General features: G+C 72.2%; 41 protein-coding genes and 1 pseudogene (2 of these 42 running past the window's edge). 9 read left to right on the top strand and 33 right to left on the bottom strand.

Annotation, left to right across the window (positions count from 1 at the left end; all coding sequences use genetic code 11):
* Positions 1-930 carry the 3' portion of a nickel pincer cofactor biosynthesis protein LarC gene (larC, locus tag AB0I89_RS13765; protein WP_357125271.1) on the top strand. 417 nt of this gene lie to the left of the window's left edge, so the window shows 930 of its 1,347 coding nt (coding positions 418-1,347); its start codon lies beyond the left edge, outside the window; it ends in the stop codon at positions 928-930.
* Positions 927-2,225 (top strand): nucleotide disphospho-sugar-binding domain-containing protein, encoded by a 1,299-nt coding sequence (locus tag AB0I89_RS13760; protein ID WP_357125266.1) that lies wholly within the window; start codon positions 927-929, stop codon positions 2,223-2,225. Before larC ends, AB0I89_RS13760 begins: the two co-directional genes overlap by 4 nt.
* Before the next feature lie 17 nt (positions 2,226-2,242).
* On the opposite strand, the gene AB0I89_RS13755 is transcribed toward AB0I89_RS13760, so the two are convergent.
* The 7 genes and pseudogenes from AB0I89_RS13755 to AB0I89_RS13725 form a co-directional block, all read right to left on the bottom strand.
* Positions 2,243-3,595: a cation:proton antiporter gene (locus AB0I89_RS13755; protein ID WP_357125263.1), complete on the bottom strand. Its 1,353-nt coding sequence runs from the start codon at positions 3,593-3,595 to the stop codon at positions 2,243-2,245.
* Positions 3,592-4,818 carry a PLP-dependent aminotransferase family protein gene (locus AB0I89_RS13750; protein WP_357125708.1) on the bottom strand — a complete coding sequence of 409 codons (1,227 nt, stop codon included), beginning with the start codon at positions 4,816-4,818 and terminating at the stop codon, positions 3,592-3,594. The genes AB0I89_RS13755 and AB0I89_RS13750 overlap by 4 nt, the downstream gene beginning before the upstream one ends.
* Positions 4,819-5,003: 185 nt before the next feature.
* Positions 5,004-6,044, bottom strand: a pseudogene (locus AB0I89_RS13745) (alpha-hydroxy acid oxidase); the annotation flags it as partial.
* Positions 6,045-6,079: 35 nt separating this feature from the next.
* Complete coding sequence (hppD, locus tag AB0I89_RS13740) at positions 6,080-7,159, bottom strand: 4-hydroxyphenylpyruvate dioxygenase (RefSeq protein ID WP_357125260.1); 1,080 nt, start codon at positions 7,157-7,159, stop codon at positions 6,080-6,082.
* 45 nt (positions 7,160-7,204) lie between these two features.
* On the bottom strand, positions 7,205-8,560 hold the full coding sequence (locus AB0I89_RS13735) for an NAD(P)/FAD-dependent oxidoreductase (RefSeq protein ID WP_357125257.1): 1,356 nt from the start codon (positions 8,558-8,560) through the stop codon (positions 7,205-7,207).
* A gap of 21 nt (positions 8,561-8,581) precedes the next feature.
* Positions 8,582-8,860, bottom strand: a complete 279-nt coding sequence (locus AB0I89_RS13730) for a phosphopantetheine-binding protein (protein ID WP_355047938.1) — start codon at positions 8,858-8,860, stop codon at positions 8,582-8,584.
* A gap of 208 nt (positions 8,861-9,068) precedes the next feature.
* Positions 9,069-9,623, bottom strand: a complete 555-nt coding sequence (locus AB0I89_RS13725; protein ID WP_357125254.1) for a TetR family transcriptional regulator — start codon at positions 9,621-9,623, stop codon at positions 9,069-9,071.
* Between the two features lie 332 nt (positions 9,624-9,955).
* Between AB0I89_RS13725 and AB0I89_RS13720 the strand changes: the two genes are divergently transcribed.
* Positions 9,956-10,378 (top strand): isoprenylcysteine carboxylmethyltransferase family protein, encoded by a 423-nt coding sequence (locus AB0I89_RS13720; RefSeq protein WP_357125250.1) that lies wholly within the window; start codon positions 9,956-9,958, stop codon positions 10,376-10,378.
* 125 nt (positions 10,379-10,503) lie between these two features.
* Here the strand turns inward: AB0I89_RS13720 and AB0I89_RS13715 are convergent, their stop codons facing one another.
* From AB0I89_RS13715 to AB0I89_RS13695, 5 genes are all read right to left on the bottom strand, one after another.
* Complete coding sequence (locus AB0I89_RS13715; RefSeq protein ID WP_357125247.1) at positions 10,504-10,707, bottom strand: hypothetical protein; 204 nt, start codon at positions 10,705-10,707, stop codon at positions 10,504-10,506.
* Between the two features lie 722 nt (positions 10,708-11,429).
* On the bottom strand, positions 11,430-12,866 hold the full coding sequence (locus AB0I89_RS13710) for an MFS transporter (RefSeq protein WP_357125244.1): 1,437 nt from the start codon (positions 12,864-12,866) through the stop codon (positions 11,430-11,432).
* Positions 12,867-12,875: 9 nt separating this feature from the next.
* Entirely contained in the window at positions 12,876-13,421 is a 546-nt protein-coding gene (locus AB0I89_RS13705; protein ID WP_357125241.1) for a flavin reductase family protein, read from the bottom strand.
* A 5-nt stretch (positions 13,422-13,426) separates the two neighbouring features.
* Entirely contained in the window at positions 13,427-14,986 is a 1,560-nt protein-coding gene (locus AB0I89_RS13700; protein ID WP_357125238.1) for an amino acid adenylation domain-containing protein, read from the bottom strand.
* A gap of 31 nt (positions 14,987-15,017) precedes the next feature.
* The gene (locus AB0I89_RS13695; protein ID WP_357125234.1) at positions 15,018-16,154 is read right to left on the bottom strand and encodes an acyl-CoA dehydrogenase family protein; all 1,137 of its coding nucleotides are present in this window, start codon (positions 16,152-16,154) and stop codon (positions 15,018-15,020) included.
* 151 nt (positions 16,155-16,305) lie between these two features.
* On the opposite strand from AB0I89_RS13695, the gene AB0I89_RS13690 reads away from it, so the two are divergent.
* Entirely contained in the window at positions 16,306-16,896 is a 591-nt protein-coding gene (locus AB0I89_RS13690; protein ID WP_357125231.1) for a TetR family transcriptional regulator, read from the top strand.
* Here AB0I89_RS13690 and AB0I89_RS13685 read toward each other — a convergent pair.
* The 6 genes from AB0I89_RS13685 to AB0I89_RS13660 are packed head-to-tail and all read right to left on the bottom strand — an operon-like array spanning position 16,874 to position 38,501.
* Complete coding sequence (locus AB0I89_RS13685; RefSeq protein WP_357125228.1) at positions 16,874-18,622, bottom strand: hypothetical protein; 1,749 nt, start codon at positions 18,620-18,622, stop codon at positions 16,874-16,876. The genes AB0I89_RS13690 and AB0I89_RS13685 overlap by 23 nt on opposite strands.
* 8 nt (positions 18,623-18,630) lie before the next feature.
* Positions 18,631-20,298, bottom strand: a complete 1,668-nt coding sequence (locus AB0I89_RS13680; RefSeq protein ID WP_355047928.1) for an NAD(P)/FAD-dependent oxidoreductase — start codon at positions 20,296-20,298, stop codon at positions 18,631-18,633.
* A 21-nt stretch (positions 20,299-20,319) separates the two neighbouring features.
* A complete protein-coding gene (locus AB0I89_RS13675; protein ID WP_357125224.1) occupies positions 20,320-22,080 on the bottom strand; it encodes a tryptophan 7-halogenase in 1,761 nt (586 codons plus the stop codon).
* A gap of 23 nt (positions 22,081-22,103) precedes the next feature.
* Complete coding sequence (locus AB0I89_RS13670; protein WP_357125221.1) at positions 22,104-23,843, bottom strand: NAD(P)/FAD-dependent oxidoreductase; 1,740 nt, start codon at positions 23,841-23,843, stop codon at positions 22,104-22,106.
* 5 nt (positions 23,844-23,848) lie between these two features.
* On the bottom strand, positions 23,849-30,526 hold the full coding sequence (locus AB0I89_RS13665; protein ID WP_357125218.1) for a thioester reductase domain-containing protein: 6,678 nt from the start codon (positions 30,524-30,526) through the stop codon (positions 23,849-23,851).
* Between the two features lies 1 nt (position 30,527).
* Complete coding sequence (locus AB0I89_RS13660; protein WP_357125215.1) at positions 30,528-38,501, bottom strand: beta-ketoacyl synthase N-terminal-like domain-containing protein; 7,974 nt, start codon at positions 38,499-38,501, stop codon at positions 30,528-30,530.
* 179 nt (positions 38,502-38,680) lie between these two features.
* On the opposite strand from AB0I89_RS13660, the gene AB0I89_RS13655 reads away from it, so the two are divergent.
* The gene (locus AB0I89_RS13655) at positions 38,681-39,400 is read left to right on the top strand and encodes an alpha/beta fold hydrolase (protein ID WP_357125212.1); all 720 of its coding nucleotides are present in this window, start codon (positions 38,681-38,683) and stop codon (positions 39,398-39,400) included.
* Here AB0I89_RS13655 and AB0I89_RS13650 read toward each other — a convergent pair.
* Genes AB0I89_RS13650 through AB0I89_RS13620 form a run of 7 tightly spaced genes read right to left on the bottom strand, consistent with a single transcriptional unit; the run spans position 39,333 to position 44,790 of the window.
* Complete coding sequence (locus AB0I89_RS13650) at positions 39,333-40,325, bottom strand: phosphatase PAP2 family protein (RefSeq protein ID WP_357125207.1); 993 nt, start codon at positions 40,323-40,325, stop codon at positions 39,333-39,335. The genes AB0I89_RS13655 and AB0I89_RS13650 overlap by 68 nt on opposite strands.
* Positions 40,326-40,345: 20 nt before the next feature.
* Positions 40,346-41,275: a phytanoyl-CoA dioxygenase family protein gene (locus AB0I89_RS13645; protein ID WP_357125204.1), complete on the bottom strand. Its 930-nt coding sequence runs from the start codon at positions 41,273-41,275 to the stop codon at positions 40,346-40,348.
* A 10-nt stretch (positions 41,276-41,285) separates the two neighbouring features.
* Complete coding sequence (locus tag AB0I89_RS13640; RefSeq protein ID WP_357125201.1) at positions 41,286-42,590, bottom strand: beta-ketoacyl-[acyl-carrier-protein] synthase family protein; 1,305 nt, start codon at positions 42,588-42,590, stop codon at positions 41,286-41,288.
* A 1-nt stretch (position 42,591) separates the two neighbouring features.
* The gene (locus AB0I89_RS13635; protein WP_357125198.1) at positions 42,592-43,149 is read right to left on the bottom strand and encodes a beta-ketoacyl synthase chain length factor; all 558 of its coding nucleotides are present in this window, start codon (positions 43,147-43,149) and stop codon (positions 42,592-42,594) included.
* On the bottom strand, positions 43,146-44,261 hold the full coding sequence (locus AB0I89_RS13630) for a beta-ketoacyl synthase N-terminal-like domain-containing protein (RefSeq protein ID WP_357125195.1): 1,116 nt from the start codon (positions 44,259-44,261) through the stop codon (positions 43,146-43,148). The genes AB0I89_RS13635 and AB0I89_RS13630 overlap by 4 nt, the downstream gene beginning before the upstream one ends.
* On the bottom strand, positions 44,258-44,500 hold the full coding sequence (locus AB0I89_RS13625; protein ID WP_357125192.1) for a hypothetical protein: 243 nt from the start codon (positions 44,498-44,500) through the stop codon (positions 44,258-44,260). The genes AB0I89_RS13630 and AB0I89_RS13625 overlap by 4 nt, the downstream gene beginning before the upstream one ends.
* A gap of 2 nt (positions 44,501-44,502) precedes the next feature.
* The gene (locus AB0I89_RS13620; protein ID WP_357125188.1) at positions 44,503-44,790 is read right to left on the bottom strand and encodes an acyl carrier protein; all 288 of its coding nucleotides are present in this window, start codon (positions 44,788-44,790) and stop codon (positions 44,503-44,505) included.
* A gap of 15 nt (positions 44,791-44,805) precedes the next feature.
* Between AB0I89_RS13620 and AB0I89_RS13615 the strand changes: the two genes are divergently transcribed.
* Positions 44,806-45,435, top strand: coding sequence for a 4'-phosphopantetheinyl transferase superfamily protein (locus AB0I89_RS13615; protein ID WP_357125185.1), 630 nt, complete (start codon positions 44,806-44,808; stop codon positions 45,433-45,435).
* A 43-nt stretch (positions 45,436-45,478) separates the two neighbouring features.
* Here the strand turns inward: AB0I89_RS13615 and AB0I89_RS13610 are convergent, their stop codons facing one another.
* Entirely contained in the window at positions 45,479-46,903 is a 1,425-nt protein-coding gene (locus AB0I89_RS13610; RefSeq protein WP_357125706.1) for a class I adenylate-forming enzyme family protein, read from the bottom strand.
* A 164-nt stretch (positions 46,904-47,067) separates the two neighbouring features.
* On the opposite strand from AB0I89_RS13610, the gene AB0I89_RS13605 reads away from it, so the two are divergent.
* The 3 genes from AB0I89_RS13605 (at position 47,068) to AB0I89_RS13595 (ending at position 51,325) form a co-directional block, all read left to right on the top strand.
* Positions 47,068-48,258 (top strand): MFS transporter, encoded by a 1,191-nt coding sequence (locus AB0I89_RS13605; protein WP_357125182.1) that lies wholly within the window; start codon positions 47,068-47,070, stop codon positions 48,256-48,258.
* Positions 48,259-48,304: 46 nt separating this feature from the next.
* Positions 48,305-49,648: an MFS transporter gene (locus AB0I89_RS13600; protein ID WP_357125179.1), complete on the top strand. Its 1,344-nt coding sequence runs from the start codon at positions 48,305-48,307 to the stop codon at positions 49,646-49,648.
* A 63-nt stretch (positions 49,649-49,711) separates the two neighbouring features.
* Positions 49,712-51,325 (top strand): FAD-dependent oxidoreductase, encoded by a 1,614-nt coding sequence (locus AB0I89_RS13595; RefSeq protein WP_357125176.1) that lies wholly within the window; start codon positions 49,712-49,714, stop codon positions 51,323-51,325.
* 74 nt (positions 51,326-51,399) lie between these two features.
* Here AB0I89_RS13595 and AB0I89_RS13590 read toward each other — a convergent pair whose 3' ends face one another.
* The 7 genes from AB0I89_RS13590 to AB0I89_RS13560 form a co-directional block, all read right to left on the bottom strand.
* Complete coding sequence (locus tag AB0I89_RS13590) at positions 51,400-52,092, bottom strand: type 1 glutamine amidotransferase domain-containing protein (RefSeq protein ID WP_357125173.1); 693 nt, start codon at positions 52,090-52,092, stop codon at positions 51,400-51,402.
* A gap of 74 nt (positions 52,093-52,166) precedes the next feature.
* A complete protein-coding gene (locus AB0I89_RS13585) occupies positions 52,167-52,601 on the bottom strand; it encodes a VOC family protein (protein ID WP_357125170.1) in 435 nt (144 codons plus the stop codon).
* Between the two features lie 116 nt (positions 52,602-52,717).
* Entirely contained in the window at positions 52,718-53,182 is a 465-nt protein-coding gene (locus AB0I89_RS13580) for a hypothetical protein (protein WP_357125167.1), read from the bottom strand.
* A gap of 138 nt (positions 53,183-53,320) precedes the next feature.
* Positions 53,321-54,838 (bottom strand): RICIN domain-containing protein, encoded by a 1,518-nt coding sequence (locus tag AB0I89_RS13575; RefSeq protein ID WP_357125164.1) that lies wholly within the window; start codon positions 54,836-54,838, stop codon positions 53,321-53,323.
* Positions 54,839-54,882: 44 nt separating this feature from the next.
* Positions 54,883-55,707: a 5-deoxy-glucuronate isomerase gene (iolB, locus tag AB0I89_RS13570; protein WP_357125703.1), complete on the bottom strand. Its 825-nt coding sequence runs from the start codon at positions 55,705-55,707 to the stop codon at positions 54,883-54,885.
* 45 nt (positions 55,708-55,752) lie between these two features.
* Positions 55,753-56,937, bottom strand: a complete 1,185-nt coding sequence (locus tag AB0I89_RS13565; RefSeq protein WP_357125161.1) for a glycoside hydrolase family 88 protein — start codon at positions 56,935-56,937, stop codon at positions 55,753-55,755.
* A gap of 85 nt (positions 56,938-57,022) precedes the next feature.
* On the bottom strand, positions 57,023-57,671 hold the 3' portion of the coding sequence (locus AB0I89_RS13560; RefSeq protein WP_357125158.1) for a hypothetical protein. Its footprint extends 29 nt past the window's final position; 649 of the gene's 678 nt are visible here — the last part of the coding sequence; its start codon lies beyond the right edge, outside the window; it ends in the stop codon at positions 57,023-57,025.

Genomic DNA, 57,671 nt, shown 5'->3' with positions numbered 1-57,671 from the left:
GACGCGGTGGTCGACCTGGTCGGATGTGCGCTCGCGCTCGCCGACCTGGGGCTGCTCGACGCGCCGATCCGGGTGGTCGGCCCGGTCGCGGTCGGCTCCGGCGTGGTCCGCACCGAGCACGGCCCGATGCCGGTACCCGTGCCCGCCGTTCTGGAGATCCTCTCCGGCGCGGGCGCACCGATCGCCGCCCATCCGGCCGCGATGGAGTTGTGCACGCCGTCGGGCGCCGCCCTGCTCGCCACCCTGGCCACCGGCTGGGGGCCGCCACCGGCGTTGGTGCCGCACGCGGTCGGGGTCGGCGCCGGCACCCGCGACCCGGCCGGCCACCCGAACATCCTGCGGGTGCTGGTGGGCGCCTCGGCGGCCCCGGACTCCGACGCCACACCCTGGCAGGGCGAACCGCTGCACCGGGTCGACACCACCATCGACGACCTGGACCCGCGAATCTGGCCGGATCTGCTGGAGCGGTTGCGGGCCGTGGGCGCGGCGGACGCCTGGTGCACGCCGGTGCTGATGCGCAAGGGCCGACCGGGGCAACTGCTCAGCGTGCTGGCCGCACCGGCGCAGCTCGACCTGGTCTGCCGGCTGGTCTTCACCTACACCGGCACGCTCGGCGTACGGGTGTCCACCGTGCAGCGCCGCCGGCTGCGCCGCGACCAGATCGCCATGCCGTACGGCGACACCGCCGTACGGGTCAAGCGCGGCTACCTGGGTGACCGTCTGGTCAGCGTGCAACCGGAGTACGACGACGCCCTGGCGGTCGCCCAGCGCGCCGACGTGCCGGTCGCCCGGGTGCTGGACGAGGTACGCGCGGTGGCCCGCGGCGTCGGCCCGTCACCGCAGGCCGAACCGCTCCCGGAGGCCGACTCGGTCCCGGAGGCCGACTCGGTCCCGGAGGCCGGTCCGCTCCCGGAGGCGACGACCGCGTGATCTGTCTGATGCCGCACTGCGGCTTCCTCTCCGCCACCTCGCGCATGTTGGAGATCTACCGCGCGCTGCGACAGCGCGGGGTGACCGCCCGCATCGCCACGCACGGCGGCACCTACGAGCACGTGCTCCGCGACGTCGGCGTCCCGTACGACATCGTCGGTGAACGGATGACGCCGCAGCGGTGCGAACGGTTCATCCGCGACGAGATCGGCATGGGCTACGTCGGTCAGAGCATGTACACCGACCGGGAGATGCGCGACTACGTCACCGCCGAGACCGAGTACTTCCGCCAGCACGACATCCGTACGGTGGTCACCGGCTTCACGCTGACCACCCTGCTGTCGACCCGGCTGGCCGGTGCCCGGCTGGTCACCGAGCACGCCGGCAGTTGGGTACCGCCGCTGTTCGAGCGCGGGATGCTGCCGGCGCCGAGTCAGGCGCACTTCGGCCTGCTGCCGTCGCCGCTGCTGCGGTGGTTGTCCAACTCCCTGCCGTCCCGGGTCGGCTTCTACTGCGGCGGGTTCAACCGGCTGGCGGCCGACCTGGGCGTACCGCGCGTACCCAGCCTCGCCGCGCTCGTCCTCGGCGACCTGGCGCTCATCCCGGAGGTGCCGGAGGTGCTGGGCGTGTCCGCCACGGAGGTGGCCGACTGGCGGCCGGACGGCCGGTCCGGCTATCGGGCGGGCACCCGGCTGCGCTGCGTCGGGCCGCTCTACGCCCGGCTCGACCTGCCGTTGCCCGAGCGGGTCGCCCGTTTCCTCGCCGAGCCGGGGCCGGTCGTCTACGTGGCGGTCAACTCGGCCGAGGTCGGCTTCGTGCGGCGCGTGGTGACGACCATCGCCACCCTCCCGGTGCGCGTACTGGTCGCCGGCACCCACCACGACCTGCACGACATGGCCGGCGACCGGGTCATGGTCGGCGGCGTGCTGCCGAGCCACCTGATCATGCCGGAGGTGGACCTGGCGATCACCGCGGGCGGACAGGGCAGCGTGCAGACGGCGATGGCCGGCGGCACGCCGGTGCTCGGTTTTCCGCTCCAACCGGAGCAGGACCTGAACCTCGCGCTGCTGGAACGGATCGGCGCGGCACGCCTGCTGGCGCCGAGACACGTGGGCGCGAGACTGGCCGCGCTCGCCGCGGAGATGCTGGCCGACCGGTCCTACCGCGAGGCGGCCGAGCGGGTCCAGCGCTGGTACGCGGCCACTGACGGACCCGCGAACGCGGCCGAGGCCATCCTCGCCCTGCACGATTCCGGGGAGGCCGACCCCATCGGCCCCGCCGGCGTCCTGGGTTGATCCGCTGGGTCGGCCCGCTACGCGGCCGGCGGGGCGCCCGTGCCCGCCGGTCGGACGACCGGTCCGGTCGCCCACTGCTCCTCGTGGTCGGCCTTGCGCAGGAGTTCGTCGGCGCTGTGCGCGACCCGGGACATCGCCAGGCGTAGCAGCGGGGGCGCCATCATCGACGTGACGATGGCGACGAGGGCGATGATCGTGAAGGTGGCGATGTCCAGGACGCCGAGCCGCAACCCCACCATGGCGACGACGATCTCGACGACGCCCCGGGCGTTCATGCCGGCGCCGACGGCCAGGGACTCCCAGTGGCCGAGCCGGCTGGATCGCGCACCGAGGTACGCGCCCGTGAACTTGCCGAGGATCGCCGCCGCGAGGACCACGAAGGCGGCGATCGCCACGTCGCGGTCGAGCAGCACGCCGAGGTCCATCCGTAGGCCGGCGGAGGCCAGGAAGATCGGTGCCAGCACGGTGAGCACGACGGTCCGCAGGGGGGCCAGCACCGCCCGCCGATCCCGGATCGCCTGGCCGACGAGAATGCCGGCGACGAACGCGCCGAACACCGCCTCCATGTGCAGCGACTGGGTGATCGCCGCGCCGACGAGGACGATGATCACGGCCGTGACGATGGTCGGCCCGCTCTCGGTGGACCGGCCGGCGAGCCGCAACGCTCCACTCACCAGCGGCCGGCCGACGACGATCGCGGCGACCACGAACGCCACCAGCAGCAGCAGGGACAGCGCGACCTGACCCGCGCGTACGCCGACGGTCGCCATGGCCGACACGACCGACAACAGGAACCAGCCCACGGCGTCGTCGACCATGCCGGAAGTCATGATCAACTGCCCGACGTCGCGGTGGATGAGCTTCATGTCCGCCAGCGTCTTGGCGATCACGGGGATCGCCGTCACGCACATGGCGACGGCGAGGAACAGCGCGAACACCGGGCGTTCCGTGGTGTCCGGCACGAGGACGGCCGGGGCCAGGTAACCGATCAGGATGCCGAAGCCGATCGGGATGAGCAGACCGCCCAGACTGATCCGGAGCGCCGAGGTGCCACGGCGGCGGACGATCCGGGTGTCCAACTCGATGCCGGCCACCCCCACCAGCAGCAGGACGCCGATCTGGGCGACCGCGTCCAGCAGGTGCATCTGCGCCGGGTCGGCGGGGAACAGCCAGTCGTGGACCGCCGGAGCGGCGTGGCCGAGCAGCGACGGCCCGAGCACCACGCCGGCCATCAGCTCGCCGACGATCTGGGGCAGGCCGAACCGCGCCGCCAACCGGCCCAGGCCGAGGCCGAGCAGGAGCAGGGACGCGATCTGGACGAGCAGGATCACGACCTGTCCGCCGGCCAGCGGCATGATGGGTGCGTTCATACCGGCCTCATCTCCCTGATCAGGGCCGCCAGTCGGTCGAGCCCCTGCTCGATCTGCGGTGGCTGCAGCAGGCTGACCGACAGACGGAGCTGGTGGCGTCCACCTCCGTCGGCGTAGAAGTGGTGCATCGGCGTCCACAACACACCGAAGTCGCGGGCGGAGCGCTCCAGCAGCGCGTCGTCCACCACGAACGGCACCGTCACCACGAGGAAGAAGCCCCCACCGGGGGTGTTCCAGGAAACGCCGGCACCCGGCCCGAAGCGCGCGGCCAGGCCGTCCAGCACGTGCCGCAGATTGCGCCGGTACGCGCCGGCCTCGCGCTCGTTGGCGCGGACGAGACTGCAGTCGTGCTCCAGCAACTTGCCGGCGATGATCGCCTGCGCCAGCGGTGAGGTGTTGACGGTCACCATGCTCTTGATCTTGGAAAGCTCGTCGGCCAGCAGGCCCGTTCCCCCGGGGCCGGCCACCGGCTGGTCAGCGACCACGTAACCCACCCGGGCGCCGGGCATCCCGGTCTTGGCGAACGAGCCGAGATAGACGACCCGACGGTCGTCGTCCATGGCCTTGAGCGTGGCCGGGCGGTCGCCACCGGCGTGGAACAGCCCGTACGGGTTGTCCTCGATGATCAGCAGATCGTGTTCGGCGGCCGCGCGCAGCACCGCCACCCGGGTCTCGGTGTCCAGGCTCGCCCCGGCCGGGTTGGCGAAGTCGGGCACGAGGTACAGCGCGCGGGGGCGCTGCCCCGCCGCCCGGGCGTCGCGCACCACCCGGGCGAGGTCGGCCAGGTCGATGCCGCGCGAGCCGTCCCGCACCGGCAGCGTGGTCATGTCCACGAGCGACGCGGCCCCGCGAATGCCCACGTAGTTCGGCGAGACGGCCAGCAGCACGTCGCGGGGGTCGGTCCGCAACGCCCGCAACACGAGGAACATGCCCTCCTGCGCGCCCACCGTCACCACGACCGACTCCGGGTCGACGTCCATCCCCTCGTCGACGGACAGGTTGCGGGCCACCAGGTCGTGCACGATGCCCTTGGTCCGCCCGTACTGCAACAGCGTGCGGTTGACCTGACGTTCGCTCAACCCGTGCTCGTCACGCAGATGGTCGCAGTAGCGGCGCAGGTAGCGATGCACCGCCTCGACCTCGAAGAACTCCTCGTAGGGCCGGCCGGCGGCGAACGACACCGCGTCCGGGAAGCGACCGGCGATCTCGTTGAGGAAGGTCATCGAGTCGAGCACCGGGTCGGCCAGCGAACCGTGCAGGTCGGCCAGGGCGATCGGCGCGCGGGCGCCGACCGTGGTCGTCCCCGACCGGCCGGTCACGGGGACCATCCCGCGAGGGCGTCACCCGACGCCCGGCCCCGCCCCGTCGACACCGGCCCGCCACCGGCCACGGTGGTGCCGTGGCCCAGCGCCCGCAGGTCGGCGCAGCCCATCATCGCCATCGCATCCTCCAACTCGGCCCGCAGCAACGAGAGCACCCGGCGGGCCCCGGCCCGGCCACCCACCGCCAACCCCCAGAGAGCGGGCCGACCCACCAGCACCGCGGACGCGCCGAGGGCCAGCGCCCGCGCCACGTCCACGCCGCTACGGACGCCGCTGTCCAGGAGCACCGCGCACCGGTCGGCCACGGCCGCGACCACCGGCTCCAGCGCCGCGATGCTGGGCACCGCGCCGTCGAGCTGGCGGCCGCCGTGGTTGGACACCACGACCGCGTCCGCTCCGAGGTCCGTCGCGCGCACCGCGTCGTCCGCGTGCAGGACGCCCTTCACGACGATCGGCAGCCGCGTCCGTCGCCGCAGCCAGTCCAGATCCCGCCAGGACAGCCTCGGGTCGAAAGCGAGACCGGTGTGCACCATCAGCGCCGAACTGTGCAGACCGCCGGAGTGCGCTGCCGCGCCGACCTCCGGCGGCAGGTTGGCGGCCACCACGTCGTCGGGCAGCGTGAACCCGGACCGCATGTCCCGCAGGCGGCGACCCATTCGGGGCACGTCGACCGTCAGCATGAGAGCCCGGCAGCCAGCGGCCTCGGCGCGGGCCACCAGATCGGCGACCAGCCCGCGGTCGCGCAGCCAGTAGAGCTGCATCCAGACCTCCGCCTGGGTGGCGGCGATCCGCTCGACCGGCTCGCTGCTGAGCATGCTGGCGACGAAGACCGCGCCCTCGTCCCGGGCCGCCTCGGCGAGCGCCACCTCGCCGTCCGGGTGCAGGAGCCGCTGGTAGGCCATCGGCGCCACCCCGACGGGCAGACCCATCGGCGTGCCCAGCAACTCCGTGCCGAGGTCGCAGGTGTCCGTACCCACCAGCACCCGAGGGACCAGGTGCACCCGGTCGAACGCGTCCCGGTTGTCGCGCAGCGTCGACTCGGTGCCGCTGCCCCCGGCCACGTAGTCCCAGACGGGCTCGGTCAGCACCCGCCGCGCCGCCAACGCCACGTCGTCGAGGCAGAGCAGGCCGGCGAGGTCGGTTCCCTGGGCCGCGATGGTGGTCACAGGACGTCGTGGGTCTTGGTCCGCTCCGCCTCGACCGCCTCGTACAGCGCCCGGATGTTCCCGCTGCCGAAGGTGCGCGCACCCAGCCGCTCGATGACCTCGAAGAAGAACGTCCGGCGCGGATGGGTGGACCTGGCGAAGATCTGGAACAGCTGGCCGTCGTGGTCCTCGTCGACGAGGATGTTGCGGGACCGCAGCTGGTTCACGTCGTACCGGGCGAGGTCGAGTCGCTGGCCGAGCAGGTCGTAGTAGGTCTCCGGCGTGCGCAGGAACTCCACGCCCCGATCGGTCAACGCCGAGATCGCCGACACGATGTCCGGTGAGCACAGCGCCACGTGCTGCACACCGGGGCCACCGTGCCCCTTGAGGAAGTCGTCGATCTGCCCGGCGGCGGCTGAGGCGTCCGGCTCGATGAGCGTGAGCGTGACCAACCGCGACGGGCTCTGCACCACCTTGGAGAACATCGCCTGGCTGCCGACGAGGATGTGCTCCTCGAACGTCATGTCGAAATCCAGCACCGTGCGGTAAAAGTCGACGGTCGGGTCGAGCGTGCCCGCCTCGAGGCAGACGGCGAGGTGGTCGACCACCCCCAGCCCCAGAGCCGGCCCCGCCTCCGGCAGGTGCCCGTCCGGAAGACCGGGCGTCAGGCCGGGCAGCACCGGGCCGGCCGACCCCTCGGGTGGCTGGACGAAGGTGTGCGTCACGTCGCCGAAGCCGCCGACCGTGGCCGTGACGAACCCGTCGCGGACGGTGGGTTCCACCACCGTCCGCGCGCCGCGGGACACCGCGACCTCGAACGCCGCCGCCGCGTCCGCGGTACGCATCGCCAGGTCGGCCACGCCGTCGCCGTGCTGCTGCACGTACAGGCTGGCCGGGTGCGCGTCGGTGAGCCCCTCGGTGACCACGAGAACCGTCGAACCCTGCCGCAGTGCCACCGACACGTGGTCCTCGTCGCGGCGCGAACCGACGACGGCGAAGCCGTACTGTGCGGCGAGCTCGCGTGCGGCCCAGACCGCGTCGGTCACATGGAATTCGACGTGGTGCACAGCCAGGTCGCTGAACACACTGCTGCCCACGCTCACTGATGTCCCCCCTACCGGGGCCGCACGGCCCCCTTGTGGTCAGAAGATGGGAGCCGCCGTCGGAGCGGACAGCTCACCGAGATACGGATGCCAGAGGTGTTCGGGGTCCTGCTCAACGGCCCGGATGACGTTCCGCATCTCGACGAGCGCCTTGGGCTCGGCCTCGTCGTACATGTTGCCCTGCAACATCTTCAGCACGTCGAGGCGATACCGCGGGTCCTGGACGAACGCGGTGAACAGGATGTTGAGCCGGTAGTAGGCCGAGATGAACTCGTACCAGTTGCGGACGCCGCGCCGCAGCAGCATCTCGTAGGTGGCGAACCGCTCGCGCTTGAAGTCGCCCGCCTCGGCGGCGGCGATGATGTCGTTACAGGCCAGCCGGGCGCTGTTGAGCGCGATGCTGACGCCGGTGGAGAAGATGGGATCCACGAAGCGGGCGGCGTCCCCGATCATGACGAAGTTGTCGCCGCAGATCTGCTTCATCGCGTAGCTGTAGTCGCCCTCGGCCTTGAACGGCCGCACCTGCTTCGAGCTGCGCAGGGCTGCCTCCAGCTCGGGCCGGCTGCCCACGCACTCCCAGAAGAACCCTTCGAGATCCTCCCGGGCCGCCTCGGCGAACCGGCTTTTCTGGGTGACGACGCCGATCGACGTGACCGTCTCGGTGATGGGGATCTGCCACACCCAGCTGTCGGTCAGCGGCAGGAAGTGGATGAAGATGAAGTCCGACTTCGCCTGCTCGGCCGAGAGCGCCTGTCGATCGAAGCCGTCGAACCAGGTGTGGATCGCGTACTGGTTGAAGACCGAGTCGGCCACCTTCACCTTGAGCTGGCTGCCCAACGTGGTGTTCCGGCCACTGGCGTCGATCACCATGCGCACCGGCACCTCGCGTTGCCCGTCCGCGGACCGGGTGTGCAGCACGGGGTGTTCGCCCTCGAAGTCGACGCGGTTGACCCGCACGCCGTGGTGGACCTCCGCGCCGAGACTCGCCGCGTTCTCCAGCAGGATCTGGTCGAACTTGCCCCGGTCGACGTGGAACGTGTAATCGCGGTCGACGCCGGCCTGATCCCGCTCGTTGAACATGACCTCGGCGAGCCGGAAGTCGTGGGTGAGGTTGGAGAAGCCCATGTGGCTCACCGGCCGCGACTCGGCCGACGTCCACGCCGCGCCGAACTTGCGCGGGAAGCCGGCCGCCTCGACGGCTGCCATCGCCCCGGTCTCCAACAGCACCGGCGTGGTGGCCGGGACCAACGACTCGCCCACGTGCTCGCGGGGGAAGTGGGCGCTCTCGAAGACCACGACGGACAGCCCCGCCTTGGCCAGGTAGGCGGCGGCCGTGGACCCGGCGGGTCCGCCTCCGATGATGCCGATGTCCCACTCTGCTGGCTTGGTGTTCATGGCGCCTCCTCGGCAGGCCTGTCAGGCGCGGGGCAACGACAGGATCAGATCGGTGATGGTGTCGAGACTCCGGAAGTGCCGTCCCGTGATGTGCGAAGGCGGCACGTCGACGTCGAGCTCCGCCCGGACGAACGCGATGAGCCGAGCTGTGTTCAGTGAGTTCAGAACGCCCCACTCCAGCAGTGGCGAGTCGGGGCGCAGGTCAACCCCGGTGACCGCCTCGTCCTGGTCGCCAATCAGCTCGTGGCGCACGTACACCATCAGTTGGCCGAGTATCTCGTCGCGTTGGTCTGTCGGCACAAACCCCTCCCAGGTCGCCGGACGTGGTCTCCCCCGTGGGGCGTCACCCGGGAGGCCGGGAAACCCACCGGCGCTTCCCCCTCTGATGACATCCCTGTTCGATGAATTCTAGAAGCCCACGCGGGTTCGTCAAGGGGGATGCCGCGCAGGGATCGACGTCGGCCACTGGCGCGACGACGGTGAAGCCCGCCCACCGAGGGCGGACCGATCAGGCCAGGACGCCCGTGAGGTAGGTCTGGATGGCCTTGCCCGTGCCCGCGGCCAGAGCGGCGGCGGTGAGCTCGGCGATCGCCGGGACGCGGAAGACGTACCGGGTGGTGGCGAGACCGATCAGGTGCGAGCCGACCATGGCGGCGCGCAGCTCCGGCTGGGAGTGACCCAGGGCCCGGGCCAGCGGGAGGATCACCTGGTCGCCGAGGAAGTTACGGACGGCGTCCGCCGCCATGTCGTTGGCCGTCATCGACCGGAGGATGCCGCCGAGTCGCGCCGCCGTGTCGGGCTCGTCCCAGTGACTGAAGAACAGCTCGACAGCACGTCGGCCGACCTGGCCACGAGGGCCCTTCATCGCCCGCTCCACCAGATCCGGCGGCTGCAGGGCACCACGCACCGCCGCCTCGAACAGGCCTTCCTTGGTGAGGAAGAAGTGGTGCACCAGCGCGCTGTCGACGCCCGCCTCCTGGGCGATGGTGCGGACCGTGGTGCCCTCGTAGCCCCGCTCCGCGAACTGGCCACGAGCGATCTCGAGGATGAGCTGATGGCTCACCGTCGGCCCGACACGTCGCCCCGTCCGCCGTCGTGGAGCACCGTTCGGGGACACCTCCGCGCCCACAAGTTCACCTTTCCCAGTTCATCGCATGCCCTATTCATCGTATGGGGGCAAACGCCATAGTATCGCCTTCCTACGTGCGGAAATACGGAGGTTCTGCGGACAGGCAACGACAACAGTACGTAACGATGCCTTGACATGGTGCCCCGCACGCGCCGTAGCATGGCGCAGTGCTACGAACACGGGCCGTCGTCGGAAGTCTTGTCTTCTTTTGCGCCGCGCCGGGTGTGGTCGCCGGCTTCGGTCCATGGTGGATTTCCGACTGGGAGGTGGAAACACCGTTCGCCTACTACCAGCCGGTTCGAGTCCTCGGCGCGCTGATGCTGGTCGCCGCGGTGGCGTTTCTCCTACAGTCGTTCGTGCGCTTCGTCGTGGAGGGGCTGGGCACTCCGGCCCCGGTGGCGCCGACCGAACACCTGGTGATCGGCGGCCCCTACCGGTACGTCCGCAACCCGATGTACGTCGCGGTGGTGACGGCCATCCTCGGCCAGGCACTGATCTTCGGCCAGGCCTCGCTCCTGTGGTACGGGTTGGCCATCGCCCTCATCCAGGCCGCGTTCGTGCGGTTCTACGAGGAACCCGGTCTGCGCCGACGATACGGCGCCGCGTACGACACGTACCGCGCCGCGGTCCCGGCGTGGATTCCCCGCCTACGGCCGTGGCAGCAGGGGGCCAGCTCACCGCAGGCGTGATCCGATAGCCCGCCTCACCAGCCGTGCGGCCGATCTGACGAGCCGCTGACCCGCGAAGGGACTGCCATGTCGCCTACCCCCGAGGGCTGGCTGCCCTCCGCCCACGACGGAGGGCAGCCAGCCCGCTAGGCGACCCGCTGCCGGGTGGGCAGTTCCGCCTGCGTCACCGATGCCTGGCAACTGGCCGTCAACACCGGCAGCCGCCCGGAGACCTCGGCGATCAACTCCCCCCGCAACAGGTCCTCGCCGGCGGGTTCCCCCCAGATGACGAGCCGGCAGTTCACCTGCTCCGCGCGCACCGATGCCGAGGCCGTCCAGATAATGGGCATACGGTGTCGTGCCGCTCCCAGCAATTCCACCGTGACGAACTCGGGAGCCGTCTTGTCGGTGCCGTCGCACTGTTGGAAGCCGACGTGCGCCGTAATCTCACCAGTGCCCAGGTAACTTAATTGAAACATTACGCGGAACTCGTGCCCGCCTACGTCCGCCGGCAATAGTCCCGCTGTCAATAAAAGCCCTTCTGGCTCGTAGAAGAGTACCTGGACATCCGTAACCGCCAGTGCTGATGACTTCATATCCCTGGTGGCCCCATCCCCCATTAGCGTACCGCCAGTTCATCGATGGATGTTATCCTGCCGACGGCCGCGCTGTCCCCCCCTAAATGGGTGGGCGATCACGCGGCACCGGTCGGGTTGCAGACCGTTACGGCCCGAATAGGTCTCATCGGGCATCAGGCGCCGGGCAGAGATGTCGCACACGAATGCGAGCACGGCAATCGCCCGCCACCGGCCAACCCGGTTGACGTGCGCCAATGCCGATGTAGCCCGCCACGACCCTGCGGTCCGCGCCGTGACGTCCCGGACCGGGCACGTCGAGCCGGCGCCCGCCGCCTCCGCGACGCAACCAGCTCCCACCATCGCGCCTGCCGACATTGCGACACGAGCTACCGGTGGTCAGCCACCTCACCATCGATGGATTCGATCGCGCCAAGCCCCCCTGGCGCGATCGAGGCCCCGACCGCAGGGCCGGGGCCTCGATTCCCGTGGACCGCTCAGGTCGGGGCGCCCGCCGCGAGGACCTCCTCCTCGTCCTCCTCGACCGCGTGGCCGTGACCCTGGGTGCGCAGGTGCGGAATGAACAGCGCGATGACCGCGCCCGCGGCAAGCGCACAGGCGGCCACCAGGTGGGCCTCCTCCAGGCCGTTGACGAACGTGGTCACGGACTCGTAGCCGCCGTTCGCGCCGAGGATCGCGCCACCCACCGACACGCCCATCACGGTGCCGGTCTGGCGGATCGCGTTGGACACACCGGACGCCACGCCCTCCAGCTCGGCGGGCGCGAACCCGAAGGCCAGGCGGCCGATCGGCGCGAGGAAGATGCCCAGGCCGAGCCCGGTGATGACGAACGGCACCACCAGCTTCGAGTACGTCAGGTCGCCGACGACCGAGCCGATCCAGCCCACGCCGATGGCCTGCATCGTCAGGCCCAGGATCACCAGCGGCTTACCGCCGATCTTGTCGGTCAGGATGCCCGAGATCGGTGCCGCGATCATCGGCATGGCCGTCCACGGCAGCGTGCGAACGCCAGCCTCCAGTGGCGAGTAGCCGAGGACGCTCTGCAGGTACTGGGTGCCGAGGAAGACGGCGCCGAAGACGCCGAACGGCATGATGATGGTCGCCACCATGGTGAGACTGAAGCCACGGCTGCGGAACAACGACAGCGGCACCATCGGCGTGCGTGCCCGCGACTGCCAGAAGATGAACACGAGCACGAGGAGACCGCCGACGATGAACCCCGCCAGGATGGAGGGGCTGTCCCAGCCGGCGCTGTTGCCCCGCACGAGGCTGGACACGATGCCGAGCATGCCGGCGGTGACCAGGACGACGCCCACCGGGTCCAGGCGACCGTAGCCGCCACGGCTCTCGCGAACCCGCGTCATCACCGGCAGCAGCAGCAGACCGATGGGCACGTTGACCCAGAAGATCCACTGCCAGGACCAGGCTTCGGTCACCGCGCCGCCGATGACCGGCCCGAGGGCGATACCGAGACCCACCATCGCGCCCCACAACCCGAACGCGTGGCCGCGCTGACGTGCCGGCACCACACTGGCCAACAGCGTGAGGGTCAGCGGGAGAACGACCGCCGCGCCCAGGCCCTGCACCGCGCGTGCGGCGATCAGGAACTCGATGTTGTCGGCGAGGCCCGCCAGCCCGGACGCAATGGTGAAGACCAGCAGCGCGATGGTGAAGACCTTGCGCCGGCCGAAGCGGTCACCGAGCGCCGCGCCGGTCAACAGAAAGACGGCGAAGGTGAGCGTGTACGCGTTGACGATCCATTCAAGATCTTCAAGGCTCGCGCCGAGCTCGGTACGGATGACCGGTAGCGTCGTCGTGACGACGAGGGTGTCGATTGCGACCATGAACACCGCGACCAGGGCCGCGACCCATGTCCATGCGGCGCTGTGGGTCGCTGGTTGGTTCTTGTCCACTCTGTTTCCCTACTCGAGATGGATTGACTGGGAAGGATCGCTGGGACGCTGCCCGTTGCGCTCCTCTCGTCGGTAATGGGGGCGAGAGACCCGGACATATGTCCCGCGCCAATACCCCAGCGGGAATCGGTCCGGCGCCGTCGCCCCACCGACGAGACGGCCGAGCACGATGGCGTGATCACCAGCGGTGATCACGTCATGCAGCGCGCACTCGGTGAAGGCGACGGTCGGTTCCAGCCGTGGCATGCCGGCCACGTCGCCGGGACGCCAGGCCACATTGGCGAACTTGTCGCTGCTGTAGCTGGCGAACAGTTCGGAGACCTCGTGGCCGTCGGCGTCGAGGAAGTTGACGGCGAATCCGCCGGTCTCCCGGATGGCGTCCAGGGTCGAACTCACCTGCCGCACGCAGAACAGCAGCAGTGGCGGGTCCTTGGAGACGCTGCAGACCGACGACGAGGTCAGGCCGTGCGGCCGACCGGACGCGTCGATCGCGGTCACCACGCTGACGCCGCTGGCCAGCGAGCCCATGATCGCCAGGAACGCACTCGGTTCCACGTTGACTAGTTCGGTGCCAGTAATGGTCCACCTCCTTCGATCGCCGCCAGCAGCGCGGCTCGATCGGTCTTTCCGTTCGGGGTGAGCGGTAGGCTCGTGGCCGCCTGGACGGAGTCGACGATCATGTAGGTCGGCAGCTGTCCGGCGCACCAGCGCTTGATCTCCAGCAGGCCGGGCCGGCGGTCGCCCGCCGGCACCACGACCGCGTGCAGCCGCGCGGCGAGCCCGGCGCCGGCGACGACCACCGCGGCCGCCGCGACGTCCGGATGCGCGGCGAGGACGGCCTCGATCTCGCCGGGCTCCACCCGGTTGCCGCGCACCTTGGCCATGTCGTCGCGGCGGCCCAGGTATTCCAGCGTGCCGTCGGACGACATCCGCCCGAGATCACCCGTTCGGTACGGTCCACGCTGCGGCTCCCGCCCCCAGTAGCCGAGCATCACCGTGGGCCCGTCCGCCACGATCTCGCCCTCCGGGCAGTCGCCGCCACCAGCGGCACCTGCGCCGTCGAGGCTCGGCGGGACCAGGGTCAACACCGCGCCGCTGGCCGGTCGGCCGATCGGCAGCGGGCGGTCGCGCCCCTCGTCGGCGTCGGTCACCTCGTACGACGCGCAGACGTTGGTCTCGGTGGGCCCGTACCAGTTGAGCAGCCGCACGCCCGGCCAGGCGGCACGGAGTTCGTGCACGTACCGGATCGGCATCACCTCACCGGCGAAGACGCAGGCCCGCAGGGCCGGCGGCGGCGGGCCGTCCAGCAACCCGCCGTCCCGGATCATCAGGGTCAGCGCGGACGGCACGGAATACCAGATGGTGACGCCCTCGTCGCGCACGAACCGCGCCAACTGCACCGGCGCGTAGGCCAGCTCGGCCGGGACCAGGTGCACCGACGCGCCCGCGCGGAACGCCGCGTAGAGGTCGAAGACCGACAGGTCGAAGTTGAACGGGGCGTGGTTGGCCAGCCGGTCCCGTGGCGACACGGCGAGCAGGTCACCGGCCCACTCGACGAACGCCGCCGCGTTGCGGTGGCTCAGGCTGACGCCCTTCGGGGCGCCCGTCGACCCGGAGGTGTAGAGGATGTACGCGGGCTCGTCCGGGGCCGGTCGGTGCACCGGCGGCAGGTCACTCTCGGCCCCCAACCGCTGCAACTCGTCCAGCGACACCAGCGGTGGCCCGTCCGGAACACCGCCTTCGCGGGCGACCCGGTCGGCGGCCGGACCGTCCGCCACGACGACGGTCGCCGCGCAGTCGGCCGCGATGCGCCACACCCGGGCGGGCGGGTTCGCCGCGGACACCGGGACGTACGGCGCCCCCAACGACAGCGCCGCCTGCATGACGGCCACCGCGTCAGCCCGTTTGTCGGACCACAGCACCACCCGGTCGCCCGGGGACACCCCCGCGCGCGCCAGCCCCGCCGCCAGGCGCCGCGCGGCCGTCGCCAGCTCCGCGTACGTGAGCTGGCCGTCGTCCGCGATCACCGCCGGCGCGTCCGGTGTACGCCGGGCCCACTCGGCCACGTAGCCGTGGATTCCCGCGCCACCCGGCGTGTCGGACTGGTCCACGTCCCGCACGGTCGACACCTCCCTGGTCAAGCCGCGGCCCTCACAGACCCAGTTCGCGGGCGATGAGCAGACGTTGGACGTCCGACGTGCCGGAGAAGATCGTGCTGGGGACGGCGTCGCGCAGCATGGTCTCGATCCCGGTGTCGCGCAGGTATCCGAGTCCACCGAACAGGCGCACCGCGTCGAGCGCCCCGGCGACCGCCGCCTCCGAGACGGCCAGCTTCGACAACGCCACGTTGAGTTCCGAGCCGCCGCCGTTGTCCATCTCCCAGCAGCAGCGATAGAGCAGCAGCCGCGCCGACTCCGTCCGCAGCTTCATCTCGACGATCCGGTTCGCGACCGCCTGGAAGTCGCTGATGCGCCGGCCGAACTGGCGGCGCGAGGTCACGTGCTCGACGCAGCGCTCCACCAGGCGGTCCAGCAGGCCGACGTATCCGGCGAACAGGCAGGCCCGCTCCCAGCGCATCGAGTGCTGGAAAATCGCGGCGCCCTGGCCCGGCTCGCCGAGCACCCGCTGCGCCGGCACGAGGCAGTCCTGAAAGGACACCCGGCCGGCCGGCGCCGACACGAGGCCCATCTTGTCGAACGGCTCGCTGACCGTCAGGCCGGGAGTGTCCCGGTCCAGCACGAACGCGGTGACACCGAGATGGGCGGCCGCCGGATCGGTGGTCGCGTAGGTCACCAGCACGTCGGCCACCGGTCCGTTGGTCACGAACGTCTTCTCGCCGTTGAGCAGGTAGCCGTCCGCCGTCTCCGTCGCGGTGACGGCGAGCCGCGAGACGTCGGAGCCCGCGCCCGCCTCGGTCATCGCGTTGCCGGCCACCACCTCGCCCGAGCAGATCCGCGGTAGGAGGCCCTTCTTCACCTCCGGTGTGCCGAACCCGGCGATCGGCACCGCGCACGCGAACTGGTGCGCGCTGGCCGCGAACACCAGACCGGTGTCCGCGCACCCCCGACCGAACGCCTCGACACGCAACGCGGTGTCCAGGGCGCCCAGCCCGCCGCCGCCGTACTCGGCGGGAATGCAGAGGCCGAGCAACCCCAACCGACCGAGACGCCGCCAGGCCTCGCGGTCGTGCAGCCGGCTGGCGTCGGCGGTGGGCGGGAAAGCCCGCTCGGCGCTCGCGCGCACCTCGTCGTAAGCGTCCCGCTGTTCAGGCGTCCAGGCGAAGTCCACGGTGCCCCCTCGGCCGCGCGGTGAACCGGCGCGACGGAATGACCGGCTTGCAGGAGCAACCCGGACCGGACTGACATATCCTCAAAGGTCTAGACTCAGGCATTTGATCGGGCCGTGCGCTCGGGCGTACGGGAACTCGTAAGAGGTTGCCTTGACGACGCAGCAGGGATTCGACGGTGGCAGCGGCATCCGGCAGGCGATCCTCGACGTCACCCGGCGGGAGATCTCCGAGTGCGGCCTGACCGGGGTGAGCATCCGCAGCGTCGCCCGGCGCGTAGGTGTCGACCCGCGGCTCGTGCGGCACTACTACGGCTCCAAGGAGCAGCTCCTGCGGCACGCGGTGCAGGTCGACGGCAACCCCGTTGAGCTGGCCGAACAGCTGCTGGCCGGCAGCCGTCGCCGGCTGGGTCGGGCCACCGCGACGGCCCTGCTCACCCACTGGGACAGCCCTCGTACGACGATCTCCTACCGGGCCCGGCTGTCCGCCTCGCTGACCAGTGAGGAGATCGCCGAGCTGATGCGCGACGAGTTCGTACGGGCGTTCTTCGGCACGTTGGCCGAGGGCGTCAGCCCCGACCGACACGAGCTGCGGGCGGCGCTCGCCGCGTCCCAGGTGATCGGCCTGGCCCTGTGCCGCTACCTGATCGACGGCACCGAGCTGTCCCGGCACGACCGCGACGATCTGGCCCGGATGATGGGTCGCACAATCCAGCACTACCTCACCGCCGACCTGGCTGAGTGACGCCGGGCGCGTCGGCGGCCGAGCCGTCCGCGCGTTCGACGTCGTGGGCCGCCGCCCGCCCGTCGTCGACCGACGCCCGCCCCCGGGTCGGCGACGGCGCGTCATCCCGCCGGCCGGTCACGTTGTCCTTGGTGAGCAGCCGCTTGAAGTCCGCGGGCGCCACCGTCATGACCCAGGCCACCATGAGGAGCCGACGGGGCATCGTGAAGTGGTAGTACCGCGCGTTCGGGTCGCCGAACCGGTACAGCGGCGGCACGAACCGCGCCCGGCGCAGCTCGCGGAAGATCATGTCCGCCGCCTCGGACTGCCGCAGCCCACCGGCCCGGACCCGGGCGAACACCTCGAAGAACCAGTCCAACATCTGGCGCAGACCGTCCGGGGTGCGGAACCACAGCCCGCCGTCGGCGAACCGCTCGACCGGATCCCACGTCCCGGCGGCCAGGGCATCGTTGGTGGCCCGCTTCAACGACAGGTGGCCCAGGATCTGCCAGAGCAGCCAGACCCGGCTGTACGCGTTCCACAACGCGAAGCTGCCGGCGGCCGTGCGGGCAGCGGCCAGGATCTGGTCGTTGAACTCGATCAGGGCGTCCTGGAAGGCCGCCGCCTCGGCCAGCACGACGCCCGTCGCCGGCTCGTCGCGCAGCGCTCGCGGCAGCGCGGCCCCGAGCGCGTGGACCATCTCCGCCGTCATCGTCACGTCCCGGGACAGGAACTCGTCGGTACGGCAGGCCGACCGCTCCATGGCGAACCACCGTGGCCCGTGGGTCACCGCCGACCGGCGCTGCCAGTGGGGCGAGGTGGTCCAGCCGCCCTCTGCCGTGGCGGACGCGAACTGCTCCGCCAGGCTCGGGAAGGGCGCGACCAGTGCCCGGAACGCGGCGTCCGGATCCGCCGGCAGGTCGTCGAACCGGTCGTGGTCCAGCCCCACCGTCACGCTGCACAGGTCGCTGGCCGCGTCGTCGTGGTTGCGGAAGTCCACCACCTGGATCCAGCCGCCGTCGAAGAGGTGGTGCACGGTCCCCCGCGACCAGGTCGTCGCCCGGTGGTAGTCGGCGAGCCGGCTGCACTCCTCGAACGGCCGGACGCCGCGCAGGTGGGCGTGCATCATCTTCGACCGCAGCAACAGCGGTCTCGGATCACCCTCGGCGGTCGCCGCCCGCAGGGGCGACTCCTGGTCGCGGGCGTCCACCACGAACCGCGCGGTCACCGTCTGTCCGGAGCCGAAGGTCAGGTGTACGGCCTCCGGCGCCAGCCGGACCTCGGTGGTGGACGCCCGTTCCGGCAGCACCGACGCGCCGTACCGCACGGCCAGTTCCCGGGCGTACCCGTCGACGACCGGCCGGTAGAGGTGCCACTCGCTGTGCTCGCCCGGCACGTGGAACTGCACGGCGTGCGCCGGGTCGTGCCGGCGGCCCGCCGTGTGGTGCAGGAAGGCGAGGCTCTTCTTGATCCCGCTGGTCCGGCGCACCGCGTCCGGCAGGTCCTCGAAGTGCGCGAAGGAGGCGATCTCCGGCACGTCGAACCGCTCGGCCAGCAGGTGCAGCACAGCGGTCGTGTACGGCACGGTGCTGTCGCCGGACGGCAGCACCGTGTCGTCGGGCGAGCCGACGAGCAGGACCCGCAGGTCCTGCTTGGCCAGTACCGTGGCGAGCAGGCCGGTCGCCAGATGGCTGCCCAGGATCACGACGTCGTACGACACCGGGGCGTCGGGTTCGATGGTGGTCATCCGGTCTCCTAGAAGATCTTCCGGCCCATGAGCTGCTCCTTGCCGGCCTCGCGCAGGAAGCCGAGCATCAGCCGCCGCACGTCCGGCGGCGCCTTGGTCGCCGCCCAGAGCATCGTCCGGCCGATCTTGAGCGGGGTCGGGTTGATGAACCGCAGGTGGCGGTCCTTCCAGCCCCAGTGGTCCGGCACGAAGGGCGCCCGGTTGAGGTGGTCGTAGAGGGCATCCGCCGCCTCGTCGCCGGTGATCTTGCCGGCCTCGAAGTCACCGCACTGCTTGACCATGTCCTCGAACAGCTCGCCGTAGCCCTCGTGGTCGGACCAGTGCAGACCCGGGTTCTTCACCTCTTCCAGCTCGTTCAGATGCCGCTCGTCGCCGGTGGAGCGCCACCGGCGGTACGCCTCGTGGGCCCGGAACGTGCCGGCGTTCGAGCCCCACGCCCAGATCCGGAACACGGCCGTCCACAGCGAGTAGTGCTCGAACGAGGCGTACGCGGCGTTGACCAGCTTGTCGTTGCCGTCGAACAGCGCCTGCTGGCGGGTGTTCACCCCCTCGAACCGGTCGGCCGAGAAGTCGTCGTCACCCACCGCCCGCAGGATCCGCCAGGCCAGCACGTTGACCGCCTCGCAGGTGTTGGACAGACCACGGGAGAACAGCGGGTCGATGAACGCCGCGGCGTGGGCCAGCAGCACCCAGCGGTCGCCGACGGTGGTCTTGGACGAGTACTGCACCCGGTCCGTGCCCACCCACTCCCGCATCGGCCGGGCGCCCTCGAACTGCGCCGCCATGCCCGGGAACCGCTGCATGTGCTTCCAGAAGTCCTCCTCCGGCGACATGCCGGGAGTCTTCGGGTACATCCGCGGGTCCATCGTGAGGCCCACGCTGCACAGCGGGTTCTTCGAGTCCTTGTGGTTGTTGAACGCGATCACCCACGACCAGCCGCGCGGGAACAGGTGGTGGACGGTGCCCTCGTAGAACGGCACCGGCGGCTTGTCCGCGCCGGTGCGCTGGAACACCTCGTCGGTGGTCTTGAGGTCGATCATGTGGTTCCACACGGCCCGCGAGTGGTGCTTGTACCGGCAGGGGTCCTCGCGCAGCCCGAACTTCTCGGCCAGCGGCGAGCGGTAGCCGCTGGCGTCCACCACGTACCGGCTGCGGAACTGCTCGCCCCGGGTCGAACTGACCGTGACGCCGGAGTCGTCGAAGTCGACGTCGGCGATCGTGAAGTTCACCCGCGCCGTGCAGCCGTACTTGATCGCCGCGTGGAACAGGTACGCGTCGGTGTCCTGCCGGTACATGTGCGGCGTCTCGTGCAGCAGGCTCGGAAAGTTGAACATCGTGACCTGCTTCGGGTCCTGCGGCTTGCCCTCCTGGTGGTTGAGGAAGGCGAAGTGGTCCTTCTTGCCGTGCCAGGGCGAGATGATCTTCTGGCAGGCGGTCAGCGTCGCCAGGGTCATCAACTCCGGCACCTTGTACCGCTCGGACATGGTGCGCAGCGACACCAGCATGTTGGGGATGGTCGACTCACCGATGGCGAACTTCGGGTGCGCCTTGGCATCGACCAGCAGCACCTTCGCGCCGTTGCGGGCCAGGATCGCGCCGAGCATCGAGCCGGCGAAACCCGCGCCGAGAATGGCGACGTCATATGTGGCCTTCTCGGCCTCGATCAATTCACTCACCGTGCACTCCAATTCCTCGGGTTACTTCGGCTCGGGGACGCGCAGCCGGGAGCCGAGCACCGGCCAGCCAGCGAGTTTCTGTTTGATCTCCTCGACCGGCTCGAACTCGCCCCGGGCGAAGCGCTTGCGCATGAAGAGGGTCAGACCCTCGTAGGTGAGCTCACCGATCGCCGGCGGCGCGTCCCGCTTCGCCCAGCGCAGGGTGCCGAGCACCTTGGCCGCGGACGCGCCGGTGATCCGAATCGCCGGGTCGGCCAGGCCGAACGCCGGCGGCACGAAGCGCGCGCTGGCCAGCTGGTCGCGGATCTGCTTGGCGACGTCCTTCGGCTCCGCCTCCCCCGCGTCGACGGCGCGCATCATCCGGCTGACGCCGGCCAGGAACTCGAGCACCTCGGCGTGGTCCGGGTCGTCGACCTTGGACCGGTCGAACTCGCGCAGCTCCACCCGCCACCACGGCCGTTCCATCCGCCGCAGCACGGCGGGGTCGCGGGTCTTGGAGTAGAGCGCGTAGCCCCGGTTGATCTCGAAGGTGGAGAGGATCTGGGTCAGCGCCCACACCCGGAACCAGGCATCCCACAGGTCCCAGTCCCGGAACGCGATGTACGCGTTGTTGACCAGATCGTCGTTGAAGTCGAGCTGACCCTGCTCGAGCTCCTGCACGTACTCGAACCGCTCGACGGCGAAGTCGTCGTCCTTGAGCGCGTCCAGCAGCCGCTGGGTCAGCGCGTTGATGATCTCCATGGTGTTCGACAGGCCACGCGAGAACAGCGCGTCGACGAAGCCCGCCGCGTGCGACATCAGGCACCAGCGATAGCCCACCGTCTTCTTCGGCGAGTACTGCAGGCGGCCCGTGCGCACCCACTCGCGCACCGGGGTGGCGTTGGTGAACTGCTGCGCGATGCCCGGGTACCGGTCGAGGAACTGGCGGAACTCCTCCTCCGGCGAGCAGTCCGGCACCGGGTACCGGCGCGGGTCGAACTGCACGCCGACGCTGCACAGGTCATTGGTGGACCGGGGGTGGTTGTCGAACGGGATCACCCACATCCAGCCGCCCTCGAAGATGTGGTGCAGCGTTCCCTCGTGCCAGCGGGTCGGGTTGCCGTACGTCTCGCGCGGCGCGAAGTCGTCGTACGGCCGCACACCGACCATGTGCGTGAACAGCGAGCGGGAGTGGTGTTCGAGCCGGGTCGGCTCCTCCCGCAGGTCGAACTGCTCGGCCAGCGCCGAACGGAAGCCGCTGGCGTCCACCAGGTAGCGGGCCCGCACGGGCGCGCCGGGGCCGACGTCGAGCGTCACGCCGTCCTCGTCGACCTGCACACCCGCTATGCGCGTCTGCTGCCGGATCACGGCGCCGTACTTCGCCGCGACCGTGAGCATGAAGTTGTCGATGTCCTGCCGGAAGAAGTGGTTCTCGGTGTTCAGGATCTTCGGGATCTGGAACATGTTCGCTTCTTCGGGCCGCTGCTGCTCGCCCGGGCGCTGGTAGACGAAGCCGAAGTTCCTCTTCACCCCGCCGGTGGTGTTGATGTGCGCGTACACCGACTCGAAGGTGCTCAGGTACTTGATCTCCGGCACGCCGTACCGCTCGCTGATCAGCCGCATCGCCATCGACGTGTACGGGATCGTCGACTCGCCGACGGCGAAGCGGGGGTGCGTGCCGGCGTCGATCACCAGCGTGTACGCGCCGTTGGCGGCCAGGCACGCCGCCAGGGTGGAGCCCGCCAGCCCGGAGCCGATCACCACCACGTCGAACATCCCGTTGTGCGCGGCCGCACCTTCCATCATGGACTCCTTATCCATTGGATTCACTTCGGCGTCGGGACGCGGAGTCGCTTGCCGACCACCGGCCAGCGGGCGATGAGGTGCTTGAGTTCCTCGCCAACGGCGAACTCGCCGGGCGAGAAGCGCTTCTTCATGAAGAGCGTCAGGCCCTCGTACGTGAGGTCGCCGACGGCCTTCGGCGCCTTCTTGCGGGCCCAGCGCAGGGTCTTGCCGATCTCGAAGAAGTTGGCGTCGGTCCACTGGTTGTCCGGGTCGGCCAGGCCCCACGCGGGCGGCACGAAGTCCGCCTCACGCAGCAGCCGCAGCAGCTCGGCGGCCGTCTCCCCGGAGTCCGCCCGCCCCTCCTGCACGGCCCGGGTCATGTCGTTGACCTGCTGCAACAGGACCATGACCGCGCCGTACGGCGCGTCCTGCGGGATGACCCGTCCCCGCCACCACGGCCGCTCCAGCGGTGCCAGCACCGCCGGGTCGCGGGTGTCCAGGAAGCGGGCGTACGCCCGGTTCACCTCGAAGGTGGCGATGAACTGTCCGAGTGACCAGATGCGGAACCAGGCGTCCCACAGCCGCCAGTCGCCGAACGACGTGTACGCGTTGGCGACCAGGTCGTCGTTGAAGTCGAGCAGACCCTGCTCGAACTCCTGCATGTACTCGAACCGCTCGACCGAGAAGTCGTCGTCCTCGATCGCGGAGAGCAGCCGGTGCACCAGCGCGTGCATCGTCTCCAGCGAGTTCGACAGCCCCCGGGAGAACAGCGGGTCCAGGAAGCCGGCCGCGTGCGAGGTGAGGCACCAGCGGTAGCCGACCGTCTGCCGCGACGAGTACTGCAGCCGGCCGGTGCGGGTCCAGTCCCGCACCGAGCGGGCTTCGGCGAACTGCGGCTCGATGTCCGGGTACTGCGCGATGAACCGGCGGAACTCCTCCTCCGGGGAGCAGTCCGGCACCGGGTGGATCCGCGGGTCGAGCTGGAGGCCGACGCTGCACAGGTCGTTGGTGCCCCGCAGGTGGTTGTCGAACGGGATCACCCACATCCAGCCGCCACGGAACAGGTGGTGCAGCGTGCCGTCGTGCCAGGGGCTGGGATGCCCGTACCGGGACTTGGGGGCCAGCTCGTCGTACGGCCGGATGCCGACCATGTGGGTGAAGAGCGACCGCGACTGGTGTCGGAACCGGGTCGGCTCCTCGCGCAGGCCGAACTGCTCGGCCAGCACCGAGCGGAAGCCGCTGGCGTCGACCACGAACTTGGCCCGGAAGTGACCGCCGGTGTGCTTCAGCGTCGCACCGTCGTCGTCGATCTCCACGCCGGTGATCCGCACCTGCTGGCGCACGGTGGTGCCGTACTTGGCGGCGACCGTGAGCATCCAGTTGTCGATGTCCTGGCGGTAGAAGTGGCTCTCGGTGTGGGTGACCTTGGGAATCGGGAACATGTGGGTCTCGCGCGGGTCCTGGCGCTCGCCCGGCCGGTGGTAGACGAACCCGAAGTTGCGCTTGACCCCGGACGTCGTGTTGATCTTGGACTGGACGCCCTCGAAGGTGGACAGCCACTTGATCTCGGGAACCCCGTACCGCTCGCTGACCAGCCGCATCATCATCGACGTCGCCGGAATGGTCGACTCGCCGATGGCGAACCGCGGATGGGTCGTGCCGTCGACGATCAGCACTTTCGCGCCGTTGCGGGCCAGGCAGGCGGCCAGCATGGTGCCGGACAGGCCGGACCCGATGATCGCGACGTCGTACTCCGGCGTGCTGCGCGGATGATCAGTCATGTCGTTCAAGCTCCTTCATCAGCCGCTGTGGGAGCGGGCAGGTAGCCGGTCCGCACCATCCAGCGCAGGTAGATGTCGAGTAGGTCGTCGTCCAACGGCGGGCACCGGACGTCGGTGCCCCGCAGTTGTTGCTCGGTGTTGTCGACGCCGTAGTGGACGGCCTCCTCGCCGCCGACCACGAACTCCTGGACCACCGGCATGACCGGGTGCAGTTCGTTCGCGCCCACGGCGTAGGTCGCCTTGAGCGCCTGCCACCACTCCTCGACGGGTACGACCTCGACCGCGAAGCCGTGCCGACGCAGCGCGCGCACCACGTCCGCGAAGAGTGCCTTGTACGGGCTCACCAGGTGGTACGTGCCACCCAGGGCCGGGCCGTACCGGGAGATGTGCACCAGCGCGCTCGCCACGTAGTCGACGGGCGTCATCTCCACCTTGATGTCGATGTCCGGCGCCAACCCGAGCTGCACGCAGCCCTTCATGACCCGGGTGGTGAAGTGGGTGGTCAGGCTCGCGCCGGTGCGGGAGTCGCCCAGCACCCGACCCGGCCGGTAGATGTCGGCCGGCACGCCGCGCGCGCGGGCCAGCTCGACCAGCCGCTCCGCGGCCCACTTGGTCTGCACGTATCCGGTCACCAGTCGACCGGCCGAGGCGATGTCGTCGTCCTCGCTGACGACGTCGCGGCCGGGGGCCGGTAGGCCCCAGATGCCGTACGTCGAGACGTGGTGGACCGCGGTCGGCCGCCCACGCGCGGCCAACCGCAGCACCTCCTCGGTGCCCGTGATGTTGTCCGGTCGGAGCTGCTGGTAGTTGTAGCCGAAATGCACCCGGGCGCCGCAGTGGTAGATGCCGTCCAGCAGGTCGGCGAGTTCGTCGAACCGCTCGGCGGACAGGCCCAACCCGGGTCGGGCCAGGTCACCGGGCAGCACCGTGATCCGATCGACGGCGGTGGCCGGCAGGGGGAGGTAGCGCTCCATGTTGTCCAGCAGCCGCCGCAGGCCGGCCCCCTCGTCGGCGCACCGCACCAGGCACCACACCCGGGCCGTGGTCGATTCGAGCAGGGTGTGCAGCAGGTAGCCGCCCACGAAGCCGGTCGCGCCGGTCAGCAGAACGTGCCGGGGATCGCGCACCCGGGCCGGCGGATCACCGACCACCCGGATGTCCGGCGCGAGGGTCACCTCGCCGGCGATCCACGCCGGGTCACTGGCCGGGTCACCCGCCAGGTCTCCGCCGCCCTGGTCACCGGCGGGCGGCACGGCGTCGTCAGCGGACCCGTCGCCGGACCGGTCGGCCAGCAGCCCGGCGAACAGGTCGGCCCACTGTGCCGGGGTGGCGAGGGTGAGCAGATCACCGGCGCGCACGGTGAGGCCGAGATCCCGCCGGCAACGCCGCACGGCGTCCATGACCATGAGCGAGTCCATGCCGCTGGCCAGCACGTCGCTCTCCTCGTCGAGCGCCCCCGAACCGGCGCCCAGGACGTCCGTCGCCAACTCGACCGCGTACGCGCCGAGCGTCGCCCGCACCCGGCGCGGGTCGCCCTCGGCGCGCAGGCCGGCCAGCAGCGGCGCCTCCGCGACATCGTCCGCGGCCGGTTCGTCGGCGGTGATGCCGCGCAGCATCGGCCGCTCCGTGCGGGCCTGCATGACCGGCTTGAACACCGACCAGTCCACCGCGCACACCACCCGCTGCGTGGCGTCGCCGGCCGCGAGCGCCGTCAGGATCCGGATGCTCTGCTCGGCCGGCAACGGCCGCAAGCCGGTGGCCTTCAGGAACGCCATCACCTCGTCGCCGAAGAGAGCGGACGGCAGGTCCCACGGGCCCCACGCGACGGACAGGGCCGGCAGGCCGGCGGCCTCGCGGTGCCCCGCCAGCGCGTCGAGGAACGCGTTGCCGGCCGCGTAGCTGGCCAGGTGCTGCGAGCCCCAGGTCGCGGCGATCGACGAGAAGCCGATGAAGAAATCCAGCTTCGCGCCGCGCGTGAGCTGGTGCAGCAGCCAGCCGCCGATCACCTTCGGTCGCCACACCCGCCGGTACGCGGCGTCGGTGGCCGTACGGGCGAACTCGGGCTCCGACACGCCGGCCGCGTGGACGACACCGCGCAGCGGCTGGGCGCCGTTCTCCAGCGCGGCGAACACGGCGGTCATCGCCGCCTCGTCGACCACGTCGGCGGCGACCACGTCGACGGTGGTCCCCAGCCGCTCCAGCCGCCGCACCGCGTCGATCCGCCGCGCGGCCTCCCCGGTCGCGTCGGCCCAACCGTCCCGCTCGGGCAACGCGGTGCGGGCGAGCAGCACCAGGCGGCCGGCGCCGGCGCGGGCCAGCCATTCCGCGACGGTCAGGCCGATCCCGCCGAACGCCCCAGTGATCAGGTACGTGGCCTCGCCGTGGACCGGCGGCCGACGGCGCAGCGCCTCGGCTGGCAGTGGGGGCGCGGGGGTCAGGCGCAGCGCGTACCGACGGTCCGCGCGCAGCGCCTGCTGGTCGTCGTAGCCGTCCTGTGCGTCGGCCGGGCCGACGCCGGACGGGTCGCCGGGGACCAACCCACCCGTGGTCAGCGCGGCCAGCAGCATCAGGTCCTCGCCGGGTCGGCGCCGCGGGTCCAGGTCGATCGCCCCTCCCCACCGGTCCGGGTGCTCCAGCGCCAGCACCCGGCCCAGGCCCCACAACGTGCCGGCGACCGGGGCGGCCGCGTCCGGGACGGCGGTCGCCGTGCTCACCCGCAGAGCGGCGCGGGTGACGAGGCTGAGCCGGGCGTCGGCGCACGCCGGGTCGTCGAGCATCGCGCGCAGGAGGGCGAGGGTCGTCAGGTCCGCGCGCCCGGCGTACTCCTGAAGGCTCGCGGCGTCGCAGTCCTTGGACCCCGGCGCGTCGAGCCCGGTCAGGACCACCGCGAGCCGGGGACGACCCGGGCCGGCGGACCAGGTGGCGACCAACTCCCGGACGGCGTCCGGGTCCGGACGGCAGTCCGACCCCTGGCCCACCACCGGCGGCGCCGCCACCGTCACGGCGGCGTCGCGCTCCCGCAGCAGCGCGGCCAGCCCGGTCACCAACGCGGCATCCGGACCCGTCGGGTCGGCCACCAGCAGGTAGCTCTGTCCGGCCAGGTCGGCCGGCGGCTGCGGGGACGGCCCGGGCAGGGGCACCCAGGTCTGCTCGTAGAGCAGGTCGGCCGGGACCTCCCAACGGGCCGGCGCGGGCACCGACGCGACTGTCACGTCCTGCGCGTACCCGATCGGGACGCCCCCGGCGTCGAGCAGGTCGACGGCCCCGGTCAGCACGTCGCCGACCGCCCGCACGGACCCGACGCGGACCCGCACCGCCCGTACGCCGCCCGGGGGCAGGACGTCACTCGACGTCGCGGCCGTGCCACCGAGCGCGCCGCAGCCGGCCAGCGTCGACCCGTTCTCCGACTCCGCCCCGCCCGCCACCGTGACCGCGACCCGCGCGGCGTCGAGCACCTCGGGCCAGCCCGCGCCGTCCGGCACCGGGACCTCCGGCGCGGTCTCGACGTCGTTGTCCCCGTCGGGGTACGGGCGGCCGGCCGGCCACCGGCGCCGCAGCACCCCGCTGGCGTGGCGGATCCACGGCGCGGCCAGCGCCTCCCGGGCCGCGGTGGCCCCGACCAGCTCCCAGTCGGCCGAGCCGTCGTCCCGCGCCGTGACCGTGAGCCGCAGGTGACCCCGCTCGCCGGTCGGGACCGACGTGTGGACGCTCAGATCCTCGGCGCACCGCCACCCGCCACCGAGGCAGTCCGTGGCGGCCCGGACCGCCACGTCCAACACCGCGCCGAGACCCGGCGACTCACCGGCCAGCGCCTCGGGCGTCACCTCGTACGCCGGCACGGGTCCGGGCAGGCGGCGGCCGACGCCCGGGATGTCGCCGGCCACGACGGCGGCCCCGGTCTCCTCGGCGGCGGCCGCGACCGGCGCGGCGACCGGCCCGACCTCGCGGAACCAGTAGTGCGCGCCGCGCCACGGTGTCGTCGGCAGCGGTACCGCGCGCACGTCCTCGCCCGCGTGGAAGGCCCGCCAGTCCGGACGTGCGCCCCGCAGGCTCACGCTGCCGACCGCGCCGAGCACCTCACGCAGGTCCTCACCGCCCCGCCGCAGGGTGGGCACGAACGCGCAATCCGGCTCGCCGGCGAGCGAGCGGGCCGCGAGGGCCGTCAGCACGGGCGCGGGCCCGAGCTCCACGAAGGTGCGCATGCCCGCGTCGTGCAACGCGCGCACCCCGTCGCGGAAGCGGACCGCGCCGGCCGCGTGCCGCAGCCAGTAGTCCGGGCCCAGGTCGTCGTCGCCGAACAGCCGACCGGTGACGTTGGACGCCAACGGAATGCGCGGCGGGCGGAACGACAGCCCGGCCAGCACCGACCGGAACGGCTCCAGCATGGGTCGGATCAGCGGCGAGTGGAACGCGTGCGACACGGCCAGCCGCCGGGTGCGGACGCCGTCGGTCGCCAGCCGCTCCAGGACGGTGGCCAGATGCGCGGCGTGACCCGAGATCGTGACGTCGCCCGGCCCGTTGACCGCGGCGACCGCGACCGTGCCCGCGTACCCGTCGATCGCCGCGACGGCGACCTCCTCCGCGCAGCCCGCGGCGGCCATCGCGCCGCCCGCCGGCAGCTCCGCCATCAACCGCGCCCGCGCGGCCACCAGCGTCGCGGCGGCGGGCAGGTCCAGCACACCGGCGACGCAGGCGGCGACCAGCTCGCCGACGCTGTGGCCGGCCACCGCGGACGGTCGCAGGCCCCAGGAGAGCCACATCTGGGCCAGGGCGTACTCGACCGCGAACAGCGCCGGCTGCGTGTACCGGGTGTCGTCGAGCGGCGTCGGACCGTCGGCCCACAGCACGTCCGCCAACCGGCGGGGCAGCTCGCTGTCGAAGAGCGCCGCGGCCTCCTCGAACGCGGCCCGGAAGGCGGCGGTCCCCAGCAGCCCGCGGGCCATGCCCGGGTACTGGGCGCCCTGGCCGGTGAACAGCCAGGCGACCTTGCGATCGCGGCGGCGGGGCAGCGCGGCGACCGTCAGCCCCCGCGGGTGGCGGCCCTGCGCGTACGCCGACAGGACGTCCGCCAGCTCGTCGGTGTCGGCGGCGGTGACCGCGAGGCCGTGCGTCTGGACCGCGCGGCCGACGTGCGTCGTGTAGCAGGCGTCGCCGAGGGACACCGCGTGCGGACCGCGTAGCCACCGGGCGTGTCGGTCGGCCAGCTCACGCAGCGCCTCCTCGGTACGCGCGGAGGCCAGGAACAACCCGTACGGCGGTTGGGCACCAGCCCGAGCGGCACCGGCCGGCGGCGCCGCCAGCACGACGTGCGCGTTCGTCCCGCTCGCCCCGAAGCTGCTCACTCCGCCGGTGCGCGGGTGGCCCCGATCCGGCCACGGCGTACAGGTCACGGGCACCCGCACGTGCAAGGCGGACCAGTCCAGGTTCGGGTTGGGCTCGTTCAGGTGCAGGTGCGGTGGGATCTCGCCGTTCGACATGGCGAGCACGACCTTGAACAGGCCGGCCATGCCGGCGGCCGGCTCCAGGTGCCCGATGTTCGTCTTCACCGAGCCCACCAGCAGCGGGTCGTCGGGTCGGCGGTGCCGACCGATGACGGCTTCCAGCGAACGCAGCTCGATGGGATCGCCCAGCGAGGTGCCCGTCCCGTGCGCCTCGACGTAGTCCACGCCGTCCGGCCCGACGCCGGCCTGGCTCATGGCCGCGCCGACCACGTCCTGCTGCGCGAGCGGATTCGGCACGGTGAGGCCGCTGGAGCGACCGTCGTGGTTGACCGCCGAGCCACGGACGACCGCGACGATCGGGTCGTTGTCGGCCAGCGCGGCGGACAGCCGCTTGAGCACCACGACACCGGCGCCCTCCCCGCGGGCGTAGCCGTCCGCCGACGCGTCGAAGGTCTTGCACCGCCCGTCGGCGGAGAGCCCGCGGAACTTGCTCATCATCACGAAGCCGTACGGGGACAGCAGCAGGTTCACCCCGCCGGCCAACGCCAGGTCGCACTCCCGCAGCCGCAGCGCCTGGCACGCCTCGTGCAGCGCGACCAGCGACGACGAGCAGGAGGTGTCGACGACCTTGCTCGGCCCCCGCAGTCCGAGCAGGTACGAGATGCGGCCGGCCAGGAAGCTGGGCTCGCCGGTGAGCTGGTAGAAGTCGACGTCGTCGATGTCGCCGACGCTCTGCCGGGCGCGTACGTAGTCGGTCGTGCTCAGTCCGAAGTAGACGCCGGTGCGCGAGCCGTCGAGCCGGTCGGGCGCGTAGCCGGCGCGCTCCAGCCCTTCCCAGCAGATCTCCAGCGCGATGCGGTGCTGCGGGTCCATGCCCAGCGCCTCGCGCGGGGAGATCCCGAACGCCTCCGGCTCGAACCGGTCGACCTGGTCGAGGAAGGCGCCCCGGATCGTGTACGCCTTGCCCGGCGCCTCCGGGTCCGGGTCGTGGTACGCGCCGGCGTCGGCGCGCTCCGCCGGGAACTCCGAGGTCGTGTCCACCCCGTTGCGCAGCAGCGTCCAGAACTCCTCCGGCGAGTGCGCGCCGCCGGGGAACCGGCAGGCCATCCCGACGATGGCGATCGGTTCGTCCAACCAACCGTCCCGACTGTCGGCAAGGCGGCGGCGCAGGTCCTCGATGGTGCGCAGCGCGTCGGCCATGAGCCGGCGGCTGTCCGGTGTACGGGAAGCGGTCGTCGACATCTCAGCCCCCCTCCGCGAGCGCGGCCGACAGCCGCGCGATCAGCTCGTCCTCGGACATCGCCGCCAGGTCGTCGTCGGCGTCGTCGGGCCCGCCGGTCGCCGTGGTGGCCGGCGTGGTGGCCGGCGCGCTCGACCGGTCCACAGCGGCGGCCGGATCGAGCAGCGTCAGCAGGTGGTCGGTGAGCGCCGCCGCGTTGGGAAACTCGAACGTGAGCGTCGCCGGCAGGTCCACCCCCAGCCCGCGTTCCAACCAGCCGCGCAGGCTCAGCGACATCACCGAGTCCATGCCGAGGTCGAAGAAGCCCTGATGGGCCAGCACGTCCACCCCGGACGCCTCGCCCAACACCTCGGCCACCGCGTCGAGCACCGCCTCCAACAGACGCTCGGCCCGCTGCTCGGCCGGCAGCGCCAGCACGACGGCAGCCAGCGGTGCGACCGACCTGCCGTCCTCCTGCGATCGGCCGTCGCCCGCCACGGATTCGACGCCCACCTCGGCCAGGAACGCGCGGTCGGCCCGCTCCCGGCACACCCGCGCGTACCGGGGCGCGTCCACGTCCGCCACCGTGACCTGGGTCAGGCCCGCCCGGAGCGCCACCTCGAAGGCCTCGCCCAGCTCCGCGCCGGCCAGCGGCCGCAGGCCGCTGTCGACCATCACCATCCGGTCCCGGCGGGACAGCTCGGCCGGGTCGTCGACGGGCATGAACCGCACCACCTGGACGGGTAGACCGGCCTGCTCTCGCGCCGTGGTCACCGCGTCGACCGCGCCCTCGGCGGCGGCCCGCGCGGCCATCCCGGTGGCCCCCCAGACCGCGGCCGCCGCGCCGGTCACGCAGAACAGCGGCGGCGCGAGGTCCCGGGTCGCCAGGTCCAGCCGGTGTACGACCTCAGCCCAGCGCACGGCCGACGACACCGCGCCCTCGTCGAGGGTGTCGAGCGGGGCGGCCGGCGCGGGCTTCCCGACCAGCAGCACGCCACCGAGCGGGGCGCCCAACGCGTCCGGCGTCAGGTCGGCCGCGAGATCCGCCGCGCGGTCTGCCGCCGATCGTTCGTCCGCCCCACGGTCCGCCCTCGTGAGGTCGATCCGTCGCACCTCCACGCCGGCCGCTGTCAGCTCGGCGAGCCGTACGTGCCCCGGGGACGCACCGTCGGACGGCGTGACGTCGGGCGGGGTGGCGTGGGACGGCGCATCGTCGGGCGGGGTGGCTTCCCCGACGATCAGCCGACGCAGGCCACGGCGTACGAGCACGTCCACGAACGGTCGGCTGGCCGGGTGCAGCGCGTCGGTCACCAGGTACCAGGCGTCCGGATCACAGTCGAACTCGGGCAGCGCGGTCGACAGCGGGTCCGCCGTGGACAACCGTCCGGCGTACCAGGCTCCTTCGCGCAGGAGCAGCTCGTCCTCGGCCGGGTCGGTAGCGGACCCACGCGGGGCCGTCAGCGCACCGGCGAGTCCGGCAGCGTCGCCGGGAGTCCAGCCGACGTCCTGCTGGCCCGGCTCGCCGCCCGCCTGGCCCGGCTCGCCGCCTGCCTGACGTGGCGCGGTGCCGAGCAGGCGCGGGTCGACGTCGACCAGACCGCCCCACCCGGGCGCGGCCTCCATGGCGAGCACCCGCCCGGCCGCCCACACCGCCGCCTGCGCCGGGTCCGCCTCGCCGGCACCGGTCGGCTGGTACGCCCCGGCGGTGACGACGCGCAACCGCCCGGACGGCACGTCGAGTCCGGCGCGAAGCTGACGGGCTGCCCGCACGACACCCGCTACCAGGACCTCGACCGGCACACTGCCGGGTGCGGCCGCCGCGACCAGCACGATCCCGTGGTCCGGCGGAACATCGGCCCACGGCGGCAGGTCGCCCTCCCCCACGCCGGCGGTCGGCCTACCGCCCCGGTCGTCGTCGGGGCCCGCGCCGGCGGACGGTGGCCGCCAGGTCACCTCGACGCCGGCGAGCCGCAGACCGTCGACCACCCGCTGACCCGCCTCGACGGACGCGCCCGTGAGCGGGACGACGAGCCACCGCCCGGCCGCCGCCTCCGGGGCGGGGGGCAGGACGCGACGCCACCGGACGGTGAACGTACGCGCGGCGCAGCGGTCCCGGACATCGTCGGGCAGGGTGGTGCCGGTGAGCGCCGGAGTGGTCGGGACAGCCGGCGTCGTGGTCACGGAGCCCGACCGCTGGGCGACGGCCGCCGAACCGGTCGCCGGGTCCGACGTATCCGCCCAGTGCCGGCGTCGCTGCCACGGGTAGCGCGGCAGCACCGCCCGGTACGGGCGGCGGCCGAACAGCCTCTCCCAGTGGATGCCGACACCGACCACGTGGAGCTGGGCGATGACGTCGAGGAATCCCTCCGGACGGCCCAGGTCCGCACCGACCGCCAGGAGGCTCGCCTCCCCACCCGCGGCGACAGCCGCGGCGTCCGACCCGCCGTCGACCGCGAGCCACACCCGCTCCCCCGCCGCCGCGAGCGACGCGGCCAGCGCGTCCCAGCCCGACGCCGGTGACCGGGCGGGCACCGGGTGCGGACCGGACACCGGACCGCCCGCCGAGGCCAGCCACAGCACGGGCGTCGAGGAGGTGTCGGTGGGTGCCGCCACGGTGACGGTCGTGCCGTCGAGCGCCGCGCCGATCGCCCGCGCCCGGTCGAGCGCACCCGCCGCGCACGCCGCTGCCAACTCACCGACGCCACGTCCGACGACCGCGTCGGGCCGTACCCCGTATGCCTCCCAGACGGCGGTGAGCGCGAGTTGTACGGCCAGCACGGCGGCCGGCTCGCCCCGATCCGCGTCGCCGGCGGTCAGCGCCGTACGTAGCGCGCCGCTGTCGTCGAGCGCGTCCAACGTGGCCCGGAAGGCGGGCTCGTCGCGATCGAGGGCACGCCAGTCGACCGGCGCGCGGTCCCCGTACACGAGGACCAGGCGCTCGGACTCGTCGGACACCGCGCCCTGGTGCGCGCCGTCGCCACCGGACAGCCCGGCGGCGAGGTCGGCGATCCCGCGACCGACCACCGCCAGCCGGTGCTCCAGGTGAGCGCGCCGGGTCGCCGCTGCGTGGCAGATGTCGGCGATGTCCGCGCCGCCCTGCGCGGACAGCACGTCCGCGAAGCTCTCCCGGGCGGCGGCCAGGGCGCCGTCCCCGGCGGCCGACAGAACCAGGAGGTGAGCCCGGCCGGAAATGATCGCGCCGGCCCTGGCGGACGCGGCGACGCCCGGTGTCCGGTGCCCGTTCGGCGACGCCGGGGTGGCCGGCCCGCTGAGCACCACGTGGGCGTTGGTCCCGGTGAATCCGAACGCGCTCACCCCGGCGACCCGGGGTCGCCCGCCGGTGGCCGGCCACGCCGTCGTGGACGTGGTGATCCGGACCGGCAGCCGCGCCCAGTCCACCTGGGAGGTGGGACGGGTGACGTGCAGGTGCGCGGGCAGCTCGCCGTGTCGCAGCGCCAGCGCGGTCTTGATCAGCCCGGCGATACCAGCGGCCGCCTCCAGGTGGCCGATGTTGGTCTTGACGGACCCGACCAGCAGCGGCCGGTCCGGCTGCCGCCCGCCGCCGAGCGCACGCGCGATCGCCCGCAGCTCCACGGCGTCCCCGAGTACCGTGCCGGTGCCGTGCGCCTCCAGGTAGTCCACGTCCGACGCGGCGACACCACCGGCGGCGAGCGCCGTGCGGATCAGCTCCTCCTGCGCCTCGCCGCCGGGCACGGTCAGGCCGCCGCTCGCGCCGTTGTGGTTGACCGCGCTGCCACGGATCACGGCGTAGACCCGGTCGCCGTCGCGCTCGGCCTGCGCGAGTGTCTTGAGCACCACCACCCCGGCACCCTCACCGCGCCCGTAGCCATCGGCGCTGGCGTCGAAGGTCTTGCAGCGACCGTCGGGCGACAGCGCGCCCGCGGCCGACATCGCCAGGTGCACGGTGGGCCTCACCATCACGTTCACCCCGCCGGCGAGCGCGACGTCGGCCTCCCCGGCGCGCAGGCTCTGCACGGCCAGGTGCACCGCGACCAGCGACGACGAGCAGGCCGTGTCGATCGCCAGACTGGGGCCGCGAACGTCCAGGAAGTACGACAACCGGCCGGCCGTGCCGCTGAAGGAGTTGCCCGTGCCGTAGTAGAGGTCGACGTCCCGGGCCCGCCGGGTGAGCAGTTGCTGGTAGTCGGTGGTGTTCATGCCGACGAAAACGCCGACCCGGGCGGATCGCCGGTGCTCCCGCGTGACCCCGGCGTCCTCGAGCGCTTCCCAGGCCACCTCCAGGAAGAGGCGCTGCTGCGGGTCCATGGCCCGGGCCTCCCGGGCCGAGATCCGGAAGAACGCGTTGTCGAACAGGTCGACCCGGTCCAGGAAACCACCACGGCGGGTGACCACGGTGCCGGGGGCGCCGGGACCGGCGCCGAGCAGCGCCTCGGCGTCCCACCGGTCCGCCGGCACGTCGCCGGTGGCGTCGACCCCGTCGGACAGCAGCCGCCAGAACTGCTCGGGACCGTCGGCCCGCGGCAGCCGGCAACCGATGCCCACGATGGCCACCGGCTCGGCCGGCCCGCGTACGACCGACGCGACCGGAACAGCCGCCGCCGCGGCGATCGGCGGTGACGCAGCCTGGCGGGGCGGCTCAACCGGGCGCGCCGGCTCTGTTGACTCGGCGGGAGGCGGCGGCCCGGCCGGGAGTGCCTCGGCGACAAGGTGGTCGGTGAGAGCGTCGATGGTCGGGTGCTCGATGCCGACGGCAGCCCCGAGGACAGCGCCCAGCTCGCGTTCGAGCCGGCTGACGAGCGCGACCAGGGCTAGCGAGTCCATGCCCAGCTCAAAGAAGCCGCGCCCGCGCGCCAGACGGCGGCCGGGCTCGTAGCCGAGGGCCTCGGCGACGGCATCGTTGACCAGGGCGGCGATCCGCTCCCGCTCCACCGGGGTGCGAGCGCGGGCGCCGGCCCCGTTGGTGCCGTCACGGCCGCCGATGCCGCTCCCGCCACCGCCGACACCCGCGCCCGCGGCATCCGTACCGCCGGCAGTCGCGCCGTTGGCAGTCGCGCCGTTGGCCGTCGCGCCGCCGACACCGCCCCCGCCGGCGACACCGTTGACGGTCGTACCGCCGACACCGGCGCCGTTGGCGGCCGCACCGGTGCCGCGTCGCTCGCCGACACCCTCGCCACCCCGGCCACCGGCACCGTTGGGCGCGGCGGTCGTCGGCACACCGACACCGGCCAACGTCTGCACGACGGTGCCGTCCGGCGCGATGAGGCGCACCTCGGCCCGCAGCTCGCCCAGCGCCACGCCGGCGACGCCGTGCGCGGAGCCGACGGGATCCGTCCCCACCGCCTGCGGTGCGGGCAGGGCGACGGACTCGGGGGTCGGCAGCCAGTACCGCTCCTCGGAGAGCCGGACCGGCGGCAGCGGCCGGTACCGCCGACCCTCGCCGTACACCGCTGCCCAGTCCACCGCGACACCGGCGGTGTACGCCTCGGCGAGGGCTCGGGTCAGGGTCTCCACCGGCGGTCGGCCCCGCGCCAGGCTGCCGATCGCCGCGCCACGACGGGAGCGGGCCACGAGTGACGCCGCCAGCGGCCCGGTCAGGACCGGATGCGGACCCAGCTCCACGAAGACCGCCGGCCGCCGGGACAGCAGCCGGTCGATCGCCGGCCAGAACAGCACGGGCTCGCGCACGTTGCGGCCCCAGTAGGCCGGCCCGAACTCCGGTACGACGCCGCTCGGGTCGACGCTGGACAGCATCGGCACACGCGGCTCGGCCGGTGTCAGGCCGTCGAGCCGGCGCTCCAACTCGTCGCCGTACGCCGCGACCGCCGGACTGTGGAACGCGTAGTCGCCGGCCAGCGGCACGCACCGCACCCCGGCGGCGGTCAGGTCGGCCAGCAGCCGGTCCACGGCGACCGTCGGGCCGGCGACCACGACCGAGCGAGGCCCGTTGACCGCGGCGATCACCACCTCGGCGTACCGGCCGATGGTGGCGGTGACCTCGTCGGCGGAGAGCGCGATGGCGGCCATCCGTCCGCTGCCGGACGCCGGCTGCAACAGCTCTCCCCGCAGCACGATGACCCGCAGCGCGTCTTCCAGCGGCAGCGCGCCGGCCGCGCAGGCCGCGGCGACCTCCCCCATGCTGTGGCCGACGACCGAGTCCGGCGGAACACCCCACCGGGCCCAGAGCCGGGAGAGCCCGATCTGGATCGCGAAGATCGCCGGTTGGGCGAACCGGGTCTCGGACAACCGGCTGCCGGTGCGGCGACCCAGCTCCTCCAGCAGCGACCACCCGGCGATCCGCCGGGTCAACGCGTCGCATTCGTCGAGCGTGGCGCGCATCGTCGGGTCGGCGCGGTAGAGGTCGAGACCCATGCCGGGGTACTGCGAGCCCTGGCCGGAGAACACCTGCACCACGTACGCCGGACCGTCGTGCAGCAGTTCGCCGCTGACCGCGTTGGCGGACCTCTCGCCGGCCTGGTGACCGGCCAACGCGCCGCGCAGGTCGGCGGCGCTCGCGCCGGTCAGAGCGAGCCGGTGCGTGTGGTGGCTACGCCGGGCACCGGTGCTGAACAACAGGTCGCCGAGCTGGTCGGGCTCCGCCGTCGCGGGGTCGTCGAGCAGTGCCGCGTGCCGGGTGACCTGGTCGGCCAGCGCCGACCCGGAGGGGCCGGACAGCACCAGCACCGGCCACGACACGGGCGCCGGCGGCTGCGCGGCGCGCTCCTTTGGGGGCGCGGCGAGCACGACGTGCACGTTGCTGCCGGACAGACCGAACGCGCTGACGCCGGTGAGGCGATGGGGTGCGTTGGGCAACACCGTGCGGGTGGTGGGGACCGCCAACCCGGAACCGGACCAGCCGAACCGTGGCGTCGGCTGCGCCAGCTTGATCTGCGGCGGCACCACCCCGCTACGCGCGACCAGCAGGCCCTTGAGCAGGCCGAGGATGCCGGCGGCGGAGTCGAGGTGGCCGAAGTTGGCCTTGTGCGAGCCGACGAGCAGCGGGCGCTCCGGCGCACGTTCGGGACCGAAGACCGCTGCCAACGCGCTGAGCTCGATCGGGTCACCCAGCGGCGTGCCGGTGCTGTGCGCCTCGACGTACTCGATGTCGGCGGGCGACACGTCGGCGTCGCGGAGCGCGTTGCGCAGCAACTGCTCCTGGGCCAGGGCGTTGGGCGCGGTCAGGCCGGCGCTGCGGCCGTCGTGGTTCGTCGCGCTTCCCTTGATCACGCCCCAGATCTGGTCGCCGTCGGCGACGGCGTCCGCGTACCTCTTGAGGACGACGACCGCGCCGCCCTCGCCGCGCACCACGCCGTCGGCGTCCGCGTCGAACGGGCGGCAGAGCCCTTGCGGTGACAGCGCCTGGATACGTCGCATGTAGAGGGTCAGCTCCGGACCGACCATCAGGTTGACCCCACCGGCCAGCGCGGTGTCGCAGTCGCCCGCCGCCAGGGCACGCGCGGCGAGGTGCACCGCCAGCAGCGACGACGCGCAGGCGGCGGTCAGGGTCATGCACGGCCCGTTCAGACCGAACGTGTACGCGACCCGGCCTGACCCGAAGCTGAATTCCTTGCCGCTGGCGTAGTGCGCCCCCACGTGGTCGACGCCGAGGGTGCGGGCGTGCAGGACGGCGTAGTCCATCGCCAGGATGCCGAAGTAGACCCCGGTGTTGCTGCCCGCCCAGGCTGACAGCGGCACACCGCTGTGCTCCATGGCACGCCAGGCGAGCGTCAGCAGGAGCCGCTGCTGCGGGTCCATCTCGCGCGCCTCGTGGGGTGAGACGCCGAAGAACTCGGCGTCGAACAGGTCGATGTCGGGCAGGAACCCGCCGGTGCCGACCGTGTCGAGCGAGGCGGCGCCGGGTCGCCCGGCCGGGACGGGGCCGGTGACGTCACGCCCCTCGTCCAGGACGCGCCACAGCGAGTCGAGGTCGTCCACTCCGCCGGGGAACCGGCAACCGACGCCTACCACCGCGATGTCGGTGGCACCTGCCCTGGCGGCTGAGCGACGGTCGCGGCGCATCCCCACGGCACCCCCCACGCGCATCCGTTCGGTGAACTGTAGCGGCCATTCCCCGCCTGATGATTTCCCTGTACGTTGAAGTACATCGGACGAGAAGCGAGATGTCAATGCTGATAGATCACGTCCTGGTTGCCGAAGAAGCACGGGATAACGGGCGTTCAGGTCCACCGTCGTTGACGGTGTTCGGCTTCCCGGCCGCCGGTGGCTCAGCGTCGCATTTCACCAGGTGGAGGCGGTGGCTGCCGGCCGGAGTGGTCGTCGAGCCGGTGGAGCTGCCCGGCCACGGCACCCGCCGACAGGAACCGGCGATCGACGACTGGCCCCGGCTGGTGACCGCCGCGTGCGACGCGGTGCGCGACCGCCTGTCGGGTCCGTACGCCCTGGCCGGGCAGAGCTTCGGCGCGCTGCTGGCGTACGAGGTGGCGGCGACGCTGGCGCACACCGGCCCGGGCCCCGAGCTGGTGATCGTCGCGGGACGCAACGGGCCCGCCGCCGGTCTCGCCCACCGCCCTCTGCACGCGTTGGACGACGACCGGCTGATCGAGTCGCTGGGACGTCTCGGCGGCACCCCGGCCGAGGTCCTCGCCGAACCGGCGCTGATACGGCTCGCCCTGCCGGTGCTGCGGACCGACCTGCGGCTGGCGGAGACCTACGCCCGCCCACCCCGGACGGCGTTGGGGTGTCCGATCGCCGCCCTGGTGGGCCGCCACGATCGGATGGCCGACGCGGCGGGCGCGCTGGCCTGGCAGCAGGAGACGGCGGAACGCTTCGACCTGACCGTCGTGGACGGCGGGCACTTCATCCTCGATCACCCGCAGGTCGTCGACGCCGTTACGGCGCGGATGACCGAGCTGCTTCGGCGGGTGGGTCGATCCGGGGCCGGTACCACCAGCGGTTGACCCGCCCGGCCACCACTACGGCCAGCACCGCGAGAACTGTCCCGGCCAGCAGGTCGACGGCGTAGTGCTTGCGCAGGTACAACGTGGACAGCAGCAGCCCCAGGCCGATCGGCAGGTACCACCAGAACAGGCGACGGGCGTCGCGCCACAGATACACCATCAGCACCACCGTCATGGCGGTGTGCAGGCTGGGAAAGAGATCCCGCGCCGGTCCCTGGACGGCGGTGATGGCGTCCAGCGCGCCGCCGATCGATCCCTCGTGGCCGGGGAGCGGGTCGGCGTAGACGTCGGTCTGGTAGATGTGCGGACCCACCCCCGGCACCAGCACGTAGCCGGAGTAGCCGACCACCGCGGTGATGGAGATCGCGAGCGCGAAGTCGTGGTACTCGCGCACATGGCCCCGCACGTACGAAAAGATGGCGTACGCCCCCTGGGAGAGGCCGTAGCTCAGGTAGCAGATCGCCATGAACAGCGTCAACGCGGGTGAGCCGAGGGTGTCGTTGAGCCAACGGCTGACGTCGCCGCCGAAGACCGCGCGGTCGAACTCGATCAACGCGGGATCGACGAGCGGAAAGTCCAGCTCCGGGGTGATGTCGCGCAGACTTGAGTAGATCACCAGGCAGGACAGGAACGGCACCGCCGTCCGGGCGACCCCGCCGACGAACCTGGCCACCCTCGCCGGGCCGCCCACCCGCGCGTCGAGCACCGCCGGCCCCGACGCGGCGGCGCGGCGGCGCCGGGACAGCGCGAACCCGGCGATCAGCGCGCCGACCAGCACGGTCGACGCGGCGATCATCGCCCAGGAGACCGCGCCGGTGACGAGGGCGAGCGCGGCGACGAGGGTGAGGGCCACCGCGAAGAGGCACTCCTCCGGCCACAGCAGCGGATCGCGCCGGCTGTCGCCCCGGTCCCGTGCGACTGCCACGGGCCGGGGCGTGCCAACGGTCATGCCGTCTCGCTCTGCGGGTTCGAGGAGCGCCAGAGAACCGGGCAGAACTGCGGGTCGCTGTAGTCGGGCAGACCCGCCTCGTCACGGCGTACCAGGGAATCGTGGTTGTAGACGACGAGGTCGCCGTCGGAGCGGTGGAACCGCCGGTAGCGGTTGTCGCCGTCCTGCAGGTGCAGAGAGATGGCGCGCCGGGCGCGCGGACTCCGGTTGGCCCCACTGCCGTGGTACGTACGGCAGTGGTGGAAGCTCATGTGGCCCTTGGGGATGTGCATCGGGATCTTGTTGACCTGCGCGCCGTTGTACTCGGCGTTGTTGACGAGCAGATCCTCCAGCTCGGAACGGTCGCGCTCGGCGAAGTGCCGCGTGGTCTTGTCGTCGCCCCCGACCTCCTTCCAGGTGTGGCTGCCGTCGACCATCGTGATCGTGCCCATCTCCTCGGTGCACTCGTGCATCGGGATGAAGGCGGTCAGCATCCGCTCGGAGGTGCAGGTCTGCCAGTAGTGACGGTCGAAGTGCCAGGGCACGATGTTGGTCGGCTCGCCGGGGCTCGGCGGCTTGAGGATCAAGGTGCTCTGGAACACCCGGATCTCGGCCGCCTCCGCCAGCCGCGCCGCGACCGCGCCGATGATCGGCTTGCGCAGGATCGCGGCGACCTCGTCGCTCTCGTAGTGCACGTAGTCGTTGTGTCGCTGCACGTCGCCGTGTTCCGGCTCCCAGTAGGCCAGCTTCGCCGGCCGCCGGGGCAACCGCCGGTCGCGGTGACCCGCGTAGAACCGCTCGGTGGCCTCGACGAGCGTGTCCACCTCGTCGTCGGTGAGCAGCTTCTGGCTGAGGTACCAGCCCCGCTCGGCGTACGACCGGACGTCCTCGTCGGTGGGCAGCGCGGCCCGCTCCTCGTCGGTCAGCGTGAATTCCGTCGTTGTCATCGCGCTCCTCTCATCGTTGATCCGTGGTGGTGACCGCCGCCGCCGGGTCCGCCTCCCGGACCCGCGCCGTGGAGGGCGGACCGAACATCAGGCTGACGTTGTGTCCGCCGAACGCGAAGGAGTTGGACAGGACCGCGCGGGGCCGGACCGGACGCGCCTGACCCCGCACGTGGTCGAGGTCGCAGGCCGGGTCCGGATCGTCCAGGTTGTTGGTCGGCGGCAGCATCCCGTAGGTGACCGCCAGGGCCGTCGCCGCCGCCTCGACGGCTCCGGCGCTGCCCAGCAGGTGCCCGGTCACGCCCTTGGTGGAGCTGACCGCCGGGGCGTGCGTACCGAATGCGCTGTGGACGGCGCGGGTCTCGGCCAGGTCGCCCCGTTTGGTGCTCGTGCCGTGGGCGTTGATGTAGTCGACGTCGGTGGGCGCGACGCCGGCGTCGGCGACCGCCCGGCGCATGCTCTGCGCGGCGCCGGCGCCGTCCGCCCGCGGCGACGTGGGGTGGAAGGCGTCGGTGGTGGCGCCCCACCCGATGATGTCGGCGTAGCCGGCAACCCCGCGCGCGTCCGCGTGCTCGGCGCGCTCGACGACCAGGATCCCGGCGCCCTCGCCGAGCACGAAGCCGTTGCGTCGCCGGTCGAACGGGCGGCTCGCCTGCGTCGGGTCGGACCAGCCGGTGGCGAGCGCCCGCGCGTTGGCGAAACCGGCGGTGCCGGTCGGCCCGAGCGGTGACTCCGCCCCACCGCACACGACCACGTCCGCGTCGCCGGACCGGATGAGTCGCAGCGCCTCCGCCACGGCGTGCGCGCTGGCCGCGCAGGCGGTCGCGATGCACGAGCTGTAGCCCTGGATGCCGTACCTGATGGCAATGCGCGCGGCGGCCATGTTGGGGAGGAAACCCGGATAGAGGTACGCGCTCACGGCGGTGCGGCCGCGCTCCACGCGGGCCTTGGCCTGCGCCTCGTAGGTGGTGAGGCCACCCGCGCCACTGGAGACGACCACGGCGACCCGCAGTGGGTCGACGTCGCGGCCGACCTCCAGGCCGGCGTCACGCATCGCGTCGTCGGCGGCGGCCAGACCCATGATCAGGAACCGGTCGGCGGCCAGCACCTCGTTGGGCGGCAACACGGTGGTGGGGTCGATGTCCGGGGCGATCCCGACCACCTCCGTGGCGGCGGCCGCGCCGTGCCCCTCGGGCGGGCGCACCAGCCCGGAGCGCCCGTTGCAGATCGCCGCGAAGAAGTCCGTTACCCCCCGCCCGACGGGCGTCACCAGCCCCATACCGGTGATGGTGGCCGAGGGTCGGGTCGATCCGGTCATGTCAACCGCCTTGTCCGCCGCCGGTCGGCGGCCTGGTCATCTCGTGGTCCGGCGTGAGCAGCAGGGCCGTCGCGCCGGTGGGCTGGGCCGGGTCGGTGTCGTGCTCGACGACGATCACCAGCGCCTCCGCCGCGTCCCCGTCGGCGAACAGGCCCTCCGCCACCGCCCGGCCCTCGCCGAACGGATCGCCGCTCGGGCTGAGCGACACGACCGGTCCGGTCAGGGCCCACTCGGTGGCGACGTGGCCGAGGACCGAGTTCGGCACGGATTGGAAGAAGTACATCGGCGACACCCGCCGGCCACCGTCCACCTCCCCGGCGATGGCCGCCGCGGTGGCCTGGTCGGCGTACGCGCTGACCAGGACGACGGCGGTCGGCCCGTGGGCACCCGCGCCGGCGCGCCGTCGCAGGCAGCGGCTGGCGACGGCCACGACGAGCGGGGGGAACGGCGAGGCGACGAACCCGCGGACCGCGGGTGGCCGGCCGGCGTCGCCGGGCTCGGGCCACGCCGCGCGGGCCAGCTCACGGACCGCGCCTGAAGCGGTGTCGAGGCCGGTCACACCGCCCCCAGCACCAGAGCGGTGTTGGCGCCACCGAACGCGAAGTTGCAGCTCAGGGCGTACCGGCCGACCATCGGGCCGGGCTCGCGCACCACCCGTACCGGGCACTGCGGGTCCGCCTCGATGAAGCCGGCATTGACCGGCAACCGGCCGGCGTCGAGGGCCAGCGCGGTGACCGCGAACTCCAGCAGGCCGGACGCCTCCAGGGCATGCCCGTGCACGGACTTGGTCGAGCTCACCGCCACCGACTCGACCGCCGTGCCGAGGCCGACGCGCAACGCGCTGCTCTCGGCCGCGTCGGCACGTGTCGTGCCGGTGCCGTTGGCGTTAACGTACGCCAACTCCTGCGGCGTCACGCCGGCCCGGGCCAGGCCGGCGCGGATGGCCGAGCCCATCCCGGCGCCACCCGGATCGGGCTGGCAGACGTGGTAGGCGTCGCCGGCCCGGGCCCAGCCGGCCAGCCGGGACCGCACCCGACCGCCCCGTCCCTGGGCGGCGGCCGCCGACTCCAGCACCACGGCGACGACCGCGTCGCCCAGCAGCATGCCGCGCCGGCCGTTGCTGAACGGGCGGACGGCGCCGTCGTCGGCCAGGGCCCGGCCGGCGTCGAAGAGGGCCTGGTGGTCGGCGTCGACGAGGAAGCCCCCGGCGACCACGGCCCGCTCGCACCGACCCCGGGCGATCATCGAGGCGGCCTCGGCCAGCGCAGTGCTGCCCGCCACACACGCCGACGTGTAGACCCGCGCGACGCCGCCGAGGCCGGTTCGCCGGGCCACGGTGGCGGCCAACACGGCCGGCCCGTTGCCCGATCCTCCGGCGCGGACCACGCTGGTGCCCGTGCCGGTGGCGAAGTACAGCGCGCACTCGCCGCGCCGGTGTGCCAACCCGGCGTCGTCGCAGGCGTCCGCCACGACGGCGACCACCTCGGCGGCCAGGTCTTCGGTGTCGGCGAGGGTGGCCGCCGCTCGTACCCGGCTACGGCCCGGGTCGAAGCGACGGACCTCGCCGAACGCGGGCTTCCCGGCCAGCACCGCCGCCAGCAGCGGCGCGGGGCCGCGGCCGTGGGCCGTCAGGAGGCCCAGTCCGGTGACCACGACAGTCGAGCGGGTCACTCCGACTCCGCCGCCGTCAGGGTAAGACGACTGAGGATCTCCGCCGCACCGGTCACCGTGGACATCGCCGCCAGCTCGTCGTCGTCGAGGTCGAGGTCGAGGCCGTAGCGCCGCTCTATCTCGTAGACCAGCCGGGCGAGCTCCAGCGAGTCGATGCGCTCACGCGAGGCGTCGACACTCCGGTAGCCCACGTCGGCGAGGATCGACAGGATCTCGTCGCGGCGATCGCTGTCGCCCACCCTCACTCCGCCGAGGTGGCCGGTGCGACGGGGGCGCTCCGCGCTGGCTCCGCGCGCCCGGCCACCTCGGCGGCGAACCGGTCGAGCGTGTAGTCGGCCAGCTTCTCCAACTCCTCGTCGGTGAACTTGACGCCGAAGGTGTCCTCGACGCGGACCGCGAGTTCGGCGACGGCCAGCGACTCCAGGTCCAGCCCGGCGGGGCCGAGCACCGTGTCGCCGGTGACGTCGTCGACGTCGTAGTTCATCTGGGCCAGCGCATCGACGATGGACTGGCGAACCTCATCTGACATTGCTTGACTCCTCCCATGGAATGGGTCGTGGTGCGGATTGCGACGATCACCGGCGACCCCAGGGGCCGGGCGTCGGAGCATCTGGTCAGCACCGCTGCCGACCTGCTCGGCGTGCCGGCCGCCAACGTTGGCGTGGCACGGGACCAGACCGGCCGGCCGAGGCTCACCGGCGCGGCACGCGGGCTGCACGCGAGCATCAGCCACGGGCGCGGCGTGGTGGCGGTGGCTGTCTCCGCGGTGACTCCGGTCGGCGTGGACGTCGAGCGCGAACGCGCGCTGCCCGGCGCGGCGTTGGCTCGACGCTGGATGGCGCCGGCCGACGCCGACTGGCTGACCGACCAGCCGGAGGCGCTGCACACCAGCGCGTTCCTCTGGCTGTGGACCCAGAAGGAGGCCATCGGCAAGGCGCGCGGCACCGGCCTGCGCGGCGGCGGCCTGCGGCAGCCGCTGGTGCTGCCGCCAGTCTGGCCGGATCCGCCGGGGTCGCTGCCGTTGCGCCCCGTGCCCGGTAGCCGGGCCGAGGTGGCCTGCGGCCTCCTCCCCGAGGGCCTGGTGCTGGCCGTCGCCGGACAGGACCGACCGGACCAGGGCGACACCGGTGGCATCGGACTGCTCGTCGACCCACCGGAGGCGCCCGCGTCATGACGGCCGGTCGGCCGCCGCGCCACCCACGTCCCGTCCCGGGGCATCATGACGACGTCGGCTCGGCCGACGCCCGACGCAACACGGCGACGTCGCGGACCAGCTTGCCGCTGGACGTACGCGGCAGCCGTTCCAGGATCTGCCACCGCAGCGGTCGCTTGTACGGGGCCAGGACGTCCTCCAACGCGGCGTCCAGCTCACGGCCGGTCAACGGCTGGTCGACGGCCGTGTACGCCTCGATGGCGCCGCCGTCGAACGTCACGACCACCTCGGTGACGCCGGGCAGGTCGAGGATGGCCTGTTCGACTTCGGTGAGGTCGACCTTGAGGCCCCCGATGGACACCTGCGAGTCGAGGCGACCGCGGATCGTGACCAGCCCCGTGGCGGGGTCGAGCGTGGCGGCGTCACGGGTGCGTAGCCAGCCGTCGGACCAGCGACTCTCGTCGACGAGCCCCACGTACGGGGTGACCGGCCGACGGACCTGCAGCTCACCGTCGACGACCCGTACGTCGATCCCGGGCGCCGGGCGTACCCCGGGCCGGTGCGCGCCGAACAGGTCGGTGGCGATGACGCCGACCTCGGTCATCCCGTACATGTTGCCCAACACGGTGTCGTAGCACTCCGCGAAGCGCTCGGGAACGCCGGGCCGGACCAGCTCGCCCGCCGTGGTCATCCGTACGAACTGCGGCAACGGCCCGGCGGGACGGCCGGCCATCAGCATTTCGAGGTGGACGGGCACGCCGATCACCGTGGTCGGCGTGGAGTCCCCCGCGATGACGCCCAGCACGCCGCCCACCGTCATCCGCTCCGGCAGCGTGAGCGTGACGCGGGCGTGCAGGGCGTAGAGCAGGCCGCCGACCAGGCCGAGCACGTGCGCCATCGACGCGAGCAGCACGAGCCGCTCGCCGGGGCGGGGCACGCCGTCGGTGAGCGTGTAGCGCTCGATCTCGGCGACGAGGTCGTCGACGGTGCGGCCGATGACCTTCGACGGGCCGGTGGACCCGGAGCTCAGCTGGATGAGGGCGTGCGGCGTCGACGCCGGCCGACCGGCCGGGCGTGCGATGACCGTCTCGTCGACGGTCACGAAGCCGCGCAGGGGCGGGAGCACGGCGTCGACGGGTTGGACGAGGAACTGTGCGCCGACCCGTTCGAGTGCCCGCTCGACCTCGCCGCGCGACAGCCGGTGGTCGAGCAGCGTCACCTGGGCCCCGATCCGCCAGGCGGCGAGCAGGTTGGCCACGTACGCCAGCGAGGAGGGCAGTCGCAGCGCTATCGCGCCGCCCGGACGCAGCCCGGCGTCGGTGAGCCGGGCCTGCCGGGAGGCCACCTCGGCGCGCAGTTGCGCCCGCGTGATCGGCATGCCGAGGACGAGGCAGGTCTCGTTGCCCGGCCCGGCCAGCAGGACGTCGTCGACCCAGCCCGTGCCGTGCGCGGGCAGATCGTGCCGGACAGCCGCCAGCGGCGAATCTATAGTGGACACAAGGCCTCCACGCTGCTCGAACGGCGGGCCGGCTCGACTCGACGGGTATGTACGTGCCGAACGGAGGAGTTTCCTCATCTGATGACATCCCGGTTCGATGAATTATATCGGCGCGGTCTCCACCGTCAAGCGCCCACCGGACGGTGGCCCCGACGGTGACGCCCCAGGTGTCGCCGTCCAGGGCCAGGGCCGTCCTCGTCACGCTCTCCCTGGCCGCGTTCGCGTTCGTCACGACCGAGCTGCTGCCGGTCGGCCTGCTGACCCACATCGCGGTCGACCTCGACCGGTCCCACTCGCGGGTGGGTCTGCTGGTCAGCGGGTACGCCGTCGTGGTCGTGCTGGCGTCCGTCCCGCTGGCCCGGCTGACCCGGCGAATCCCCCGTCGACACCTGCTCGGCGTGACGATGTTCCTGTTCGCCGCCGCGAACGGCACCGCCGCGCTCGCGCACACGTACGCCATGCTGGCCGGCGCCCGGCTCGTGACCGCTGTGGCCCAGGCGCTGTTCTGGTCCATCGCCACGGCGACGGTGATCGGGCCCTTCCCCCTCGCGGTGCGGGGCCGGGTGGTGGCGCTGTTCGGGGCCGGAGTGACGCTCGCGCCGGTGCTCGGCGTACCCCTCGGCACCTGGATCGGTCAGCAGGCAGGTTGGCGCGCGTCGTTCGCGGCGCTGGCGGGGATCGGTCTGGTGATCGCCACCGCGGTGCTCGTCCTGGTGCCCACGTACCCGCCGGACGCTGGCGGCGCGGCCCGGGGCACCGCACCGGACGGGCGGCGCTTCGCCGTGCTGCTGACCGCCACCGCCCTCGGCGTCGGCGGCTTCCTGACCCTGCAGACCTACATCGCACCGTTCCTGCTGGACGTCAGCGGCTTCACCGACGCGGCCCTGACGCCGCTGCTGTTCACCGCCGGTGTCGCGGCCGTCGTCGGCACCCTGCTCTCGGCCCGGACCCTGGACGCCCGGCCGATCGCCTCGCTGCTGACGCCGCTGGGCATCGGTACGGCCGCGCTGTTCGGCATGTACGGACTCGGCGTGCTCCGACCCGGCGCGGTCGCGTTCCTCGCCGGGCTCGGCCTCGCCTACGCGGCGTTCGCGTCCGCCGTGCAGAACCGGATGCTGCACCTGGCTCCCGGCAGCACCGACATCGCGTCGGCCGGCGTCAGCACCGCCTTCAACGTCGGCATCGCCGGCGGATCGCTGCTCGGCGGCGCCCTCCTGCCCACGTCGGGGGCGCGCGTGCTCGCGCTCGTCGGTGGACTGCTGACGCTGGCCGCGCTCCTGCTGCTCGCCCAGGACGCGAGGACATCCGCCCGGTCCGACAAACGTCAGAAACTGTCAACTGGCTGACGTCAGGATGTCCCCGCACGACATCCCTGCGCGAGGACAAGGCTCCATGACCACGTCAGAGAACAGCACCCGGCTCCAGCCGGCGCATCCCGACGTCCACGGCGATCCGGACGAACCCCAGCAGAACGCTCCAGCGCAGCGGGCTACCGCCGCTCGGCCTGGTCCCCGCCCGGCACTGACCCTCCTCGCGCTGGCGCTGGGCACCTTCGCCATCGGCACCGGCGAGTTCGGCAGCAACGGGATCCTGCAACTCTTCGCCGCGGACCTGGGCGCGTCCATCCCGGTCGCGACGTACGCGATCAGCGCCTACGCCTTCGGCGTCATGATCGGCTCACCGGCGATCACGCTTCTCGCGGCGCGCGCCAACCGCCGTACCCTCCTGCTGGGTCTGATCACGTTGTTCCTGGTCGGCAACGTCCTGTCCGGCCTGGCCCCGAACATCGCGACCCTCGTCGTCTTCCGCTTCATCACGGGAAGCGTGCAGGGCGCGTTCTTCGGCGCGGGGGCGGTCGTCGCCGCGTACGTCTACGGTCCCGGCAAGGGTGGCCGGGCCTTCGCCACCGTGATGGGCGGCCTGACGGTGGCCACCATCCTCGGCTCGCCGCTCGGCACCCTCGTCGGCCAGCAGGCCGGGTGGCGGGCGACCTACTGGACCGTGGTCGGCCTGGGGCTGCTGGCCGGCGCGGCGCTCCTGGGGTGGCTGCCGCGCACCGACGACCTGCACGGCGGCGCGGTGGCGCACGAACTCGCCGCCCTCCGGCGACGCGAGGTCTGGCTCATGGTCGCGGTCGCGGCGCTCGGCATCTCCAGCATCTTCGCCGTCTACACCTTCATCGGGCCGTTCGTCACCGACGCGGCACGGGAGAGCACGTCGCTGATTCCGGTCGCCCTGGCCGTTTTCGGCCTCGGCATGGCGTTCGGGAACTACTTCGGCGGTCGCGCCGCCGACCACGACGGCAGGCCGGGGCGGTCGCGCGCTACGGACCGGCACGGGACCGCTGATCTACGGGTTCAGCTACGTCCTCGTGCTGCTCGTGGCCATCGGGCTCGCCGGCCGGGAGATTCTGATCCTCATGCCGGCGCTGTTCGGCGTCGGCGCGACCATGATGTTCGCCATTCCCGCCATCCAGGTACGGCTGACCCAGTTCGCACCCGACGCGCCGACCCTGATGGGCGCGCTCAACCTGGCCGCCCTCAACCTCGCCAACTCGCTCGGCGCGATCGGCGGCGCCGTCGCCCTTGGCGTCGGCTGGGGAACCCTCTCCACGGTGTGGGCGGGATTCGTCCTCACCAGCGCCGGCCTGGTCCTCTACCTCACCACCGTCGGTCGGCCCCGGCGAACCGTCGCGGCTGCGGCGCCCCGGCCATGAACACGGCCCGAGGTGAGTGACACGACGCGGCGAACTCAGTGCCGATCCACTCCTCGTCAACACGGGGCACCTACCGTTCGACTGTGAGCACCCGAGACGCCGACGGTCCTGTCCTCGACGCGGAGCAGTTCGACCGCCTCGCCAGCTACGGCGCCGAGGAGGAGGTGCGTCAGGGCCAACACCTGTACGCCGCCGGGGACAGCACCTACGACTTCTTCCTGCTGCGTACGGCGACTGCCGAGGCGGTCCGCAACGCGACGGCGCTGGAGCCCGAACGGCTGATCTACCGGCGTGGACCGGGCGAGTTCCTCGGCGAACTGAGCCTGCTGACCGGGCAGCAGGTGTTCCTCACGGTCCGCGTCGTGACGGCCGGGACGGTCGTCCGGATCACCGCCCCCGAGCTGCGCCGAGTGCTCGCCGACCAGGTCGACATCGCCGACGTGCTGATCGAGACCTTCCGGGCCCGGCGCGAGCTCATGCGCGGCGTGGCCGGCAACGCCCTGGAGATCGTCGGTCGGCCGCACGTGGCCGAGTCGCTGGAGCTGCGGACGTACGTGAACCAGATGCTCCTCCCGCACACCTGGCTCGACGCGGCGTCGCTGCCCGGGCGGGCGCTCCTGCGGGCGGAGGACGTCGGCGCGGACGACCTTCCGGTCGCGGTCACCAGCAACCGCGTACTGCGTCGCGCCACTCCCGGCACGGTCGCCGAGGCCCTCGGTCTGACCTACGTCGCCACGGCGCGCGACCCCGACCTGGTCGTGGTCGGCGCCGGGCCGGCCGGGCTGGCCGCGGCGGTGTACGCCGCCTCCGAGGGTCTCGTCACGGTGCTGCTGGACGGCACCGGCCTGGGCGGCCAGGCGGCCAAGAGCGCGCGCATCGAGAACTACCTCGGCTTCCCCGAGGGGGTCAGCGGCGAGCAGTTGGCCCGGCTGGCGATGCTCCAGGCGCTGAAGTTCGGCGTTCAGATCTACGCGCCGTGCGCGGTGGTCGGCCTCGACGTCTCCGACCAGAGGCGTCCGGTCGTGGAATTGGCGGACGGCACCCGGATCGGGACGTCCGCGGTCATCGCGGCCACCGGAGCGCGGTACCGACGCCTCGACATCGAGCGGTGGGCGGAGTTCGAGCAGAGCGGCTGCGTCCGGTACGCGGCTACCGAACTGGACGTGCGTGGGTACGAGTCCCAGCCGGTCGCCGTGCTGGGCGGCGCCAATTCGGCCGGGCAGGCCGCGCTCTCCCTGGCCGCGCGCGGCTGCTCCGTACACCTGGTGGTGCGCGCGGCCGACCTCGGAGCCAAGATGTCGGCGTACCTGACCGACCGGATCCGGGCCGATCCCAGGATCACCGTCCACACCGGCAGCACCCTGCGGGAGCTGCACGGAGAGGACACCCTGACGGCGATCGTCGTGGCGAAGGAGGGTGATCCCACGCGGTTGGACTGTCGAGGGCTGTTCTGCTTCATCGGCGCCGAACCGGAGTCCGGATGGATGACGGGCATCGCGACGGACGACAGCGGTTTCGTGCTGACCGACAGCCGACTGCCTCCCGGCACGCACGACGCGCCGCTGCCGTTCCAGACCAGCTCCGCGCGCGTCTTCGCGGTGGGCGACATCCGCTCCGGCTCCACCAAGCGGGTGGCGACCGCCGTCGGGGAGGGGGCCGGTGCGGTCTCCGCGGTGCACACCGTGCGGTCCCGCTGACTTCGCCGACGGCGTTGCCACCCGACGACGCCGTCCGGCGGGCGGTGGCACCCGCCGGACGGAGGTCACGGCTGCTACCCGTCGCTACGGCCCACCAGGGACATCAACTGATCCGCCGCCGGCCCTGAGGACGCCGGGTTCTGGCCCGTGACGAGCAACCCGTCGCTCACCACGTACGGCTCGAAGTTGCCCGCCCCGGAGAAGTCGGCGCCCTTCGCGACCAGCTCGTCCTCGACGAGGAAGGGCACGACCTTCGTCAGGCCCATGTACTCCTCCTCGCTGTCGGTGAAGCCGGTGACCCGCCGGCCGGCCACCAGAGGCTCGCCGTCGGGCGTCACGCAGTGCCGCAACACCCCCGGGGCGTGGCACACCAGCGCGATCGGCTTGCCCGCCGCGACGACCTGCTCGATCAGCCTGATCGACGTGTCGTCCTCGGCGAGGTCCCACAGGGGTCCGTGGCCGCCCGGGTAGAAGACGGTGTCGTAGTCCGCGACGGCGACCGAGTCGAGCCGTACCGTCGCCCCCAGCTGGCGTTCCGCCTCGGCGTCCGCGGTGAACCGGCGGGTCTGGTCGGTCTGGAAGTCCGGCTCGTCGCTCTTCGGGTCCAGCGGCGCCCGTCCGCCCTGCGGCGAGGCGAGCGTCACCTCCCAGCCGGCGTCCCGGAAGCGGTAGTAGGGCGTGGCCAGCTCCTCCAGCCAGAACCCGGTCTTGCGGCCGGTGTCACCGAGCTGGTCGTGCGAGGTCAACACCATCAGAACCTTGGTCATGTTCCACTCCTTGAATCATCGGGCCGGCACCGCCCCGTCCGTCGCGTCGGCGGTCATACCCACGGTCCGGCGGCTCAGACGCCGAAGGCGACAACTTCGAGCTGGATGTTGTCGATGTCCCGGAAGACGACGGTCGAGTAGCGGAACGGCTCCCTCGCGGTCTGGATGCCGGAGTGCGCGACGCCCAGGCTGTCGAGCCAGGCGGACCAGGCCTCAAGCCCCTCGCGCGTCTCGACGTTGAGGGAGAAATGGTCGAGGCCGGTACGGACCTCGTTGAACTCCTCGCCCCGGTTGCCCTCGTTGTGGTGCAGACCGATGGAGAAGCCGGTACGCGGATCGATGACCAGCTCGGCGTACCCGGTCCACTCCCGCCCGTAGTGCGGGAGCTTGCCGTCCGCGGGCGTGGCCTGGAAGACCTTCTGGTACCAGGCCACGCTGGCCTCGAGGTTTCGGACGGTGAAAGCGACGTGGTGCACGCCGCTGAACGACGGTGGGGTGACGTCGGCCATGAGGGCTCCTTTGTGCGGTGCGAAGAACGCTGCACCTGGAGTTGTAGGCAACGCCAGTTGAGGAGCACTTGACAGGAGCTGGACAACCGCCGGGCGAACCGCCGACCCGCACCGGCTCAGACGTCGGCCTGCGCGTCGCAGAGCACGTCGATGTGCACGATCCTGGACGTGCCGTCGCGCACCGCCTGCTGTTGGCTGCTGTTCAGGTCGTCATCGAGGTAGGCCACCGCCTTGGTCCGGTCCCGGATCTCGTACACCGTCACCCGACAGGCACCGGTGTCCGCGTCGCTGCCCTCGCCGGTGGCCAGGTAGTCGTAGAACAGGTACGACAGGTCCGTACCACCCGGGCTCAGGGTGAGCCCGGGCGCGGTGACCACCGGAACCTCGTCGCCGGCCGGCCCGAGATAGGACTGACCCTCGCCGTTCGAGTACGTGGTCTTGACCAGCGTGAATCCCTCGACCCGTATGTGGTCGGCGTATCGCTGCGTCTCATTGCCGTCGCCACAACCGGCAGCCGTGACGGCCACCAACGCGGCCGTCAGCGCGTACCGGGCCCGGCGGGACACCGACGTCAGGAACACGTGCACACTCCCGGGTGAGGACCGGCCGATCGGCCGTCCGATGATAGCGCCCGACGACCGTGGCGCAGGTCGTCGCGACGGCACGCACCCCCGGCTCCGGTCGACAGCTCGGAGCCGGGGGTGCTGCCGGGTGGGTTGTCAGACGGTCGTCCGCGTCCACTGTTGGTTGGTGCCGTTGTTGCAGGTGTATTGCTTGATGATGGTGCCGTCGGTGGTCGAGGCGGCGGGGACGTCGAGGCATTTGCCGCTGTGGCGGGCGCGGAGTTGGAAGTAGCTGCCGTTGGTGATCATCTGGAATTGTTGGTTGGTGCCGGTGCCGCAGGTGTACTGGATCAGGTCGGCGTTGTCGGCGGTGGAGGCGCCGACGATGTCGAGGCATTTTCCGCTGTTTTTGCTGACGATGCGCCAGTAGCCGCTGCCGGCGTCCTGGAACTGCCACTGTTGCGCGGGGCTGCCCGTGTAGGGGTATTGGGCGATGCGGGTGCCGTTGTCGGCGGCCGGCGCTTGGACGGTCATCGTCTTGCCGCTGTGTCGGGCGTCGAGGCGGTAGGTGGTGCCGGTGCTCGGTGGTGGCGTGGTGGGATCGCCGCCGACGGTGTCGCCCCAGGCGTAGCGCAGCCGGTCGGCGCCGGAGGTGTTGCGAACGGTGAGGTTGAGGTCGGTGCCGCCGCCGCTGAGCGCGTACATCGAGTACCAGTCGTAGCCGATGGTGCCGGGTTTGCCGCCCAGGGCGGGCCAGTAGGTGCCGCCCATCTGGTTGTCCCGCATGACCTGGGCCATGGCCCGGATGTACCGCACGAAGTTGTCGGTGCTGTTCGGGTCGGCGTAGTTGCGGCCGTCGTTCATGGGCGCGCCGAACTCGGTCGCGACCGCCCGCGCCGCGCATGAGCCCAGGCGGTTCTGGATGTGGCTGCGGAACGCGTCGTAGGTCATCGCGCCGTAGAAGAAGGCGTAGTAGTGGAAGGAGAGCAGCGTGCCGCTGAACCGGCTGTCGGTACACAGATCCCGCAGATCCTGACTGAACCCGGTACCCCCGATCAGCACCCGCCCGGGCGGGGCCGCCGAGTGCGCGGTGAGCCAGTTCGCCGCCACGGTCCGCCACTCGGCCGAGGAGTAGCCGTGCGGCTCGTTCATCGGCTCGAAGTACACGTTCGGATTCGATGCGTACGCCGTGATCACCGTGGACCACATCGCGTTCCACGCCCCCAGGTTCGTGATCCGCCCGCCCGAGGCCGCCCCGTCCTCCCAATACGCCAGGATCACCTTGAATCCCCGAGCGGTCGCCGCGTCGATCGCCCCCCGGTACGCCTCCCACCACACGGTGCCGACGGTGTGCGTGTTGACCGGCAACCGAACGGTGTTCACCCCCAACGTGGCGGCCATGTCGTCATACAACGAGGTGGCCTTGGCCCGCACGGTCGCGTTGCTGTCCGACATACTCAGACCCTGCACCACCAACGGACCGGTGCTGAAGTTGTCTCCCAACACCGCCCAGTTCATCCCCCGAAACTGACTCGTCGCGGCGGCGGCCGGCGCGGACACCACCACCACCCCACCCACCAGCGCTGTCAACGCGGCCACCAACGCGACCAGGAGTCGGCGCGGCGACCGGGTGCTCCGCGATACGTGGCCGTGGAACAGTCTGCTCCGCTTCATGACGTGTCCAATCAACGTGGGAAGAGAATCGGCGTTTTCCATCGCTACAGGCCCAAGCTGCGCAGGGTCGGTACGGTCTGGCCCACCCAGGCGAGCGCGGCGTCTTCGCGGGCGCCCTGGGTGCGCTGGGTGCCGGCCAGGAACCACAGGAAATAGGTGGTGTAGCCGGGCGCGCTGACCACGGTGTGGTACCCCTCGGGCATCATCTGCATCACGTGCTCGCGGATGGTGACGTTCTCCTCGTACCCGTCGTCGGTATAGACCCGGCTGATACCGAACCCGTCCGCCGGGTTGACGCGGTAGTAGTACATCTCCTCGTGCGCGGCCTCGGCGGGCAGGTCGTCGATTCTGTGCCGGTGCGGTGGGTAGGTGCTCCAGTTGCCCGAGGGCGTGTAGGTCTCGCCGACGATGAGCCGGCGGGCGGGCAGGTCCGGCTGGGAGATCTCGGTGAGGATCTGGTGGTAGGTGCGGCCGAAGTTGGCCGCTCCCCAGCGTCCGCTGACGACCTGTTCCGGCGCGATGACATAGGGGTCGGTGCTCAGCTCGCTGGGGGCGCTGGGGAGGGCGATCTCCACGTCGGTGACCGCCTCGACTGTCACCGAGGAGCCGGCCGGGAGGTAGACCGAGTGCGGCTTGCCGGAGAAGACGTCCGGACGCCCACCGACCTGTGGGAAGTGGCGGCCGGCGACGGTGAAGCTGGCCGTGCCACCGAGGATGACGGCCAGGATCTCCCGGTCACCGGACTCGCCGGTCCAGGACTCGCCGGCCGACAGCCGCAGCAGGGTGAAGTCCAGCAGCCGGCAGGGATTGAAGGGCAGCGTGTTCCGGCCGTCGACGGCGGGGATGGCGCAGTGGTAGCGGTAGTCCATGGTCACCTTTCGAAGGATGCGGACGGTGCGGGTCGATCGCGGTGGTCACCAGGGGCTGGTCCAGCCAGGGATCGTGGCGCGGGTGAGGGCTTCCAGGTAGAAGTAGTCGCCCCACAGGGTTCCCTCGTCGACGCCGATGCCCTTGGGTTTGTCGTACACGCCGTGCAGGATCAGCGCGTTCGAGACCGGGTGGCCGCCGGTGGAGTAGCGGGCGATGAGCGAGCGCAGGATCTCCGCGGCGGCGGTCCGGTACCGGTCGGCGCTGGCCGTGTCGGTGAGGCCGTCGGCGAGTTCGACCAGGCCGCAGGCGGCGATGGCCGCGGCCGAGCTGTCCCGCTCCTGGCCGCTGCCGTCGCCGAACTCCAGATCCCAGTATGCGACGTGGTCGTCGGGCAGGTGGGCGAGGAAGCGGTCGGCGCAGGTCCTCGCGGCGGCAAGCAGCGCCGGGTCGCCGATGTGCCGGTGGTTGAGGCTGAACCCGTAGATGCCCCATGCCTGCCCACGCGCCCAGCAGGAGTGGTCGGAGTGGCCCTGTTCGGTTTCCCCGCGGAGCGGCACACCGCTGTCCGGGTCCCAGTAGAAGGTGTGGAAGGTGGTGCCGTCCGGACGCAGGATGTGCCGACGCAGCTGGGCGGTGTGCCGGCGGGCCGCGGCGGCGTAGCGGTCGTCGCCGGTGGTCTGGCTGGCCCAGAAGAGCAGCGGCGTGTTCATGAGGCTGTCGATGATCGTGCGGCCACGTTGGCGGGGGTCGTTCAGGTCGCCCCAGGCCTGGATGATTCCGGCGGGTTCGAGGACGCGCGTCATCAGGTGGTCGGCGGCGGCGAGGGCCGCGCCTCGGGCCCGCGGGTCACCGGTACGGCGGGCCGGGGTGACGCAGGCGAGGGTGTAGAGGAACCCGAGGTCGTGGGTGTCCAGGTCGATGCCGCGGGTGATCCGGGCCGCGAAACTGTCCACGTGGGAGAGCGCGGCCCGCTGGTGGCGCTCCGCTCCGGTCAGGTCATGTGCCAGCCAGAGCATCCCGGGCCAGAAGCTGGTGGTCCAGCCGACGTTGGCGCCCTCGGGCTGGCCTCCGCTCGCTGGCCGCAGCGGGTAGCGGTTGGCGGCGGTGGTGTCGGCGGGGTACCGGTCGCCGAAGGCGGCGATGTTCGCGTCGACCGTGCGGATCGCGGCGGCCACCGCGGCCGCCGTGGCTTCTGCGTCGGAGTTGGGACGGACGTCGGTCGCCGTCATGGATGCTGTTCTCCCTCGTGGGTACGGTCCGGTGCCGGGCAGGTGCGGTTGTCGGCGTCCCGGCGCGGTGGCCGGAACGCGGTGCTCAGGTGCTCTGCGGTGCGGTCGCCGGTGGGTCGAGGGCGGCGCGCAGGGTGAAGCGGCTGTTGGCCCACACGACGTAGAGCAGTGGCGCGGCGGCGAGGCCGAGCGCGATCGCGGGGCGGGCGGCCAGGATCCGTGCGAGCAGCACGAGGACGAGCAGAGACACGGCGGTGAGGTACCACCGGCGCACCGCCAGATACCCGCAGGCGCGGGCCACCTCACGCAACCGCGCGGTGGGTCGCTCGGCGACGGTCACCAACCCCAGCAGCGTGGTGGCGACGGTGAGGACGATCAGGGTCGCCAGCACCGGCAGGGCGAGTGCCCCGACCCGGTGGCCCCAGGCGGCGCGGGCGTCGACGGCGAGCACGACCAGGGCCGCCATGGCTGCCGCCGTCCAGAGCATCGCCGGCCGGGCGGTGGCCCGCCAGGCGCGAACGTAGGTGCGCAGCACGCCGCCGGTGTCGCCAGCCGAATAGGCGGACATGACCGCGAAGACCGCACAGAGCCCGGGCGCGCAGAGCGGGGCGGTCAGCGCGTACAGCGGCCAGGAGCGCGCCGCCTCGGTGGTGAACGCGAGCGTCACCAGGGGCAGGCAACCGAGCACCAGCAGCAGGTTGCTGACGAGCGCGACGTAGACCCCGTCGAAGACG

Origin of the sequence: Micromonospora sp. NPDC049801 (genome assembly GCF_040656575.1) — a bacterium.
GTDB lineage: Bacteria > Actinomycetota > Actinomycetes > Mycobacteriales > Micromonosporaceae > Micromonospora.
Note: the sequence above shows the minus strand (reverse complement) of the source record. Positions and strands in the feature narration are given on the sequence as shown.

What these genes read in the sequence shown, in the direction of transcription:
- AB0I89_RS13755 (WP_357125263.1), bottom strand. Translation starts at nt 3,595, where the DNA reads ATGAACGCACCCATCATGCCGCTGGCCGGCGGACAGGTCGTGATCCTG.
- AB0I89_RS13750 (WP_357125708.1), bottom strand. Translation starts at nt 4,818, where the DNA reads ATGACCTTCCTCAACGAGATCGCCGGTCGCTTCCCGGACGCGGTGTCG.
- AB0I89_RS13735 (WP_357125257.1), bottom strand. Translation starts at nt 8,560, where the DNA reads ATGAACACCAAGCCAGCAGAGTGGGACATCGGCATCATCGGAGGCGGA.
- AB0I89_RS13715 (WP_357125247.1), bottom strand. Translation starts at nt 10,707, where the DNA reads ATGCCCATTATCTGGACGGCCTCGGCATCGGTGCGCGCGGAGCAGGTG.
- AB0I89_RS13685 (WP_357125228.1), bottom strand. Translation starts at nt 18,622, where the DNA reads ATGACCACCATCGAACCCGACGCCCCGGTGTCGTACGACGTCGTGATC.
- AB0I89_RS13675 (WP_357125224.1), bottom strand. Translation starts at nt 22,080, where the DNA reads ATGGAAGGTGCGGCCGCGCACAACGGGATGTTCGACGTGGTGGTGATC.
- AB0I89_RS13670 (WP_357125221.1), bottom strand. Translation starts at nt 23,843, where the DNA reads ATGACTGATCATCCGCGCAGCACGCCGGAGTACGACGTCGCGATCATC.
- AB0I89_RS13665 (WP_357125218.1), bottom strand. Translation starts at nt 30,526, where the DNA reads ATGTCGACGACCGCTTCCCGTACACCGGACAGCCGCCGGCTCATGGCC.
- AB0I89_RS13660 (WP_357125215.1), bottom strand. Translation starts at nt 38,501, where the DNA reads ATGCGCCGCGACCGTCGCTCAGCCGCCAGGGCAGGTGCCACCGACATC.
- AB0I89_RS13645 (WP_357125204.1), bottom strand. Translation starts at nt 41,275, where the DNA reads ATGACAACGACGGAATTCACGCTGACCGACGAGGAGCGGGCCGCGCTG.
- AB0I89_RS13640 (WP_357125201.1), bottom strand. Translation starts at nt 42,590, where the DNA reads ATGACCGGATCGACCCGACCCTCGGCCACCATCACCGGTATGGGGCTG.
- AB0I89_RS13620 (WP_357125188.1), bottom strand. Translation starts at nt 44,790, where the DNA reads ATGTCAGATGAGGTTCGCCAGTCCATCGTCGATGCGCTGGCCCAGATG.
- AB0I89_RS13615 (WP_357125185.1), top strand. Translation starts at nt 44,806, where the DNA reads ATGGAATGGGTCGTGGTGCGGATTGCGACGATCACCGGCGACCCCAGG.
- AB0I89_RS13600 (WP_357125179.1), top strand. Translation starts at nt 48,305, where the DNA reads ATGACCACGTCAGAGAACAGCACCCGGCTCCAGCCGGCGCATCCCGAC.
- AB0I89_RS13590 (WP_357125173.1), bottom strand. Translation starts at nt 52,092, where the DNA reads ATGACCAAGGTTCTGATGGTGTTGACCTCGCACGACCAGCTCGGTGAC.
- AB0I89_RS13585 (WP_357125170.1), bottom strand. Translation starts at nt 52,601, where the DNA reads ATGGCCGACGTCACCCCACCGTCGTTCAGCGGCGTGCACCACGTCGCT.
- AB0I89_RS13575 (WP_357125164.1), bottom strand. Translation starts at nt 54,838, where the DNA reads ATGAAGCGGAGCAGACTGTTCCACGGCCACGTATCGCGGAGCACCCGG.
- iolB (WP_357125703.1), bottom strand. Translation starts at nt 55,707, where the DNA reads ATGGACTACCGCTACCACTGCGCCATCCCCGCCGTCGACGGCCGGAAC.
- AB0I89_RS13565 (WP_357125161.1), bottom strand. Translation starts at nt 56,937, where the DNA reads ATGACGGCGACCGACGTCCGTCCCAACTCCGACGCAGAAGCCACGGCG.